General features: G+C 72.5%; 45 protein-coding genes and 1 riboswitch. Of the genes, 18 read left to right on the forward strand and 27 right to left on the reverse strand.

The genetic code is table 11. The features are described from left to right. Positions 1-157: 157 nt before the first annotated feature. The 5 genes from ACWGIS_RS32000 to ACWGIS_RS32020 all read right to left on the reverse strand — a co-directional run bounded on the left by ACWGIS_RS32000 (position 158) and on the right by ACWGIS_RS32020 (position 6,779). Complete coding sequence (locus ACWGIS_RS32000; RefSeq protein WP_453365991.1) at positions 158-1,171, reverse strand: hemolysin family protein; 1,014 nt, start codon at positions 1,169-1,171, stop codon at positions 158-160. Continuing rightward, positions 1,168-2,508 (reverse strand): hemolysin family protein, encoded by a 1,341-nt coding sequence (locus ACWGIS_RS32005; protein WP_453365992.1) that lies wholly within the window; start codon positions 2,506-2,508, stop codon positions 1,168-1,170. The genes ACWGIS_RS32000 and ACWGIS_RS32005 overlap by 4 nt, the downstream gene beginning before the upstream one ends. A 169-nt stretch (positions 2,509-2,677) precedes the next feature. Further along, positions 2,678-3,103, reverse strand: a complete 426-nt coding sequence (locus tag ACWGIS_RS32010; protein WP_453365993.1) for a GNAT family N-acetyltransferase — start codon at positions 3,101-3,103, stop codon at positions 2,678-2,680. A gap of 195 nt (positions 3,104-3,298) precedes the next feature. Next, positions 3,299-5,866, reverse strand: coding sequence for an ABC transporter permease (locus ACWGIS_RS32015; protein ID WP_453365994.1), 2,568 nt, complete (start codon positions 5,864-5,866; stop codon positions 3,299-3,301). A gap of 7 nt (positions 5,867-5,873) precedes the next feature. Further along, positions 5,874-6,779, reverse strand: coding sequence for an ABC transporter ATP-binding protein (locus ACWGIS_RS32020; protein ID WP_453365995.1), 906 nt, complete (start codon positions 6,777-6,779; stop codon positions 5,874-5,876). A gap of 205 nt (positions 6,780-6,984) precedes the next feature. Between ACWGIS_RS32020 and ACWGIS_RS32025 the strand changes: the two genes are divergently transcribed. Further along, positions 6,985-7,224: a toxin-antitoxin system HicB family antitoxin gene (locus tag ACWGIS_RS32025; RefSeq protein ID WP_355780445.1), complete on the forward strand. Its 240-nt coding sequence runs from the start codon at positions 6,985-6,987 to the stop codon at positions 7,222-7,224. 4 nt (positions 7,225-7,228) lie between these two features. Next, positions 7,229-7,603, forward strand: a complete 375-nt coding sequence (locus ACWGIS_RS32030) for a fic family toxin-antitoxin system, toxin component (protein WP_453365996.1) — start codon at positions 7,229-7,231, stop codon at positions 7,601-7,603. 173 nt (positions 7,604-7,776) lie between these two features. On the opposite strand, the gene bioD is transcribed toward ACWGIS_RS32030, so the two are convergent. From bioD to bioB, 3 genes are read right to left on the reverse strand one after another with little or no spacing between them, the layout of a single operon-like run. Continuing rightward, the gene (gene bioD, locus ACWGIS_RS32035) at positions 7,777-8,502 is read right to left on the reverse strand and encodes a dethiobiotin synthase (RefSeq protein ID WP_453365997.1); all 726 of its coding nucleotides are present in this window, start codon (positions 8,500-8,502) and stop codon (positions 7,777-7,779) included. A 1-nt stretch (position 8,503) separates the two neighbouring features. Beyond that, the gene (locus ACWGIS_RS32040) at positions 8,504-9,784 is read right to left on the reverse strand and encodes an adenosylmethionine--8-amino-7-oxononanoate transaminase (RefSeq protein ID WP_453365998.1); all 1,281 of its coding nucleotides are present in this window, start codon (positions 9,782-9,784) and stop codon (positions 8,504-8,506) included. After that, positions 9,777-10,991 (reverse strand): biotin synthase BioB, encoded by a 1,215-nt coding sequence (bioB, locus tag ACWGIS_RS32045; RefSeq protein WP_453365999.1) that lies wholly within the window; start codon positions 10,989-10,991, stop codon positions 9,777-9,779. The genes ACWGIS_RS32040 and bioB overlap by 8 nt, the downstream gene beginning before the upstream one ends. 162 nt (positions 10,992-11,153) lie before the next feature. Here bioB and ACWGIS_RS32050 point away from each other — a divergent pair, with 162 nt between their 5' ends. After that, complete coding sequence (locus tag ACWGIS_RS32050; protein WP_453366000.1) at positions 11,154-12,287, forward strand: 8-amino-7-oxononanoate synthase; 1,134 nt, start codon at positions 11,154-11,156, stop codon at positions 12,285-12,287. Positions 12,288-12,331: 44 nt separating this feature from the next. On the opposite strand, the gene ACWGIS_RS32055 is transcribed toward ACWGIS_RS32050, so the two are convergent. Next, a complete protein-coding gene (locus ACWGIS_RS32055) occupies positions 12,332-12,556 on the reverse strand; it encodes a DUF397 domain-containing protein (RefSeq protein ID WP_453366001.1) in 225 nt (74 codons plus the stop codon). Between the two features lie 9 nt (positions 12,557-12,565). After that, positions 12,566-13,423 (reverse strand): helix-turn-helix domain-containing protein, encoded by an 858-nt coding sequence (locus ACWGIS_RS32060; RefSeq protein WP_453366002.1) that lies wholly within the window; start codon positions 13,421-13,423, stop codon positions 12,566-12,568. Positions 13,424-13,673: 250 nt separating this feature from the next. Here ACWGIS_RS32060 and ACWGIS_RS32065 point away from each other — a divergent pair, with 250 nt between their 5' ends. Beyond that, positions 13,674-14,126 carry an ATP-binding protein gene (locus ACWGIS_RS32065; protein ID WP_453366003.1) on the forward strand — a complete coding sequence of 151 codons (453 nt, stop codon included), beginning with the start codon at positions 13,674-13,676 and terminating at the stop codon, positions 14,124-14,126. A gap of 266 nt (positions 14,127-14,392) precedes the next feature. Here ACWGIS_RS32065 and ACWGIS_RS32070 read toward each other — a convergent pair whose 3' ends face one another. The 4 genes from ACWGIS_RS32070 to ACWGIS_RS32085 form a co-directional block, all read right to left on the reverse strand. Beyond that, complete coding sequence (locus ACWGIS_RS32070) at positions 14,393-14,929, reverse strand: DUF6328 family protein (RefSeq protein ID WP_453366004.1); 537 nt, start codon at positions 14,927-14,929, stop codon at positions 14,393-14,395. A gap of 78 nt (positions 14,930-15,007) precedes the next feature. Continuing rightward, entirely contained in the window at positions 15,008-15,481 is a 474-nt protein-coding gene (locus tag ACWGIS_RS32075; RefSeq protein ID WP_453366005.1) for a C40 family peptidase, read from the reverse strand. Positions 15,482-15,484: 3 nt separating this feature from the next. Further along, positions 15,485-15,665, reverse strand: a riboswitch (cyclic di-AMP (ydaO/yuaA leader). Positions 15,666-16,016: 351 nt separating this feature from the next. After that, positions 16,017-16,325: a hypothetical protein gene (locus ACWGIS_RS32080; protein WP_453366006.1), complete on the reverse strand. Its 309-nt coding sequence runs from the start codon at positions 16,323-16,325 to the stop codon at positions 16,017-16,019. A gap of 7 nt (positions 16,326-16,332) precedes the next feature. Next, positions 16,333-16,962 (reverse strand): ATP-dependent Clp protease proteolytic subunit, encoded by a 630-nt coding sequence (locus ACWGIS_RS32085; RefSeq protein ID WP_453366007.1) that lies wholly within the window; start codon positions 16,960-16,962, stop codon positions 16,333-16,335. Between the two features lie 167 nt (positions 16,963-17,129). Here ACWGIS_RS32085 and ACWGIS_RS32090 point away from each other — a divergent pair, with 167 nt between their 5' ends. From ACWGIS_RS32090 to ACWGIS_RS32125, 8 genes are all read left to right on the forward strand, one after another. After that, entirely contained in the window at positions 17,130-17,405 is a 276-nt protein-coding gene (locus ACWGIS_RS32090) for a type II toxin-antitoxin system Phd/YefM family antitoxin (protein WP_453366008.1), read from the forward strand. A 696-nt stretch (positions 17,406-18,101) separates the two neighbouring features. Further along, complete coding sequence (locus tag ACWGIS_RS32095; protein WP_453366009.1) at positions 18,102-18,404, forward strand: urease subunit gamma; 303 nt, start codon at positions 18,102-18,104, stop codon at positions 18,402-18,404. Between the two features lie 15 nt (positions 18,405-18,419). Then, complete coding sequence (locus ACWGIS_RS32100) at positions 18,420-18,731, forward strand: urease subunit beta (protein ID WP_453366010.1); 312 nt, start codon at positions 18,420-18,422, stop codon at positions 18,729-18,731. Beyond that, on the forward strand, positions 18,724-20,445 hold the full coding sequence (locus ACWGIS_RS32105) for an urease subunit alpha (protein WP_453366011.1): 1,722 nt from the start codon (positions 18,724-18,726) through the stop codon (positions 20,443-20,445). Before ACWGIS_RS32100 ends, ACWGIS_RS32105 begins: the two co-directional genes overlap by 8 nt. Continuing rightward, positions 20,445-21,119 (forward strand): urease accessory protein UreF, encoded by a 675-nt coding sequence (locus ACWGIS_RS32110; protein ID WP_453366012.1) that lies wholly within the window; start codon positions 20,445-20,447, stop codon positions 21,117-21,119. The genes ACWGIS_RS32105 and ACWGIS_RS32110 overlap by 1 nt, the downstream gene beginning before the upstream one ends. 345 nt (positions 21,120-21,464) lie before the next feature. Beyond that, positions 21,465-22,148: an urease accessory protein UreG gene (gene ureG, locus ACWGIS_RS32115; RefSeq protein ID WP_453366013.1), complete on the forward strand. Its 684-nt coding sequence runs from the start codon at positions 21,465-21,467 to the stop codon at positions 22,146-22,148. After that, the gene (locus tag ACWGIS_RS32120; RefSeq protein WP_453366014.1) at positions 22,145-22,897 is read left to right on the forward strand and encodes an urease accessory protein UreD; all 753 of its coding nucleotides are present in this window, start codon (positions 22,145-22,147) and stop codon (positions 22,895-22,897) included. Before ureG ends, ACWGIS_RS32120 begins: the two co-directional genes overlap by 4 nt. Positions 22,898-23,034: 137 nt before the next feature. Further along, positions 23,035-24,630, forward strand: a complete 1,596-nt coding sequence (locus tag ACWGIS_RS32125; protein ID WP_453366015.1) for an alpha/beta hydrolase — start codon at positions 23,035-23,037, stop codon at positions 24,628-24,630. A 55-nt stretch (positions 24,631-24,685) separates the two neighbouring features. Here the strand turns inward: ACWGIS_RS32125 and ACWGIS_RS32130 are convergent, their stop codons facing one another. The 4 genes from ACWGIS_RS32130 to ACWGIS_RS32145 all read right to left on the reverse strand — a co-directional run bounded on the left by ACWGIS_RS32130 (position 24,686) and on the right by ACWGIS_RS32145 (position 28,191). After that, positions 24,686-25,411: a lysophospholipid acyltransferase family protein gene (locus ACWGIS_RS32130; RefSeq protein ID WP_453366016.1), complete on the reverse strand. Its 726-nt coding sequence runs from the start codon at positions 25,409-25,411 to the stop codon at positions 24,686-24,688. A 100-nt stretch (positions 25,412-25,511) separates the two neighbouring features. Beyond that, the gene (rocD, locus tag ACWGIS_RS32135) at positions 25,512-26,738 is read right to left on the reverse strand and encodes an ornithine--oxo-acid transaminase (protein WP_453366017.1); all 1,227 of its coding nucleotides are present in this window, start codon (positions 26,736-26,738) and stop codon (positions 25,512-25,514) included. Continuing rightward, complete coding sequence (gene ddaH / locus ACWGIS_RS32140) at positions 26,735-27,565, reverse strand: dimethylargininase (protein WP_453366018.1); 831 nt, start codon at positions 27,563-27,565, stop codon at positions 26,735-26,737. Before ddaH ends, rocD begins: the two co-directional genes overlap by 4 nt. 122 nt (positions 27,566-27,687) lie before the next feature. Further along, complete coding sequence (locus ACWGIS_RS32145; protein ID WP_453366019.1) at positions 27,688-28,191, reverse strand: Lrp/AsnC family transcriptional regulator; 504 nt, start codon at positions 28,189-28,191, stop codon at positions 27,688-27,690. A gap of 122 nt (positions 28,192-28,313) precedes the next feature. On the opposite strand from ACWGIS_RS32145, the gene ACWGIS_RS32150 reads away from it, so the two are divergent. From ACWGIS_RS32150 to ACWGIS_RS32165, 4 genes are all read left to right on the forward strand, one after another. Next, on the forward strand, positions 28,314-29,069 hold the full coding sequence (locus ACWGIS_RS32150; RefSeq protein WP_453366020.1) for a LytR/AlgR family response regulator transcription factor: 756 nt from the start codon (positions 28,314-28,316) through the stop codon (positions 29,067-29,069). A gap of 10 nt (positions 29,070-29,079) precedes the next feature. Continuing rightward, positions 29,080-29,475 carry a hypothetical protein gene (locus ACWGIS_RS32155; RefSeq protein WP_453366021.1) on the forward strand — a complete coding sequence of 132 codons (396 nt, stop codon included), beginning with the start codon at positions 29,080-29,082 and terminating at the stop codon, positions 29,473-29,475. Between the two features lie 33 nt (positions 29,476-29,508). Further along, positions 29,509-31,251, forward strand: coding sequence for a sodium/solute symporter (locus tag ACWGIS_RS32160; RefSeq protein ID WP_453366022.1), 1,743 nt, complete (start codon positions 29,509-29,511; stop codon positions 31,249-31,251). 94 nt (positions 31,252-31,345) lie between these two features. Then, the gene (locus tag ACWGIS_RS32165; RefSeq protein WP_453366023.1) at positions 31,346-32,551 is read left to right on the forward strand and encodes a sensor histidine kinase; all 1,206 of its coding nucleotides are present in this window, start codon (positions 31,346-31,348) and stop codon (positions 32,549-32,551) included. A gap of 67 nt (positions 32,552-32,618) precedes the next feature. Here ACWGIS_RS32165 and ACWGIS_RS32170 read toward each other — a convergent pair whose 3' ends face one another. The 5 genes from ACWGIS_RS32170 to ACWGIS_RS32190 form a co-directional block, all read right to left on the reverse strand. Continuing rightward, a complete protein-coding gene (locus ACWGIS_RS32170) occupies positions 32,619-32,777 on the reverse strand; it encodes a hypothetical protein (RefSeq protein ID WP_356164609.1) in 159 nt (52 codons plus the stop codon). Between the two features lie 85 nt (positions 32,778-32,862). Next, positions 32,863-33,816, reverse strand: coding sequence for a cytochrome c oxidase assembly protein (locus tag ACWGIS_RS32175; RefSeq protein ID WP_453366024.1), 954 nt, complete (start codon positions 33,814-33,816; stop codon positions 32,863-32,865). 161 nt (positions 33,817-33,977) lie between these two features. Then, the gene (locus tag ACWGIS_RS32180; protein ID WP_453366025.1) at positions 33,978-35,003 is read right to left on the reverse strand and encodes a 6-phosphofructokinase; all 1,026 of its coding nucleotides are present in this window, start codon (positions 35,001-35,003) and stop codon (positions 33,978-33,980) included. Positions 35,004-35,204: 201 nt separating this feature from the next. Further along, positions 35,205-35,933: a type 1 glutamine amidotransferase gene (locus tag ACWGIS_RS32185; RefSeq protein ID WP_121408719.1), complete on the reverse strand. Its 729-nt coding sequence runs from the start codon at positions 35,931-35,933 to the stop codon at positions 35,205-35,207. A 14-nt stretch (positions 35,934-35,947) separates the two neighbouring features. After that, the gene (locus ACWGIS_RS32190) at positions 35,948-37,186 is read right to left on the reverse strand and encodes a MurT ligase domain-containing protein (RefSeq protein WP_453366026.1); all 1,239 of its coding nucleotides are present in this window, start codon (positions 37,184-37,186) and stop codon (positions 35,948-35,950) included. 153 nt (positions 37,187-37,339) lie between these two features. On the opposite strand from ACWGIS_RS32190, the gene def reads away from it, so the two are divergent. Then, complete coding sequence (def, locus tag ACWGIS_RS32195; protein ID WP_453366027.1) at positions 37,340-37,879, forward strand: peptide deformylase; 540 nt, start codon at positions 37,340-37,342, stop codon at positions 37,877-37,879. A 25-nt stretch (positions 37,880-37,904) separates the two neighbouring features. On the opposite strand, the gene ACWGIS_RS32200 is transcribed toward def, so the two are convergent. Further along, positions 37,905-38,549 carry a TetR family transcriptional regulator gene (locus tag ACWGIS_RS32200; RefSeq protein WP_453366028.1) on the reverse strand — a complete coding sequence of 215 codons (645 nt, stop codon included), beginning with the start codon at positions 38,547-38,549 and terminating at the stop codon, positions 37,905-37,907. A gap of 169 nt (positions 38,550-38,718) precedes the next feature. Here ACWGIS_RS32200 and ACWGIS_RS32205 point away from each other — a divergent pair, with 169 nt between their 5' ends. Then, positions 38,719-39,945, forward strand: a complete 1,227-nt coding sequence (locus ACWGIS_RS32205) for an acyl-CoA dehydrogenase family protein (RefSeq protein ID WP_453366029.1) — start codon at positions 38,719-38,721, stop codon at positions 39,943-39,945. A gap of 46 nt (positions 39,946-39,991) precedes the next feature. On the opposite strand, the gene ACWGIS_RS32210 is transcribed toward ACWGIS_RS32205, so the two are convergent. From ACWGIS_RS32210 to ACWGIS_RS32220, 3 genes are read right to left on the reverse strand one after another with little or no spacing between them, the layout of a single operon-like run. Further along, positions 39,992-40,522 carry a cupin domain-containing protein gene (locus ACWGIS_RS32210; RefSeq protein WP_453366030.1) on the reverse strand — a complete coding sequence of 177 codons (531 nt, stop codon included), beginning with the start codon at positions 40,520-40,522 and terminating at the stop codon, positions 39,992-39,994. Positions 40,523-40,529: 7 nt separating this feature from the next. Further along, entirely contained in the window at positions 40,530-41,744 is a 1,215-nt protein-coding gene (locus tag ACWGIS_RS32215; protein WP_453366031.1) for a cytochrome P450, read from the reverse strand. Next, positions 41,741-42,814, reverse strand: a complete 1,074-nt coding sequence (locus ACWGIS_RS32220) for a type III polyketide synthase (RefSeq protein WP_453366032.1) — start codon at positions 42,812-42,814, stop codon at positions 41,741-41,743. The genes ACWGIS_RS32215 and ACWGIS_RS32220 overlap by 4 nt, the downstream gene beginning before the upstream one ends. Between the last annotated feature and the right edge of the window lie 662 nt (positions 42,815-43,476).

The following is a 43,476-nucleotide window of genomic DNA, read 5'->3' on the forward strand; positions in this document are numbered from 1 at the left end:
CCGGCGCGGGCCCGGGCGCCGGGCCGGGGCCGGGGCGGGGGCCGCCCCTCGCGCCCGGGCCCGGGGGGCGGGCTGCGGGGCCTGGGACACCACCACGGCCCGGCGCACGCCCGAGCGGGGCGTGCGCCGGACCTCGGCGGTGTTCAGGTCCGGGTCCTCACACCGGCTGGCCGAACAGTTCGCGCAGGACGTCCTCCATGGTCACGAGCCCCGAGAGACGGCCGTCCTCGCCGAGGACCGCCGCCAGGTGCGTACGGCTCCGGCGCATGGCCGTCAGGACGTCGTCCAGCGGGGTGTTCTCCCGGACCCGGGCGATCGGGCGCATGTCCCGCACGGAGAACGGCAGGTCGCGCGGCATCGCGTCCAGCGCGTCCTTGACGTGCAGGTACGCCACGATCCGGCGGCTGTCGTCCACCACCGGGAAGCGGGAGAACCCGCTCTCGGCGGACAGCCGCTCCAACTGCTCGGGCGTGACTCCGACGCTCGCGTAGACGACGCTCTCCAGCGGGAGCACGACGTCGCGCACCGGCCGCCTGCCGAGCTCCAGGGCGTCGCGCAGCCGCTCCCGGGCACGCTCGTCGATGAGGCCGGCCTCCCCGGAGTCCGCGACCAGACGGGCCAGTTCGTCGTCCGAGAAGGTGGCCGTGACCTCGCCCTTGGCCTCCACACGGAGCAGCTTCAGCAGCCCGTTCGCGAAGGCGTTCACGGAGAAGATCACCGGGCGCAGTCCCCGAGCCAGCGCGACCAGCGGCGGGCCCAGGAACAGGGCGGTCCTGACCGGCTCGGCCAGCGCGACGTTCTTGGGGACCATCTCGCCGAGCAGCATGTGCAGATATGTCGCCAGCGTCAGCGCGATCACGAACGAGACCGCGTGGCCCGCGCCCTCGGAGACCCCCACCGCGTGGAACGCCGGTTCCAGCAGGTGCGCGATGGCGGGCTCGGCGACCACGCCGAGCACCAGAGTGCACAGGGTGATGCCCAGCTGCGCCGCCGCGAGCAGCGCGGACACGTGCTCCAGACCCCACAGCACACTGCGCGCACGGCGGTCGCCGTCCTCGGCGTGCGGCTCGATCTGGCTGCGGCGCACGGAGATCAGGGCGAACTCGGCGCCGACGAAGAAGGCGTTCACGACGAGCGTGGCCAGACCGATCAGCAGTTGGACGGCGGTCATCGTGCCTCCTCCTTGTCTCCGGCGCGGTGCTCGCCGTCCGGCGCGTGCAGCAGGACCCGGGCGGCCCGGCGGCCCCCGGCGTCCGTCACCTCGAGCAGCCAGCCGGCCACCTCGACGGTGTCGCCGACGGCCGGGATGCGCCCGATCTCGGCGGCGACGAGTCCGGCCAGCGTCTCGTACGGCCCGTCCGGGACCCGCAGGCCGACCCGTTCGAGCTGGTCGGTGCGGGCCGATCCGTCGGCCGAGTACAGCGTGCGGCCCTCGCCGTCCTCGCCCGCCGGGGCCAGGTCGGGCGTCTCGTGCGGGTCGTGCTCGTCCCGCACCTCGCCGACGACCTCCTCGACGATGTCCTCCAGCGTCGCGACGCCGGCCGTGCCGCCGTACTCGTCGATGACCACGGCCATCGTGCGCTTGCCGGCCAGCCGGTCCAGCAGCCGGTCGACGGTCAGGGACTCCGGCACGAAGAGCGGCTCACGTGTGATCTGGGCGATCGAGGTGCGGGCCCGCACGTCGGCGGCCACCGTCAGCACGTCCTTGATGTGCACGACCCCGACCACCGAGTCGAGGTTCCCGCGGTAGACCGGGAACCGGGACAGGCCGGTGGCCCGCGTCGCGTTCGCCACGTCCTCGCAGGTCGCCTGGACGTCGAGCGCGATGACCTGCACGCGCGGCGTCATCACGTTCTCCGCGGAGAGGTCGGCCAGGTTCAGCGTGCGGACGAAGAGCTCGGCGGTGTCCGGTTCGAGCGCGCCCGCCTTGGCGGAGTGGCGGGCCAGCGCCACGAGTTCCTTGGGGCCGCGCGCGGACGCCAGCTCCTCGGCCGGCTCGATGCCGAAACGGCGCACCAGGCGGTTCGCGGTGTTGTTCAGGTGGGTGATGAACGGGCGGAACGCGGCGCTGAACCAGCGCTGCGGGGTCGCCACCCGTTTGGCGACGGCGAGCGGTGAGGAGATCGCCCAGTTCTTGGGCACCAGCTCGCCGACGACCATCAGGAAGACGGTCGACAGGGCCGTGCCCAGCACCAGCGCGATCGAGTGCGAGGCCCCGCTCGGTACGCCCATGGCCTCCAGCGGGCCGGCGATCAGCTTGGCGATGGACGGTTCGGCGAGCATGCCGACGACCAGGTTGGTCACCGTGATGCCGAGCTGCGCGCCGGACAGCTGGAACGTCAGGTTGCGCGCGGCCTTGAGGGCACCGGAGGCGCCCCGCTCGCCGCGCTCGACGGCGCGTTCCAGCTCGCCGCGCTCGACCGTGGTCAGGGAGAACTCCGCCGCGACGAAGGCGCCACAGGCCACGGAGAGCAGGATCGCCACCAGGAGAAGGAGCACTTCGGTCATCGGGTCACCTCCGTCCCATGATCGGCCAGGGGCGGCGGGATCGCGCGATGTCGGAGACCGGGGGGACGGCAGTGCCGCGTACCGGGAGGTTCGCCCATGGGCGGACGCTCACACCTTTCCATGCGGGGGGACGGCTGATGGGTCAATGGTAAAGGACAGGCAAAGTGGATCAGTCCGTGAGGGGCTTGACCCACCTGCGCCAGTGTTCCTCGGCCGTGTACCCCGCGGCGCGCCAGGCATGATGCGCGGTCTCGTTCCGCTCCAGCACCATCGCGTCCCCGCGGCGCCCGCCGAGCCGTACGAACCGCTCCTCGGCCGCCGCCAGGAGCGCCGAGCCGATGCCCAGACGCCGGCGCCGCGGGTGCACCGCCAGCCGGTACAGATGGCAGCGCCAGCCGTCGAAGCCCGCGATCACCGTGCCCACCAGCTCCCCGTCGCGTTCCGCGAGGAGCAGCGCCCCGGGATCACGGAGCACCAGCCGCTCCACGCCGTCCCGGTCGTCGCTGATGCTCGTGCCCTCGGCCGCCGTCTTCCAGAAGGCGAGCACGGCGTCCAGGTCCCCGGCCGTAGCGGCCCGTATCCGCAGATCGGTCATGCCGCGATCCCACCACGGGTCTCCGCGCGTGACACGGGAATTCCGCGATACGGACGGGCCGCGGGTACGGGGCCGGTACGCAGCGGGGCCGGGCCCCGGACCCAGCCCGTGCGGGCCCGGGCCGACGTCCGTGTCACTCGTGCGGGCCCGGGCCGACGTCCGTGTCACTCGTGCGGGCCCGGGGCCACGTCCGCGTCACTCGTGCGCGATGGCCGCCAGCACGTTCATCCGCGAGGCCCGCAGCGCCGGCAGCAGCGCCGCGACGATGCCCACGACCGCCGAACCGACCACCACCGCGACGATGGTGCCCCACGGGACCGCCAGCGCCGTCATGCCCTGAAGGGCGAGCACCTGCTGCACGCACAGCCCCCAGACCAGCCCGAGCGCCAGACCGAGGACCGCCCCGAAGACGGCGATCACCACCGACTCCAGGCGGATCATCCGGCGCAGCTGACGGCGGGCCAGCCCGATCGCGCGCAGCAGCCCGATCTCGCGGGTGCGCTCCACCACCGACAGGGCGAGGGTGTTGACCACGCCGAGCACCGCGATGACGATCGCGAGCCCGAGCAGCGCGTACACGAGGTAGAGCAGCACGGCGATCTGGTCGTGGATGAGCTTCTTGTAGTCGGCCAGATCGCGCACCTGCACCTGCGGATACGGGTCGAGCGCCCGCTCCAGGCCCGCGCGCAGCCCGTCCGCGTCGGTGCCGGCCCGCGCGTTCACGTACAGGGCGGAGTCCTGCCCGTCGGGCACGTACGTCTCGATCGTCCCGAAGCCGAAGTACAGGCCGCCCCGCACGCCGAAGCCCTCGGCGGACTCCTGCGCGGTGAGGGCGGCCACCTCCAGCCGGGTCGTGCGCCCGCCCGGGAACTCGACGGGGATCGTGCCGCCGATCCGGACGCCGTGGTCGGCGGCGAAGTCGGCGTCCATGCCGATGTGCCCGTCCGCCAGCGCCGCCGCCGTGTCGCCCCGGGCGTAGGTGATGTGGGCGACCTCGTCCAGCCGCGGCTCGTAGGCGGCGGCCGTGGTCTCGACGCGCTCGCCGTCCGGCAGCCGGACCGCCACCGGGGTGAACCGCTGCCGTACGACGAGCCCGGCGCCGTCGGTGGCCCGGACCTTGTCGGTGATCTCCTGGGGGAACGGCAGGAAGTTGCTGTTCTGCACCACGAAGTCGGCACCCAGCGTCTTGTCGATCTGCTGGTCGAAGGACTTGCTCATGGACGCGCTCGCCACCGACATCCCGCCGACCAGGGCGAGGCCCACCATCAGCGCGGCGGCGGTGGCCCCCGTACGCCGCGGGTTGCGCAGGGCGTTGCGCTGGCTCATCCGGCCGACGGAGCCGAACAGGGCCGGGAAGGCGCCCCCCAGTACCCGGATCACGGGCCGCACCAGCAGCGGGCCGGCGATCACGGTGGCGACGAGGGTGAGGACCACCCCGAGCCCCAGCAGCGACGCGGCCGACGAGGTCTTCGTCGCCGTCACGCAGCCCACGAGGGCGGCGGCGCCGGCCACGCCGACGGCCGAGCCCACGATCGCGCGCGTCCGCAACGGCCGTCCCACCCCCGCGATCTCCGCGTCCGCGAGTGCCGCCATCGGCGAGACGTGCGCCGCACGCCGGGCCGGGAGGTACGCCGCCAGGAAGGTGACGCCCACCCCGACGACGTACGCGGACACGGGAGTCGCCCAGCCGATCACCATCTCGGTGGACTTCAGGTTCATCCCGAAGGCGCCCATGAGCTCGATCAGTCCGGCCGCCAGGCCGATGCCCGCGGCGAGACCGAGCGTCGAACCGACCAGGCCGAGCAGCGTCGCCTCGGTCAGCACGGAGCGGCGCACCTGGCGCCGGTCGGCTCCCAGGGCCCGCAACAGGCCCAGTTCGCGTGTGCGTTGGGCGATGAGCATCGAGAAGGTGTTGACGATGAGGAAGACACCGACGAGCACCGCGATCCCGGCGAAGCCGAGCATCACGTACTTGATCACGTCGAGGAAGCCGCCGAGTTCCTCGGCCGCCGACTCCGCCTCCTCGTCGGCGGTCTGCAACTCGTACTTCTCCGTGCCGAGTTCGTCGGCGATGCGCCGCTTGAGCGCGTCGTCGCTCACCCCCGGCTCCGCCGTCACGGAGACGCTGGTGACCACTCCGGCGCGGCCGAGCAGCTTGGACGGCGCGGTCGGTGTGTCGAGGTAGACCAGTGCGGCACCGGGGTTGGTGGTGGTGAAGGTGGCGATCCCGACCACCCGCACCTCGAACGACCCGGGCCCGGCGAGCACCGTGAGCGGGTCGCCGATCCTCACGTGCTTGTTCTTCGCCGTGTCCGCGTCGAGAAGGGCCTGCCCGGGTCCCCGGGGCGCGTGCCCCGAGGTCAGCTTCACCGGGCTGCGGTCGGTGACGAACCAGTCGGTGGCGATGGTCGGCGCGCCGGTGGTCGGCCCGACCGACTCGTTCTCGCGGTCGACGACGGTGATGTTCTCGACCGAGACGTCACCGTGCGTGGTGGCCACCCCGTCGATCCCGGCCACCCGGTCGGCGAGCGAGGCCGGCACGGTGGCGGTCGCCCCGGACGGGATCTGCCCCGTCAGGTCGTCCCGGGGGGACACGGTCACGTCGGCCGACGTCGAGGCGAAGAGCCGGTCGAAGGTGCGGGTGACGGTGTCCGAGAAGATCAGGCTGCCCGCGACGAACGCGACGGACAGGACGACGGCCAGTGCCGAGAGCAGCAGCCGTCCCTTGTGCGCGAGGAAGCTCCGCAGTGTCGCCTTGAGCACGACCGCCTCAGTCCTTGTCGAGGGTGACGTCGCCGGAACCGCCGTCGGAGCGCCGCTCTCCGGGGGCGGACGGGGCGTCCGGGTTCCGTTGCGCCACCACGGGCGGGGCGCCGTCGCCCGCCGCGTCGGTGAAGGCGGAGCGGGCGGAGTCGAAGCGCTTCATGCGCTCCAGGACGGCCTCCGCGGTCGGCCGCGCCATCTCGTCCACGATCCGCCCGTCCTCCAGGAAGAGCACCAGGTCGGAGTGGGCGGCGGCGCCGGGGTCGTGCGTGACCATCACGACGGTCTGGCCCAGCTCGTCCACCGCCTCGCGCAGGAAGCCCAGCACCTCGAGACCGGCGCGCGAGTCGAGATTGCCGGTCGGCTCGTCCGCGAAGATCAGCTCGGGACGGGAGGCGAGGGCGCGGGCGCAGGCCACGCGCTGCTGCTGGCCGCCGGACAGCTGGGCGGGCCGGTGCTTGAGGCGGTCGCGCAGGCCGAGCGTGTCGATCACCCGGTCCAGCCACTGCCGGTCGGGTTTCTGGCCGGCGATGTCCATGGGCAGCGTGATGTTCTCGGCGGCGTTCAGCGTCGGGATCAGGTTGAACGACTGGAACATGAAGCCGATGCGGTCCCGTCGCAGCCGGGTCAGCTCGCGCTCCTTGAGCCCGGTGATCTCGGTGTCGCCGAGCCACACCTGCCCGGCCGAGACGGTGTCGAGCCCCGCCAGGCAGTGCATGAGCGTGGACTTCCCGGAACCCGAGGGGCCCATGACGGCGGTGAACCGGCCGCGCTCGATGTCCACGTCCACCGAGTCGAGCGCGAGCACGGTCGTCTCACCGGAGCCGTAGGCCTTGGTCAGACCACGGGCGCGGGCCGCGTTCCCGTCGGCCTCCGCCCGGCCCGAGGCGTGCTCCGTTGCGGGTGTGGACAAGGCCGCCTCCCAGACGTCCGACGTGCCGGCTCCATGTCGGGCAGAGCGTAGTGTGACCGGGGGCACACCCGGTATCCCCCCGAGGTGCCGGTCGCTCTCCGCCCCAGGTCGGGTCCCCGACACCGATGTAAGGGGCACTTTCCACCCCCGGGCCGAGCGCCGGGCCCCCTTGCCGCTGCTAGCACTTCGGCGCTAGCTTCGAGGTATGGCGAAGACCCAGCTGAACGTGCGGGTGGACGAGGGCACCGCCCGTGCCGCCCGCGAGCGTGCCCTGGAGCGTGGCATGAGCGTCAACCGGTACATCGAGGAGCTGGTCAGGCAGGACACCGGGGAGGCCGGCCACACGTTCGTGGACGCCGCCGCCGACTTCATGAAGCAGTACGAGACCGTCTTCGCCGAGGAGTTCGGCGCGGAGCGTGAGGGCAAGCGCGAAGGTCGTCGTTGATCCGTTGAGCCATCTCAGAATCGATCTCGCCTGGCTCCTCATGATCGCCGAACAGAAGACGCCCGGAGACCCCCAGGTCACGGACTGGGGCGCGCTCGTCGCCGCCGTCAGCAGGCACGAGGCGGAGATATTCGGCACCCCTGTCTACGACACTCCGCACGCCCGCGCCGCGGCGCTGCTGCAACTCCTGCTGCACGTCCCGGCGTTGGAGCGCTCGAACGCGCTGTTCGCGTCCGCCGTGGCCTACGCCTACCTCGTCGCCAGCGGCGTCAAGGTCGTCATCTCGCCCGAGCAGGTCCGCGATCTCGCCCGGCTGGTGAAGAGCGGCGAGGCCTCGGTCCAGGACATCGCGCACGAACTGCGCCAGTGGAGCCTCTGAGCCGCCCCGCGCCCGGCCTCCGGACCGCTGCGGGGGAAGTGGGTGACCGCGGCGCCTTTCCCGGCGTCAGGAATCCGCCGTACGGCGGCCCGGTGCGGAGCCCCCGTCACGCGGCCCGGCGGCCGGGTCCCGGGACGGACGGCAGCCGTCCCGGAACCCGGACGATCCCGGGGCTACGGAGCCTCGGCGGCCGTGAACGCGGCCGCGTCCCACGTCCCGTGCAGCGCCGGCGACAGCCAACCCGGCGCCGCCGCACGGAAGTCCGCGGGGGCCAGCGAACCCGCGCCGGCCGCGACCGCCCCGAGCAGGGGAGCCCCGGACACCACGGGCAGGTCCGCGAGGTTGCAACGGCACGCCAGATCGGGGGAGTCGGGCCAGCTGCCGATCACGACGCCCGCCAGACCGATCCCGCGCTCGCGCAGCGCGTGGGCGGTCAGTTCGGTCGTGTTCAGGGTGCCGAGACCGGCCGAGGCGACGACCAGCACCGGCGCGTCCAGCAGCCGCGCCGCGTCCGCCAACGTGCCGCCCGCCTCGTCGAAGCGGACCAGCAGACCGCCCGCGCCCTCGACCAGGACGAGGTCGTGCCCGGTGGCCAGCTCGGCCGCGGCCTCCGCCACCTGGGAGGGCCGCACCGGCGCGAGACCGGCCCGGCGCGCGGCCGTGCCGGGTGCCAACGGCTCGGGGAAGCGGGCGAGTTCGAGCGTCGTCACACCGCCCGCGAGCCGTGCCGCCTCGTCGGCGTCGCCGCGCTCGCCGGGCGCCACGCCCGTCTGGGCGGGCTTGAGCACCGCCACCGACCGGCCGGCCGCGACCGCCGCGGCGGCGACGGCGGCGGTCGTGACCGTCTTGCCGACCTCCGTGCCCGTCCCCGTGATCACCAGTACCGATGTGTCCCGCATGTCATCCCTCCCGCGCCGCCGCGCACACCGCGCGGGCGACACGTGCCACGTCCGCGTCGCCGGTGACGTACGGCGGCATCGTGTAGACGAGGTCGCGGAACGGCCGCAGCCACACGCCCTCGCGGACGGCCGCCCGGGTCGCCGCCTCCATGTCGACGGCGTGGTCGAGCTGCACCACGCCGATCGCGCCGAGCACCCGCACGTCCCGCACACCCGGCAGGTCCGCCGCGGGCGCGAGCCCGTCCCGCAGGCCGGTCTCGATGCGCTTGACCTCGGTCTGCCAGTCCTGGCCGAGCAGCAGGTCGATCGAGGCGCACGCCACGGCCGCCGCCAGCGGGTTGCCCATGAACGTGGGCCCGTGGGCCAGCACCGGGACCTCACCGCGCGAGATGCCGTCGGCGACGCGCGCCGTGCACAGTGTCGCCGCCATCGTCACGTATCCGCCGGTCAGCGCCTTGCCGACGCACATCACGTCCGGCGTCACCCCGGCCTGCTCCGCCGCGAACAGCGTGCCCGTACGGCCGAACGCGGTCGCGATCTCGTCGAAGACCAGCAGCACGTCGTGGGCGTCGCACGCCTCGCGCAGCACCCGCAGGTACGCGGGGGAGTGGAAGCGCATCCCGCCCGCGCCCTGCACCACCGGTTCCACGATCACCGCGGCCAGCTCGTCCGCGTGCCGCCCGATCAGCTCACGCAGGTGGTCGGCGTACGACTCCTCGTACCCGGCCGGGGGCGCGTCCGCGAAGACCTGGCGCTGGAGGACGCCCTGCCACAGCTCGTGCATCCCGCCCTCGGGGTCGCACACGGACATCGGCTGCCAGGTGTCGCCGTGGTAGCCGCCGCGCCAGGTCAGCAGCCGCTGCTTGCCGGGACGGCCCAGCGAACGCCAGTGCTGGAGGCACATCTTGACGGCGACCTCGACCGAGACCGAACCGGAGTCGGCGAGGAAGACGTGCTCCAGGCCTTCCGGAGACATGTCGACAAGACGCTTCGCCAGCCGCACGGCGGGCTCGTGGGTGAGCCCGCCGAACATGACGTGGCTCATCCGGTCCAGCTGACCGCGCACCGCGTCGTTCAGCACGGGATGGTTGTAGCCGTGGATCGCCGACCACCAGGACGACATCCCGTCGATCAGCTCGCCCGAACCGTCGGCCAGCCGCAGCCGCACGCCGCTCGCCGACTCCACCACGAGCGGCTCCTGACGGCCCGGCATCGGACCGTAGGGGTGCCAGACGTGGCGCCGGTCCAGGTCGAGCAGTTCGGGCACGGACAGCTCAGGCATTGGGCGCGAGGTCCGTTCCGGCGCCCCGTCGGCGTACCGCGACGAGGTCGGTCCGCGCCTCGCTCGCCTGCGGCGCGGCGGCGGAACCGCAGACACCGCCGCCCTCGTGCGACCCGCAGCCCGCCTCGGCGTGCGAGCCGCAGCCCTCGCCCTCGTGCGAACCGCAGCCCGCGCTCTCCCGGGAACCGCACCCGCCGGCCGCCGCGCGGTGCTCGGGCAGCGTGACCTCGCCCGCTCCCTCCACCTCGAACCCGGCGTCCGCGATCATCTCCAGGTCGGCCCTGCCCGCCTGGCCCTCACTGGTGAGGTAGTCACCGAGGAAGATCGAGTTGGCCAGGTGCAGCGCGAGCGGCTGCATCGTCCGCAGGTGGACCTCGCGCCCGCCGGCGATCCGGACCTCGACGTCGGGGCAGACGAAGCGGACCATCGCCAGGATGCGCAGGCAGCGCTGCGGACTCAGGTTCCACTCCTTGGCGAGCGGAGTCCCCTCGAACGGGATCAGGAAGTTCACCGGAACGGAGTCGGGGTCCAGCTCACGGAGCGCGTAGACGACGTCGACCAGGTCCTCGTCGCTCTCGCCCATGCCGGCGATCAGGCCGGAGCACGCGGACAGTCCCGCCGCGTGCGCCTTGTGCACCGTGTCCACCCGGTCGGCGTACGTGTGCGTGGTCGTGATGTCCCCGTACGTCCCCTCGGACGTGTTCAGGTTGTGGTTGTAGGCGTCCGCGCCCGCCTCGCGCAGCCGTTCGGCCTGTCCGTCGGAGAGCAGGCCCAGGCAGGCGCAGACCTCGACGCTCTCGTTCTGGTCCTTGATCGCCTTGATCGTGTCGGAGACCCGGTCCACGTCACGGTCCGTGGGACCGCGCCCGCTCGCCACCAGGCACACGCGCTTGGCGCCGCCCGCCAGGCCCGCCGCCGCGGCCTGCGAGGCCTCGTCGGGCTTGAGCCAGGTGTACTTCAGGATCTCGGCCTTCGACCCGAGCCGCTGCGAGCAGTACGAGCAGTCCTCGGGGCAGAGGCCGGACTTGAGGTTGACCAGGTAGTTGAGTTTCACCCTTCGGCCGAACCAGTGCCGGCGCACCTTGCTCGCCGCCGCCACCACGTCGAGCAGCTCGTCGTCGGACGTGGCCAGCACGGCCAGAGCTTCGTCCCGGGTCGGCAGTTCGCGCCGAAGCCCCTTGTCCACCAGCGTGTTCAGCAGGTCCATGAGGTCCGATCCTGGCCTATGCGACCGCCCGGGGCCAAGGAGAGTTTGCACAACAGAGACCGTTCGAGGTGTGGGTATTGCCACATCCTGGGCGGCGGGCCGGGCGGCTAGGGTCTGTGCACTGTCCACAAAACGACCTCATCAGGGCCCGGAGGCGCCAGCATGGCCGCATCGCCGTTCGCGTGGATCGACGAGCAGGCGGACCACCGCCGCCGGGCGGGCCTCGTCCGCACGCTGCGCCCGCGCCCCGCCGACTCGCCGCTCCTCGACCTCGCGAGCAACGACTACCTCGGCCTCGCCCGGCATCCGGAGATCACGGAGGCGGCGGCGGAGGCCGCGCGGCGCTGGGGCGGCGGCGCCACCGGCTCCCGGCTGGTCACCGGCACGACGGAGCTGCACGGCGAACTGGAGCGGGAGCTGGCCGACTTCTGCGGCTTCGAGTCCGCGCTCGTCTTCTCCTCCGGCTACGCCGCCAACCTCGCGGCCGTCACGGCCCTCGCGCCGCACGGCTCGCTGATCGTCTCCGACGCGGGCAACCACGCCTCGCTGATCGACGGCTGCCGGCTGGCCCGCGGCACCACACAGGTCGTCGCGCACGGTGACCCGGACGCGGTCCGCAAGGCGCTCGGTACCCACGAGGGGCCGGCCGTCGTGGTGTCGGACACCGTCTTCTCGGTGGACGGGGACGCGGCGCCGCTGGCCGGACTCGCCGCCGCCTGCCGGGAGCACGGCGCGGGACTCGTCGTCGACGACGCGCACGGCCTCGGCGTGCTCGGCGAGGGCGGGCGGGGCGCCGCGCAGGCGACCGGTCTCGCGGGCGCGCCCGACGTCGTCGTCACCGTCACGCTGTCCAAGTCCCTGGGCAGCCAGGGCGGCGCGGTCCTCGGCCCGGCGGCGGTCGTCGACCATCTGGTCAACGCGGCCCGGACCTTCATCTTCGACACCGGGCTAGCACCGGCCGCGGCGGGCGCCGCGCTGGCGGCGCTGCGGCTGCTGCGCCGCGAGCCGGAACGGGCGGCACGCGCCCGGCGGGTGGCGAGCACGCTGCACACCCGGCTGACGGCCGAGGGCCTGGAGGCGGTCCGGCCGGACGCCGCGGTGGTGTCGGTGCGCGCGCCGTCGCCGGAGCGGGCGGTGGCGTGGGCGGCCGGCTGCCGGGAGGCGGGTCTCGCCGTGGGCTGCTTCCGGCCGCCGTCCGTGCCCGACGGTGTCTCGCGCCTGCGGCTCACCGCACGCGCGGACCTGACTGGGGAACAGATCGAGCACGCCGTACGGGTGATCAGCCGGACGCGGTGAACGCCGCGGGGATCAGCCTCGTACGGCGTCTGCCGCCGCGGGGCTCAGCCCAGGGAGGCGATGAACCCCTGCCAGGCGGCCGGGGGGAAGAGCAGGGCGGGTCCGGCGGTGTTCTTCGAGTCGCGGACGGCGATCAGCCCGGCCCAGGGGCCCGGTAGCCGTCGCGCGGCCTCCACGCAGTTGTTCATTCCGGTGCTGCGGCTGCTGCGCTGCCAGCGCACGCCGTGCAGACAGGTGCTGGAAGGTACGGACCGAGGCGGTGCCGACATGGTGGCTCCTCACGCGCCGTCACGTATCGCGGCGATGTAATCCACGGACTCCTCGGGCGAAAGGGCGTGGATCCGAAGGGTGTTGAAGGCCTCCGTATAGGCCTGGAGGTCTTCTTTCCGTTCGAGGTGGAGGCTACTCGTCATGTGGTCAAGAACAACCACATCCAGATCAGAAGTGTTCGGAAAAGAGAAGATTACGAAAGGCCCGGTGATTCCGATGTGGGCTCCGGATGCGAAGGGAAGGACCTGGAGTCGCACGTGAGGAAGGCGTGCCGCCTCCAGCAGCCGTTCCAGTTGCCGTTCCATCACCGCAGGTCCGCCGACCGCCCGCCGCAGCACCGCCTCGTCGAGCACGGCGCTCAGTTCGAGCGGCGGACGCGAGCACAGCACGTCCTGGCGGGCCAGCCGCACCTCCACCAGCGTGTTCAGCTTGCCGTCCTCCAGCCCCTCCACGGCCGCCCGGGTGACCGCACGGGCGTACTCGGGCGTCTGCAACAGGCCCGGTACGACGGACGTCTCCAGCGTGCGCATGGTGCTTGCCTGCGACTCCAGACTGATGAAGTCCCGGTACGCGGGCGGGAGTACACCGCGGTAGGCGTGCCACCAGTGATCGCGCCCGCCGCCCTCGGAGCCCGCCAGCCCGACGAGCAGCTCCCGCACACCGGGGTTCTGGACGCCGTAGGCGTCGAGGAGCCGGCGCACGTCCGGCGGCTTCGCCCCGCTGGTGCCGGTCTCGATCCGGCTCACCTTCGACTGGTGCCAGCCGACCAGCCGCGCCGCCTCGCCGCTCGTGAGCCCCGCCCGGGCGCGCAGCGCGCGCAGTTCCGCGCCCAGCTTGCGGCGCCGCACCGCCGGACCGTGTCGCATGGCCGTCTCCTTCCGCCCGGTGAGGGGCGTTCACGGCGACGGTAGAGGATGAGCCCGGGACCCGGCCAAAGGGGTTCGCTCGCCGCAGAGTTCACCGCTTCGAGCGACAGATATATGCATATCTTGGTGGATGCCGCCCGTGAGGGGTGCGGTGATGGCAGTCTGGCGCGAAGCACCAGTCCGGGACCGTAACTCGAACCATCCGCTCCGTGTCGGACTACGGGTCCCGTGGGAAAGGGACGACGTCGCCATGGCAGATCACCAGGAAGCATCCGTCACTCTGCCGAGCGATCCCGCTTCGGTCGCCGCGGCCCGAAACTACGTCACCGGCGTGCTCGCCGAGTGGGGCCTGCCCGGTGACTCCGACGTCGCCGAGACCGTACGCCTGATCGTGTCCGAACTCGCCACCAACGCCGTCCAGCACACCCTCGGGCAGTCCCCGACCTTCACCGTCGACGTCGTGCTCGATCGCGACGAGCAGCTGCGCATCGGCGTCACCGACAGCCACCCGCGCTTCCCGAAGCGGCTCCCCGCCGCCGTCCAGCAGGACAACGGCCGCGGCCTGGTGATCATCCGCTGGCTCACCGCCGAGTGCGGCGGCAGGATGAGCGTGCGGCCCACCCGGGAGGGCGGCAAGACGGTCGCGATCGAGCTGCCCTGGTCGAGTCCGGCCCAGCCGGTCACGGCGGCACAGGAACCCTGACGCGGCACCCGGCACCCGACCCTACGGCCGCGCCCTCCCCGTCCGAGGGGGGGTCCCGGCGGCCGTGCCGCGTACGGCCCGCCCGAGGGCGCTGAGGGCCACAGGGCCGCCAAGGGCAGTCACCACGCTCCACAACCGCGCCCGGCGGCCCACGCCGGAGCGCTCAAGCCCCCAGCGCCTCACAGAGCCCTCAGCGCGTCTCAGGGTCGCCAGCGCCCCCCGGGGCCGTCAGTGAGCCCCAGGGCCGCCAGGGCGTCCCGGAGCCGTCAAGTGCGCCGAGTCGGCCCGTCATCCCGCCCCCGCGACCCCACCGGCGCCCCCTTCGCCCGGAGGGAGCGCCGTACGAGCCGGGGCAGGACGCCCCACAGCGCCGTGCAGACGATCAGCGTCCCGGCCGCGGCGGCGATCCCCGCCCCCCGGCCCAGCGTGACGTCCACGACGAGCAGCACGGAGCCGGTGAAGGCCAGCATCAGGACGCACAGCCCGGTCGAGGCCAGGGTGGAGGAGACCCGCACGATGGTGGCCTTGGCGTTCTGCTGGAAGAGCGAGCGGTGCAGGGCGGCAGGCGCCACGAAGAGGGCGGCGGCCAGCACGGCGAGCAGCAGCGTGGTGACGTACGTGGCGCGCTGCACCGTGTCGAGGGACGGGAACCGCTGGGTGAACGCCAGGGTCAGCAGGAAGGCGAAGAGGATCTGCACGCCGGTCTGGACGACGCGCAGTTCCTGGAGCAGTTCGGCGAAGTTGCGGTCCGCGCGCTCCAGGGGAGTCTCGTTGCGCGCGGAGTGAGGATGTCGGTCGGCCATGGACGGACGAGTATCCGTTTCCGGCCTTGGTCACGCCCTCAAGGGGCGACGGCGACCGCCGCCGCCCCTGTGGACGGGTCAGCCGACCCGGCCGTACCAGACGCTCTTCGTCCAGATCTTCGTGAGCCTCACGACGTCTCCGGTCTTCGGCGAGTGCCAGATGCGTCCCTTCCCGGCGTAGATGCCGACGTGGTAGACGTTCCGGCCCGAGTGGAAGAACACGAGGTCCCCGGCCTTGCGGCGTGCGGCGGAGACGTGATTGGTCTTGTTGTACTGCGCCGCGGCCGTACGAGGCAGCTTCTTGCCCGCCTTCTTGTACGAGTAGAGCGTGAGCCCCGAGCAGTCGAATCGGCGCGGCCCCGTCGCGCCGTACTTGTATGGGGCACCTTTCTTGGAGGCCGCGATCTGGAGTGCCTTCGTCGCCGGCGTGGCCGCGGCGGCGTCGGATGCGACCCCGGGGACCACGAGGCTGCCGCCGACGGCGGCGATGGTGAGGGCCGAGGCCGTACCGGCCCGGGTCCACAGCGACGGGACACGATTGAGCGCAGTCATGCGCAACCCTTCGTCAGCCGCCTGTGAAGGATGACCTGTCGGATTCGGGCTGGCGAAGTAGCCCGGCCGCGGTGTGCGGCTTCACCCCAAGGACCACGCGGATTGCTCCGGCGGCCCGTCGTGCTGGGTCCTCCACTCCTGCCGATCCACTCCTGTCGACCGGTCGTCCTGGCGGCGGCAGGACTCGGCGTCCGCCCGGACCGCCCCGCCGCTTTGGCGGGGGCTTGTCGTCGGAGGGATCTTCACTCATGGATGTCGGAAAATCCGAACGGAACCGGGGATTTGTGGGGTTACTCACCACTCACCCGTTCGGGTGGACACCCCCCATTTCGAACGGGCGTTGGGGGTGACGACCATGCGCGCACCTGCGGCGGAACGCCTCATTCCGCTGTTGGTGTACGCGCGTTGCGCAAGTCGTGCGGGCTGGAAAAAGGGGGCGCGTCTACGCCGTTGGGGGGTACGCCTTTCGGTGCGTTTGCGTCCCGGGCCGGACGCCGCGCGGGAGCGGCGCCGACCGGCCCGGGATGGGGGTGCGTCAGATGTCCGCCGGGGGCGGGAGGGTGACCCTGGCGGCCCGCCGCTCACCGTCCAGGACCCGCAGGGCCTGCGCCAGGGTCGGCGCGTGGACTTCGCTCTCGCCCCGCTGGTGCATCAGAGTGAGCGCGTCCCGCAGCGCGGCGGCTTTCGCGACCAGGGCCTGGGCGGCTCGCAGCCCGCGATAGGTGTCCCCGGGGCGGGCCGGATTGATCCGGCCCAGCAGGTCGACGACGTCCAGGTAACGGTCGATCAGCTCCGCCTCGGCGCGGGTCAGCGCGGGCAGGGGAGGCAGCTCGGGCGGCAGCATCCGCGCCTCACCTCCCGCCGGTCGAGGGGCGCGCGGACCGGTGCCGGGGCACGACCCGGTCGACCAGCCCGAACGCCACCGCCGCCGGGGCGTCCAGGACCGTGTCCCGCTCGATGTCGGCGGCGATCTGCTCCCGGCTCCGCCCGGTGTGCCGGGAGAGCATCTCCTCCAGGCGGTCGCGGGTGCGGGCCGTCTCCGCCGCGTGGACGAGCAGATCGCTCGTGCGTCCCCGCACTGGCTCGGCGGCCGACGGCCGGCGGATGAGGACGCGCGCGCCCGGCAGCGCGGAGCGCTTGCCCGGGGTGCCCCCGGCGAGCAGCACGGCGGCGGCCGATTCGGCCCGGCCCAGGCAGACGGTCTCCACGTCGCAGGTCACGTGCCGCATGGTGTCGTAGATCGCCGTCATCGCGGTGAACGAGCCGCCGGGGCAGTTGATGTAGAGGGAGATGTCCCGGTCCGGCGCCTGGTGTTCGAGGTGTACGAGCTGAGCCGTCACGGCGTTCGCCGACGTGTCGTCGATCGGCGTCCCGAGGAACACGATCCGTTCGCCTAGCAGCTTCGTGTGGAGATCCGGCGTCGGTAGGCCCCCGTCGGGGCGTTCCGTGAACTCGGGCCGGCGGGCGGACGGTTCGTTCATGGCTCGCGCCTCCTCTGAAGAACTCCTGTAAAAAATGTACAGTGCGTACAGAAGAGGGCCGAGGTTCCTGGCTGACAGCGAAAAAGGGAGCCGGGCGCCCGCCGGCCGCGTAGAGGGGCGGATCGCGCACCCGGAGGGGCCCGGAACCCCGGTCTAAGCTGGGGAACATGGCCTACGAGATTCCGGTGACGCAAGCCAGGGCTGAACTCGCCGATCTGATCAACCGCGTGGTGTACGGCGACGAGCACGTCGTCGTGACGCGGCACGGGAAGCCCCTGGTCGCCCTCGTCTCGGCCGCCGACCTGGAGCGGCTGGAGAAGCTCCGGGCCACCGAGGACGAGCAGGTGGTCAGTGCGGTCTCCAACGTCCGCGAGATCAACCCGGCGCCGCGCGAGCGGCACCGCTTCGGCATCGCCGCCGAGCACCGCGGCCCGACGACCTGACGGCACTCCCCGACGCCTCGACCGGCTCCCTGTCCGTCGCCGGCCGTGTGGCCGCCCGGCGGGTGAGCGGCTCGGGTCCGCCCCTCGGCGACGGTCACCGCTCCGTATACGGTCCGGTCCTCGACGGCGCTCCGGGCGGCGGCCTCGTCGGGCAGGCCCTCGGACGGGTGCTGGGCGCGAGGCCGGCACCCGTCCGCGACGGCGCCCTCGCCCTCCCGCGTCAGGTGGTCAGGTGGGGACCGGGACGCCGTGCAACGAGGAGCCGGTGACGGTCGATGCCGTATCCACGACAGGGTCAGGGCCGTCCGGGTGAAAGTCGTCGAGGCGTACCGGGCTGCGGACATGCGGCCGGCCGCGTCCCCGCCGGGAGCGTCGCCCGGACGCTGATCGCCCCGGCGCGAAGGTCCGTCGCGCGGCGGGCGCCGTTCGGCGCGACCTCCGCCGGAGGTGTGCGGGAGGGGCTGACGGGGCTGTCGGGTATGGGGGAGCCCAGCGGGCGGTCATGACGGGATCAAGGGCTGGTTAACGTAGTTGAAACTCCGCCGGACTAGCCTGCCGATCCACGCCACCAGGGGTTTCCGTATCCGGATCGAGCATGATCCGCGCAATTTGTCTGCGTGTTACACCTATCCCGTCGCGGTGGCTGCGGCAACCGGGCCCCGCACGGTCCGGAGCGAGACTGTGAGGTGGGACGCCGTGCAACTGACCCCGCACGAGCAAGAGAGGCTGCTGATCCACGTGGCCGCCGACGTCGCCGAGAAGCGCCGGGCCCGCGGGCTGAGACTGAACCACCCGGAGGCCGTCGCCCTCATCACGTCGCACATCCTCGAAGGCGCGCGCGACGGCCGCACGGTCGCCGAACTCATGTCCTCGGGGCGCAGGCTGCTGGCCCGCGACGACGTCATGGAGGGCATCCCCGAGATGATCCACGACGTACAGGTGGAGGCCACCTTCCCGGACGGCACCAAGCTCGTCACCGTCCACGACCCGATCGTCTGACGGGGGAGCGGCCCGATGATCCCCGGAGAGATCCTTTTCGCCGACGGACCCGTCGCCTTCAACGAAGGCCGCGAGGTCACCCGGCTGACCGTCCTCAACGCCGCCGACCGCCCCGTGCAGGTCGGCTCCCACTACCACTTCGCCGAGGCCAATCCCGGCCTGGACTTCGACCGCGCCGCCGCGCGCGGCAAGCGGCTCGACGTCCCCGCCGGCACCGCCGTGCGGTTCGAGCCCGGGATTCCCGTCGAGGTCGAACTCGTCCCGCTCGCCGGCGCCCGTGTGGTGCCCGGACTGCGCGGTGAGACCGGAGGTGCCCTGGATGCCTGAGATCTCACGGGCCGCGTACGCCGACCTGTTCGGCCCCACCACCGGCGACCGCATCCGGCTCGCGGACACCGATCTCCTCGTCGAGATCGAGGAGGACCGCTCCGGCGGTCCCGGACGCGCCGGGGACGAGGCGGTGTTCGGCGGTGGAAAGGTCATCCGCGAGTCCATGGGCCAGTCCCGCGCCACCCGCGCGGACGGCACCCCGGACACCGTCATCACCGGCGTCGTGATCATCGACCACTGGGGTGTCGTCAAGGCCGACGTCGGCATCCGCGACGGCCGGATCACGGGCATCGCCAAGGCCGGCAACCCCGACACCATGGACGGGGTCCACCCGGACCTGGTCATCGGCCCCGAGACCGAGGTCATCGCGGGCAACGGGCGGATCCTCACCGCGGGTGCCATCGACGCGCACGTCCACTTCATCTGCCCGCAGATCGCCGACGAGGCGCTGGCGTCCGGCATCACCACGCTGGTCGGCGGCGGCACCGGACCGGCCGAGGGATCGAAGGCGACCACCGTCACCCCCGGCCCCTGGCACCTGGCCCGCATGCTGGAGGCGATGGAGCAGTACCCGCTCAACATCGGACTCCTCGGCAAGGGCAACACCGTCTCCCACGAGGCGATGCTCTCCCAGATCCGCGGCGGCGCCCTCGGTCTCAAGCTGCACGAGGACTGGGGCTCCACGCCGGCGGTCATCGACGCCTCGCTCACCGTCGCCGAGCGGACCGGCATCCAGGTCGCCATCCACACGGACACCCTCAACGAGGCCGGGTTCGTGGGCGACACCCTCGCGGCGATCGCCGGACGCGGCATCCACGCATACCACACCGAGGGCGCGGGCGGCGGGCACGCGCCGGACATCATGACCGTGGTCTCCGAGTCCCACGTGCTGCCCAGCTCCACCAACCCGACCCGGCCGTTCACCGTCAACACCGCCGAGGAACACCTCGACATGCTGATGGTGTGCCACCACCTCAACGCGGCCGTCCCCGAGGACCTCGCCTTCGCCGAGTCCAGGATCCGGCCCTCCACCATCGGGGCGGAGGACGTCCTGCACGACCTGGGCGCCATCTCGATCATCTCCTCCGACTCGCAGGCGATGGGCCGGGTCGGCGAGGTCGTCATGCGGACCTGGCAGACGGCGCACGTGATGAAGCGGCGGCGCGGGGCACTGCCCGGCGACGGACACGCGGACAACCACCGGGTACGCCGCTATGTCGCCAAGTACACGATCAACCCCGCCATCGCGCAGGGACTCGCCCGCGAGATCGGCTCGGTGGAGAGCGGCAAGCTCGCCGACCTCGTGCTGTGGGAGCCCGCCTTCTTCGGCGTCAAGCCGCACCTGGTCATCAAGGGCGGACAGATCGCCTACGCGCAGATGGGCGACGCCAACGCCTCCATCCCCACCCCGCAGCCGGTCCTGCCGCGGCCGATGTACGGGGCGATCGGCCGGGCGCCCGCCGCCAACTCGTTCAACTTCGTGGCGCCCTTGGCGATCGAGGACGGGCTGCCCGAGCGGCTGGCGCTCGGCAAGCGGTTCGTGCCCATCGAATCGACGCGGTCGGTGACCAAGGCCGACATGCGGGAGAACGACGCGCGCCCGCGGGTACGGGTCGATCCCGACAGCTTCGCCGTGCACATCGACGGGGAGCTGGTCGAGGCGACACCGGCGGCCGAACTGCCCATGGCCCAGCGTTACTTCCTCTTCTGATGAGCCGCGCTGCACTGCTCGTCCTGGCCGACGGCCGCTTCCCCGCCGGCGGGCACGCCCACTCCGGCGGCGCCGAGGCGGCGGTCGAGTCCGGGCGCATCACCGGCGCGGCGAGCCTGGAGGACTTCTGCCGCGGACGGCTGCACACCACGGGGCTGGTGTCGGCCGCCCTGGCCGCCGCGGCGGCGGCCGGAGCCGACCCGGGGGAACTGGACGCGGCCGCCGACGCCCGTACGCCCTCGCCCGCCCTGCGGGTGGCCGCGCGACGGCTCGGACGGCAGCTCGTGCGGGCCGCGCGAGCCGCCTGGCCTAGCCCCGAACTGGACGCCCTGGCAAGGCGGTTCCCGAAGGGCGCGCACCAGCCGGTCGTCCTCGGCCTCGCTGCCGGGGCCGCCGGGCTGGAACCGGACGACGCCGCCCACTGCTCGGTGTACGAGAGCGTGAGCGGTCCGGCGACGGCGACGGTCCGGCTGCTGAGCCTCGACCCGTTCGAGGCCACCGCCGTCCTGGCCCGGCTCGCCCCCGAGCTGGACCTGGTGGCCCGGGCGGCGACGGACGCCGCCCGGCGGGTGCTCGCCGACGGTGTCGACGCCCTGCCGGCCGCCTCCGCCCCGCTCCTGGAGATCGGGGCACAGGCGCACGCGGCCTGGTCCGTGCGGCTGTTCGCCTCGTGAGCCGGTGACCCGCGTGACCCGCGTGACCCGCGTGACCCGCGTGACCCGCGTGACTCGCGTGACTCGCATGGGCCGCGTGGCCTCGTGACCCGGTGAGCACCAATCGGGTGAGCAGGTTGCCCGGTGGCCCGGTCGCCCGGTCGCTCAGTGACCGGTGGCCCGGTGGCCCGGTCACCCGGCTTACCCGGTAAGCGAGTTCTCGTCCCCCTCTCCTTCCGCCCGCCCCTGCCCGACCCGTCGTCCGGGGTGCCGTGTCCCGGACCCCGAACCGGCTCACACCGCCCCGTCCGCCGGCCGGACCCGCCGGCCGGGTCGGTCCCGCCGACAACGCATCTGGAGTCGCTCATGCACCTCGACCACTCCCACCACCACGACGGGCCCCCGGCCCTCGGAGCCGACGCCCACCGGGCCGACGGCCGTCGGCGCGCGCTGCGCATCGGGCTCGGCGGGCCCGTCGGGTCGGGCAAGACCGCCACCGTCGCCGCGCTCTGCCGCGCGCTGCGCGACGAGCTGTCCCTCGCCGTCGTGACGAACGACATCTACACGCGCGAGGACGCCGAGTTCCTGCTCCGGGAGGCCGTCCTGCCGCCCGAGCGGATCGCCGCCGTGGAGACCGGGGCCTGTCCGCACACCGCGATCCGGGACGACATCTCCGCCAACCTGGAGGCCGTCGAGGACCTGGAGGACGAACTGGGCTCCCTGGACCTCATCCTGGTCGAGTCCGGCGGGGACAACCTGACGGCCACCTTCTCCAAGGGCCTCGTCGACGCGCAGATCTTCGTGATCGACGTGGCCGGCGGTGACGACATCCCGCGCAAGGGCGGACCCGGGGTGACCACCGCCGACCTGCTCGTCGTGAACAAGACGGACCTCGCACCGTACGTCGGCTCCGATCTGGAGCGGATGGCGGCCGACGCCAAGGCGCAGCGGGCCGAACTGCCCGTCGTCTTCCAGTCCTTGCGCGGCGAGGCCGGGGTGGCGGACGTCGCCGCGTGGGTGCGCCGCCAGTACGCCGCGTGGACGGCATGACAGGGGTACGCGCCACCGCGCGGATCGAGGCGCGCGCCGACGGCAGGGGCGGCACGTCCCTGCCGGTGCTGGAGGGCGAGGGCCCGCTCGCGCCCCGCCGTACGCGCGCGCACGGATCCGAGGCGCGGGTGATGATCGTCGGCGCGATGAGCGGCCCGCTGGGCGGCGACCACCTCACCGTCGAGGCGACGGCCGGGGAGGGGGCCCGGCTGCACGTCGGGTCGGCCGCCGCCACCATCGCCCTGCCGGGCCAGGCCAAGGGCGAGGCCCGCTACGACGTCCGGCTGACCGTCGCCGCCGGAGGTGAACTGCACTGGACACCGGAGCAGTTGATCTCCGCCAACGGCAGTGAGCTGCACGTCTCCTCCCGTGTCGACCTGGCGGCCGGCGCCCGGCTCGTGTTCCGGGAGGAGCAGGTGCTCGGACGCGCGGGCGAGGAACCCGGCCGGCTCACCAGCCGTCTCACCGTGCGCCTCGGCGGGAGGACCGTGCTGGACCAGGAGCTGTCCTGCGGGCCCGGCGCACCCGGCGGCTGGGACGGGCCCGCTGTCCTGGGCGGTCACCGTGCGCTCGGCCAACTCGTCGTCGTGAGGCCGGAGTTCGAGGAGCGCCCGGAGGAGCCGCGCCTGTTCGGCGAGAGCGCCGCGCTCACGCCGCTCGCCGGTCCCGCGGTGCTCGTGAGCGCCCTCGCGCCGGACGCGCTGAGGCTGCGGCGGACGCTGGACGAGGCGCTGCGCGCACTGGGCTGACGGGACCTGCTCCGCTCAACGGAGCAGCGCGCACCGGTTATCGGATTAGTAAAGAAGCCACGTGTCCTCTGTTCTCAGGGGTCTCACAGCCGAAAGGATCCCCGTACCAATCGCAACGATGTACGGGGAGGTCCCACTTGAGTGGTATCAGACCGACGAGGCGGGTGGCCGCGCTCGGTTCGGCCGGAGCGCTCGTCACCGCGACCCTGATAGCCGGTGCCGTCGCGGCGCCGTCGGCCGCGGCCGACGCGCGGCACGGTCAGGACCGGGAGGCCCGCGGTGCCGCGGTCGCGGCGGCCAAGGCGGCCAAGGCCGGGATCGACTGGCAGGACTGTCCGGCGGACTGGGGCTTCGTCAAGCCGATCCAGTGCGGCTGGGTCACGGTGCCGCTCGACTACGCGCGTCCGAACGGCAAGCAGATCAAGCTCGCCGTCGACCGCATCGGCAACACCGGTACCAAGGAGGAGCGCCAGGGCGCCCTCGTCTACAACCCGGGCGGCCCCGGCGGCTCGGGCATGCGCTTCCCGACCCGGGTCGTCAACAAGAACCCGATCTGGGCGAACGCCGCGAAGGCGTACGACTTCGTGGGCTTCGACCCGCGCGGCGTCGGCCACTCGGCCCCCATCTCCTGCATCGACCCGCAGGAGTTCGTCAAGGCGCCGAAGGCCGACCCGGTCCCGGACTCCGAGGCGGACAAGCGCGCCCAGCGCAAGCTCGCCGCCGAGTACGCGGACGGCTGTGCCGAGCGCAGCGGCGAGATGCTGCCGCACATGACCACGCCGAACACCGCGCGCGACCTGGACGTCATCCGGGCCGCCCTCGGTGAGAAGAAGCTCAACTACCTGGGCGTCTCCTACGGCACGTACCTGGGCGCCGTCTACGGCACGCTCTTCCCGGGCCACGTCCGCCGCATGGTCGTCGACAGCGTGGTCAACCCCTCGCGGGAGAAGATCTGGTACGAGGCCAACCTCGACCAGGACGTCGCCTTCGAGGGCCGCTGGAAGGACTGGGAGGACTGGGTCGCGAAGAACGACGCCACGTTCCACCTCGGCGACACCCGCGCCGAGGTCCAGGAGCAGTGGCTCAAGCTGCGCGCCACCGCCAAGAAGAGCCCGCTCGGCGGCGTCGTCGGACCGGCCGAGCTGATCGGCTTCTTCCAGAGCGCCCCGTACTACGACTCCTCGTGGGTGCCGGTCGCGACGGTGTTCAGCAAGTACGTCGCCGGTGACACCCAGGCGCTCGTCGACGCCGCGGCCCCGGACCCGTCGGACCTCGCCGGCAACAAGGCCTCGGAGAACAGCAACGCCGTCTACACCGCGGTCGAGTGCACCGACGCCAAGTGGCCCACCAGCTGGCGGAAGTGGGACCGGGACAACACGCGGCTGAACAAGGACTACCCGTTCATGACGTGGGCCAACGCGTGGATGAACCTGCCGTGTGCCACCTGGCCCGCCAAGCAGCAGACCCCGCTCAACGTCCGCACCGGCAAGGGTCTTCCGGCCGTCCTGATCGTGCAGTCCACCGATGACGCCGCCACGCCGTACGAGGGCGCCGTCGAACTGCACAAGCGCTTCAAGGGCTCCCGCCTGATCACCGAGAAGGACGCGGGCTCGCACGGTGTGACCGGCCTGCTCAACCCGTGCGTCAACTCGCGGGTGGACGCCTACCTGCTCACGGGCAAGACCGACGCGGCCGACGTGACGTGCACCCCGCACGCCACGCCCAAGCCGTAACAGCGCCCGGTTCACGACGAGGGGGCGGCCGGTACTCCGGCCGCCCCCTTCGCCGTCAGCTCAGCGGCAGCCGCGGGAACCTGCGGGCCCGCTCCGCCCGTGCCGCGCTCGCCTCGGCCTTGGCGACGGCCGCGTACGTGTCGACGTACTCCTGCTCGGAGAGCGTGAGGATGGCGTACATGATCTCGTCGGTGACGGCGCGCAGGATGGCCTTCTCGCTCTCCATGCCGGCGTAGCGGGAGAAGTCGAGGGGCGTACCGAACCGGATCGCCACGGGGTGGATCCGCGGGATCTTCCGGCCGGGCGGCTGCGCCTCGAACGTGCCGATCATCGCGCAGGGGATCACCGGCACGCCCGCCTTGAGCGCCATCACCGCGACACCGACCTTGCCCTTGTAGAGGCGGCCGTCGTGCGAGCGGGTGCCCTCCGGGTAGATGCCGAGCAGTTCGTCCTTGGCCAGCACGCCGAGTCCCTCGCGGATGGCCGCCCGGCCGGCCTCCTTGCCCGAGCGGTCCACCGGGATCTGCCCGACGCTGCGGAAGAAGAACGCGGTCAGCTTCCCCTTGACGCCGGGGCCGGTGAAGTACTCGGCCTTCGCGAGGAAGGTGATGCGCCGCTTGAGGATCGCGGGCATCAGGAAGTGGTCCGAGAAGGACAGGTGGTTGCCGGCGACGATGGCCGGGCCCGACGACGGCACGTGCTCCAGGCCCTCGATCCGAGGCCGGAACACCAGCCTCAACAGCGGACCGAGTAGCACGTATTTGAGCACGTAGTAGAACACTCTGCCGCTCCTTCGTTCCCCACGGGAGCGATCAGTGTAGGCACGGCCGTCGCCGGGCGTAACCATCCCGGAGTCACGCTCCGTCGTCACGTGGCCGGTATCAGGCCCCGTGCGCCAGAACCTTCTCCAGGGCCCCGAGCGCCGACCGCAGTTCCTCGCCGGTGACGGTCAGCGGCGGGGCCAGCCGGATGGTGGACCCGTGGGTGTCCTTGACCAGGACGCCCTCCCGCATGAGGCGCTCGCTGATCTCGCGGCCCGTGCCGATCGCCGGGTCGACGTCCACTCCCGCCCACAGGCCGCGCGAGCGGAAGTCCACGACACCCCGGCCCACCAGGTCCGTGAGACCGCCCCTGAGCACGACCCCCAGCTCGGCGGCCCGGCGCTGGAACTCGCCGGTCTCCAGCAGCTCCACGACGGCCGAACCGACCGCCGCGGCCAGCGGGTTGCCGCCGAACGTGGAGCCGTGCTCGCCGGGGCGCAGCACCCCCAGCACCTCGCGCCGGGCGACCACCGCGGAGACGGGCACGATGCCGCCGCCCAGCGCCTTGCCGAGGAGCAGCATGTCCGGGACGACGTTCTCGTGGTCGACGGCCAGGGTGCGGCCGGTGCGGCCGAGCCCCGACTGGATCTCGTCCGCGACGAACAGGCAGCCGGCCCGCCGGGTCAGTTCGCGCACGCCGGTCAGATAGCCGTCGTCGGGGATGACGACGCCGGCCTCGCCCTGGATGGGCTCGATCAGCACGGCGGCCGTCGTCTCGTCGACGGCGGCCTCCAGGGCGGCGAGGTCGTTGTACGGCACCACGCGGAAGCCCGGGGTGAAGGGGCCGAAGCCGGCGCGGGCGCTCTCGTCGGTGGAGAAGCTGACGATGGTGGTCGTCCGGCCGTGGAAGTTGCCCGAGGCCACGACGATCGTCGCCCGGTCCGCCGGGACGCCCTTGACCTCGTACGCCCATTTGCGGGCCACCTTGACGGCGCTCTCCACCGCCTCGGCGCCCGTGTTCATCGGCAGCACCATGTCGAGGCCGGTCAGTCCGGCCAGCGACTCGGCGAACCGGGCGAGCCGGTCGTTGTGGAAGGCGCGGGAGGTGAGGGTCAGCCGGTCGAGCTGCGCGTGCGCGGCCGCGACCAGGGCGGGGTGGCGGTGGCCGAAGTTGAGGGCCGAGTAGCCGGCCAGCATGTCCAGGTAGCGGCGGCCCTCGACGTCCTCCACCCAGCTGCCCTCGGCACGGGCGACGACCACCGGCAGCGGGTGGTAGTTGTGCGCGACGACGGGAGCCTCGGCGCGGATGAGGTCGGCGGAGGTGCGCGCGGGGGCGGGAGCGGTCATGAGCGGATCTCCTGGGTGCAGCACTTGATGCCGCCGCCGGCCTTGTGGAACTCGGAGAGGTCGACGGGGACGGGGTTGTAGCCGTGGCGGTCGAGCTGGTCGGCGAGGGCGGTGGCCCGCGGCGAGATGAAGACGTGGCGGCCGTCGGAGACGGAGTTGAGCCCGAACGTCATCGCGTCCTCGCGGGTGGCGATCACCGCGTCCGGGAAGAGCCGCGTCAGCACCTCGCGGCTGCCTGGTGAGAACGCCTCCGGGTAGTACGCGACGTTCGCCTCGCCCCCGCCCCTGCCGTCGTCCAGCACGAACAGCGCGGTGTCCAGGTGGTAGAAGCGCGGGTCGACCAGCTGGAGGCTGACCACCGGGACGCCGAAGAACTCCTGCACCTCGCGATGGGCCTCGCGGCTGGTGCGGAAACCGGTGCCCGCCAGGACGTGGTCGCCGACCGGCACCAGGTCGCCCTCGCCCTCGCACACCGATTCCGGGCGGTGGACGTCGAACCCGGCCGTCTTGAACCAGCTCTCGTAGGCGAGGGACTCGGGCCGCCGCTGCGGAGCGAGGAAGTAGGAGCCGAAGACCCGGCCCGCGAGGACGAGCGCGCAGTTCGCCGCGAAGACCATGTCGGGCAGGTCGGAGACGGGATCGACGACGTCGACGGTGTGGCCGTGGGCGCGGTAGGCGCGGATCAGCGCCTGCCACTGCCCGTGGGCGAGGCCGGGGTCGACGTGATGGTCCGGATGCATCCACGGATTGATGGCGTACTGCACGGCGAAGTGTCTGGGTTCGCAGACGAGAAAGCGCCGGGGGCGCGGCACACGGCTGTCGGGCACAGAGGGGTTCCTCCGCTTCCTGCGGTGTCGGCTGGGATGTCTCCACGGTAGGAATGAGGGGATACGGGCGACAAGTGTGGAGAGCTGCGCGTGTACGCAGTAATGCTGCGTGATCGCGGTGGTCAGCGCATGTTTGCTGCGTCGTCCGGGGCGGCGTGGGTCGCCCCCGCCTCCGGAGCCTCCGGCAGCAGGTGGGACAGCACCATGTAGCTGATCGTCTTCCGGATGAACGGCTCGGTCCTGATCCGCTCCAGCACCTCCTCGAAGTGCTCCACGTCCGTCGCCCGTACGTGCAGCAGCGCGTCCGCGCCACCGGTCACCGTCATCGCCGCGGTGATCTCCGGATGGTTGCGGACCACCTCCGCCAGCCGCCGGGGCGGGGCCGCGCCCTCGCAGTACACCTCGACGTACGCCTCGGTGCGCCAGCCGAGCGCCGTCGGCTTCACCGTGGCCGTGAAACCCGTGATCACGCCGGTCTCCCGCAACCGGTCGACCCGGCGCTTGACCGCGGTGGCCGACAGCCCGATCGCCGCCCCGATCTCCGCGAAGGTGGCCCTGGCGTTCGCCGTCAGAGCGGTGATGATCTTGCGGTCGAGGTCGTCGAACACGGCGGGCTTGCTGTTCATGGCCGCACTGTATCCAGCACGGGCCGGCACCGGCGTCCGCCGCCGCACCCGCGCCCCGGACGGCGGGAACGTCCGCGCCCCCACATGTGCACGGGTACGAATTCCTCTTACACTCCACCTTCATGCTGCGCGCGCTCGCCGTCGACGACGAACAACCCTCCCTCGAGGAACTCCTGTATCTGCTGAACGCCGATCCACGGGTCGGCAGCGCCGAGGGCGCGAGCGGGGCGACCGAGGCACTGCGCCGGATCAACCGCGCGCTCGAATCGGGACCCGACGGGCCCGAGGCCATCGACGTGGTCTTCCTCGACATCCACATGCCGGGTCTCGACGGACTGGACATGGCCCGCCTGCTCACCGGGTTCGCCAAGCCGCCGCTCGTCGTGTTCGTCACCGCCCACGAGGGCTTCGCCGTCCAGGCGTTCGACCTCAAAGCCGTCGACTACGTGCTCAAACCCGTGCGCCGGGAGCGGCTCGCCGAGGCCGTCCGCCGCGCCGCCCAGCTCATGGACGCGGCCCCGCTCATCCCCGTGCACGAGCCGGACCCCGACCACATATCCGTGGAGCTCGGCGGCGTCACCCGCTTCGTCGCCGTCGAGGACATCACCCACGCCGAGGCCCAGGGCGACTACGCCCGCCTGCACACCGCGCAGGGCAGCCACCTCGTGCGCATCCCGCTCTCCACGCTGGAGGACCGCTGGCGTTCGCGCGGGTTCGTCCGCATCCACCGGCGCCACCTCGTGGCACTGCGCCACGTCGACGAACTCCGCCTGGACGCGGGCACCGTCAGCGTCCTCGTCGGCGCCGTCGAACTCCAGGTCAGCCGCCGTCACGCCCGCGAGCTGCGTGATCTGCTGCTGCGCCGGACCGCGGGCTGAGGGGGACGGCGTGCCGCAGGACCCCACCGAACGCCGGGTCGTCGTCACCGGAGTGCCCCGGAGCGCCCTCCCGCACGCCCGGCTGCGCTCGCGCGGGCGGTACCCGCACACCGCGGGCTCCTACCGGCCCAGGACCGAGATCGACGAGCAGACCACCCTCGGGCACACCTACGTCCGCTCCCTCATGCGCAGCCAACTGCGGGCCGGGCTCACCGTGTTCGCCGTCCTGGTGCTCCTGATCGGCCCGCTGCCCCTCGTCTTCGCCGCGCTGCCCGACGGCGCGGGCGCGGAGTGGGCGGTGCTCGGCTTCGGCCTCTACCCACCGCTCGTGCTGCTGGCCCGCTGGTACGTGCGCCGGGCCGAACGCAACGAGGAGGACTTCGTCCGGCTGGTCGAGGACCGCTGACATGACCGTGCACACGAGAGCGGGCCGCGCCCGGTGAACCAGAGCTACGCCGTCTCCGCGGTCGCCCTGGTGGTCCTCGCGACCGTCCTGGTCGGCGCCTTCGGGCTGCGCATCTCCCGCACCACCTCCGACTTCTACGTCGCCTCCCGCACCGTCGGCCCGCGGCTCAACGCGGCCGCCATCAGCGGCGAGTACCTGTCCGCGGCCTCCTTCCTCGGCATCGCCGGACTCGTCCTGGTCCAGGGGCCCGACATGCTCTGGTACCCGGTCGGCTACACCGCGGGCTACCTGGTGCTGCTCCTCTTCGTGGCCGCGCCGCTGCGCCGCTCCGGGGCGTACACCCTGCCCGACTTCGCCGAGGCGCGGCTCGCCTCCCAGGCGGTCCGGCGGCTGGCCGGCGCCTTCGTCGTCGGCGTCGGCTGGCTCTACCTGCTGCCCCAACTCCAGGGCGCGGGGCTCACACTGGCCGTGCTCACCGACGCGCCCGACCGGTTCGGCGGACTGCTCGTCGCGCTCGTGGTGGTCGCGACGGTCGCCGCGGGCGGCATGCGCAGCATCACCTTCGTCCAGGCCTTCCAGTACTGGCTCAAGCTCACCGCGCTGCTGGTGCCGGCCCTGTTCCTGGTCCTCGCCTGGCAGGGCGACGGCGCGCCCCGGCACGCCTTCGAGGAGCCGGCCGCGTTCCGGGAGCACCGCGTCGTCCACGTCGACGACGGTCTCGACCTGGACCTCGCCGAGCCGCTGGCCGTCACCGTCACCGGAACCGTCGACGGCCGCCGGCACACGCGGGAGAAGCTGCGGCTGCCCGCCGGCGTCCACCACATCGCCCAGGGCACCCGGCTGTCCTTCGCCGCGGGCACCCGGGTCCCCGCCGCCGACCGCGCCGAGGACGGTGGCATGTCGACCTCCCTCGCCCCGGGCCGCGAGGAACGCCCGCTCTACGCCACGTACGGCCTCATCCTCGCCACCTTCCTCGGCACGATGGGACTTCCGCACGTCGTGGTCCGCTTCTACACCAGCCCCCACGGGGTCGCCGCCCGCCGCACCACCGTCGCGGTGCTCGGTCTCATCGGCGCCTTCTACCTGCTGCCCCCGGTCTACGGGGCGCTGGGCAGGCTGTACGCCCCCGAGCTGACCCTCACCGGGGACGCCGACGCGGCCGTGCTGCTGCTCCCCGACCGCATGATCGGCGGCCTCGGCGGCGACCTGCTGGGGGCGCTGGTCGCGGGCGGCGCCTTCGCCGCGTTCCTATCCACGGCCTCCGGACTCACCATGGCCGTGGCGGGCGTCCTCACGCAGGACGTACTGCCCGCCCGCGGAGTACGACACTTCCGCCTCGGGACGGTGCTCGCCATGGCCGTACCGCTGGCGGCGAGCATGCTGGTCGGCGGGCTGCCCGTGGCCGACGCGGTGGGTCTCGCCTTCGCCGTGTCCGCGTCCTCGTTCTGCCCGCTGCTCGTCCTCGGCATCTGGTGGCGCCGGCTGACCCCGCCCGGCGCGGCGGCCGGGATGCTGGTCGGGGGCGGCGCCGCGTTCGTGGCCGTCGCCGCGACGATGGCCGGCTACCCCGGCACCGGCACCCTGCACGCGCTGCTGGCCTGGCCCGCGCTGTGGTCCGTGCCGCTCGGATTCCTCACCATGGTGCTGGTGTCCCTGGCCACGCCGGGCCGGGTGCCCGCCGGGACCGCGGCGATCCTGGCCCGCTTCCACCTGCCGGAGGAGCTGTCCGAGCCCAGGCGCACCGCCGTACCGCACCCGAAGGAGGCCGAGGCGTGAGCAGGACGAGGGGGACCTGCCCGGCCCCGGCCGCCGACGGGACGCCACCCGGGGCTCCGGCCCGCGGACGCCCCGACGGGACGGGGACGGGGGCATGAGCGGCTTCCTCGCCGGCCTGTGCGTCGCCGTGCTGCCCTTGCTGGCCGCCGGCTTCTGGCTCGGCCGACGCACCTCCCGGCCCCGCAGCCTCGGCGGCCTCGGCACCCCCGTCGAGCACGCTACCTTCCAGACCCTGCACACCGCCTCCCTCGCCGCGCCCCCGCTGCGCGCCGGGCTCACCGGGGAGACGGCCCGCAGGTCCGCCCGACGGCTGCGGACCCTGCTCGGCACGGACGCCCTGTGCCTCACCGACCAGGAGACCGTCCTCGCCTGGGACGGGGCCGGGGAGCACCACCGGGCCGAGATCATGGAGCGGCTCGCGGGACCGCTCGACTCCGGCCGCGGCGAGGCGTTCCGGCTGACCTGCGACACGCCGGACTGCCCCCTGCGCTGGGCCGTCGTCGCCCCGCTCACCGTCGACGACCGGGTGCACGGAGCCCTCGTGGCGTGCGCGCCCGGCGAGTCCGCCGTCCTGGTCAGGGCCGCGGCCGAGGTCGCCCGCTGGGTCTCGGTCCAGCTGGAACTCGCCGACCTCGACCGCTCCCGCACCCGCCTGATCGAGGCCGAGATCAAGGCCCTGCGTGCACAGATATCGCCGCACTTCATCTTCAACTCGCTCGCGGTGATCGCCTCGTTCGTGCGAACCGACCCCGAGCGCGCCCGCGAACTGCTGCTTGAGTTCGCCGACTTCACCCGCTACTCGTTCCGCAGGCACGGCGACTTCACCACCCTCGCCGACGAGCTGCACGCCATCGACCACTACCTGGCCCTGGTCCGCGCCCGCTTCGGCGACCGGCTCTCCGTCACCCTCCAGATCGCCCCCGAGGTGCTGCCGGTCGCGCTGCCCTTCCTCTGCCTCCAGCCACTGGTGGAGAACGCCGTCAAGCACGGCCTGGAGGGCAGGACGGACAAGAGCCGCATCAGCATCACCGCCCAGGACGCCGGTGCCGAGGCGCTGGTGGTCATCGAGGACGACGGGGTCGGCATGGACCCCGCGCTGCTGCGCCGCATCCTCGCCGGGGAGGTCAGCCCGTCGGGCGGCATCGGCCTGTCGAACGTCGACGAGCGGCTGCGCCAGGTCTACGGGGACGACCACGGCCTCGTCATCGAGACCGCCGTGGGAGCGGGCATGAAGATCACGGCCCGGGTGCCGAAGTACCAGCCGGGCGTGCACTCCGCGGGACGGCTGCCCCGCGACTGACGGCCCGGGAGGCGACCCCGGGACCCGGCCCCCGGGACGGCCGGCTGCCGGCCCGGGGAACCGGGCCTCAGGTGGTACGGGTGGCCACCATTCCCAGCGTGATCAGACCGAGCACGACCCAGCCGAACCACAGCCAGCCGTTGCTCCCCAGGGCCACCGTGTAGGCCGTCACCGCGACGAGCCCACCTATGGTGAGCACCCCCATCGTCTTCGTGGAACCGGGCATCGCAACACCCTCCTCATGGTTCGTCCACCTCCATGGTGCCCCGATCCGGCGCGGAACGGGCCACCCGGGACGGGAGAGGGCCGGTTCAGCGCCCCCGCGCGTCCAGCGAGGCGAGGTAGGCGTTGTACGCCTCCAGCTCCTTGTCGCCGTCGCGGTCGGCGGCCCGGTCGGTCCGGCGGGCCTGCCGCTGCTCGGAGCCGTACCACTGGAAGAGCAGCGCGAGGAGCACCAGCACCGAGGGGATCTCGCTGAACGCCCAGGCGATGCCGCCCGCCGCGTTCTGGTCGGCGAGGGCGTCGATGCCGAGCGAGGCCGGCGGGTTCTCGTACGTCTTGACCATCGGCGCCGACGCCATCATCAGCGCGATCCCGAAGAAGGCGTGGAACGGCATGCCCGCGAACAGCTCCAGCATCCGCATCAGGTAGCCGGGCCGGTGCGGGCCGGGGTCGACGCCCATGATCGGCCAGAAGAAGACCAGGCCGACGGCGAGGAAGTGGCACATCATCGCGATGTGACCGGTCCTGGACCCCATGAGGAAGTCGAAGACCGGCGAGAAGTACAGGGCGTACAGGCTCGCGATGAAGAGCGGGATGGTGAACGCAGGGTGCGTGATGATCCGCATGTAGCGGCTGTGCAGGAACATCAGCAGGATCTCGCGCGGCCCCTTCTGCCCGCGGACGCCGGCCACCGGCAGCGCCCGCAGTGCCAGCGTGATCGGCGCCCCGAGCAGGATCAGGATCGGCGACAGCATGCTGATCACCATGTGCTGCACCATGTGCACGCTGAACATGACCATGCCGTAGTCGTTCAGCCGGGTGCACATCATGAGCAGCACGGTCAGCACGCCGACGACGAAGGACGCGGTCCGGCCGGCGGACCACTTGTCCCCGCGGCGTGCGAGGCGCACCACGCCCCACCCGTACAGGCCGAGCCCCAGCAGGCAGGCGACGAGGAAGAAGGGGTCCGTGGACCACTCCAGGCCGCGCCCCAGCGTGAACGGCGGCAGATCCGTCGACATGCCGTGCCCGCTGTGATCCATCCGCCGGCTCCTGTTTCGTGGGGGTGCCTCCCAGCCCTTTTACGGCACTGGGTGGGGTTTGTGCGCTGTCTGTCCGGTACAGAGTAGAACCGCCCCCGGTCGCGGCTGCGACCGGGGGCGGTACTCGGGACGGGTGCGGCGGGACGGCGGGTCCCGGCGGACTACAGGACCACTTCCGCCTCGGCGTAGCGCTCGTCGGGCACCGTCTTCAGCGTCTCGACGGCGTCCGCGAGCGGCACCATCACGATGTCGGTGCCGCGCAGCGCGGTCATCATGCCGAACTCGCCGCGGTGCACGGCCTCCACGGCGTGCCAGCCGAAGCGGGTGGCGAGGACCCGGTCGTACGCGGTCGGCGTGCCGCCGCGCTGGACGTGCCCGAGGATCACCGGGCGGGCCTCCTTGCCGAGGCGCTCCTCCAGCTCCAGGGAGAGCTGACGGGCGATGCCGGCGAACCGCTCGTGCCCGTAGATGTCCTTGGCGCCCTCGTCGAAGCTCATCGTGCCCTCGCGGGGCTTGGCTCCCTCGGCGGCCACGACGATGGCGAACCGCTTGCCCGCCTCGAAGCGCTCGCCGACCTTCGCGGCCAGCTCCTCTATGTCGAAGGGGCGTTCCGGCACGACGATGGCGTGGGCACCGGCCGCCATGCCGGAGTGCAGCGCGATCCAGCCGGTGTGGCGGCCCATGACCTCCACGATGAGCACGCGCTGGTGGGACTCGGCGGTGGTCTTCAGCCGGTCCAAGGCCTCGGTGGCCACCCCGACGGCCGTGTCGAAACCGAAGGTGACGTCCGTGACGGCGATGTCGTTGTCGATGGTCTTCGGGACGCCGACGATCGGCAGCCCGCTGTCCGAGAGGAGGCGGGCCGCCTTCAGCGTGCCCTCCCCGCCGATCGGGATGATCGCGTCGAGACCGAGCTCGGCGACGTGCCCCCTGGCCCGCTCGACGCCGTCACGCAGATGCGCCGGCTGGACCCGGGAGGAACCGAGTATGGTGCCGCCGCGAGCGAGGATGCCGCTCACGGCGTCGAGGTCGAGCTTGAGGTAGTCGCACTCCAGAAGGCCCTTCCAGCCGTCCCGGAAGCCGATGACCTCGTCGCCGTGGTCGACGACGGCACGATGCACGACGGACCGGATGACGGCGTTCAGACCGGGGCAGTCGCCGCCGGAGGTGAGGACACCAATGCGCATAGCCCGAAATACCTTCTCCACGTGGGCCGGGGACCGGACCACGTTGTCCGGCTGGATCCCCGCCACCCTACCGGCGGGAGGGGGCGGGGACGCACCGGGCGTCCGCCTGCTGGACGCCCCCGCACAGGTGAGCGGAACCCGTGCCAGACGGGCTCTGCCGAACCGTTTCGCGGGGGCTCCGGGCGGACGGGGCGCGGTGCCTCAGGCGGGCTGCTGGGCCGCCGCGATCCGCTCGGAGCGCAGCGCCTCGTACCACCGGTCGTCGATCGGGGGCAGCGCGTTGACGTCGAGCGCCAGCTTCAGCAGCAGGTCCGCGATCAGCGGGTTGCGGGCCAGCACGGGACCGTGCATGTAGGTGCCGAAGACGGTGTCGTTGTACGCGCCCTCGGTGCCGTCGCCGGTGCCGTTGCCCTTGCCGAGCCGCACGTTCGCGAACGGGCGCGCGGTCGGGCCCAGGTGGGTGATGCCCTGGTGGTTCTCGAAGCCCGTCAGGGGCGGCAGGCCCAGCCGCGCGTCGATGTCGCCGAGCACGTCGCCGACGCACCGCTCGCCCTCGCCGCGGGTGGAGACCACGTCGAGCAGGCCGAGGCCGGGCTCGCGCTGGCCGAGGTCGTTGATGAACTCGTGGCCGAGGATCTGGTAGCCCGCGCACACGGAGAAGACGATCGCGCCGTTGCCCACCGCGCGGTGCAGCCCGCCGTCGCGGCGCAGCCGCTCCGCCGCGAGGCGCTGCGGCCGGTCCTCACCCCCGCCGATGAGGTAGATGTCGCCCGAGGTCGGGATCGGCTGGTCGCTGCGCACGTCCAGGCGGGCCACGTCGAGGCCGCGCTGACGGGCCCGGCGCTCGACGACGAGGGCGTTGCCCTGGTCGCCGTACGTGCTCAGCAGGTCCGGGTAGATCCACACCAGCCGCAGTTGGTTGTCAGTCATGGTCATCCTCTTGGTCAGTTTCCGACCCGGCGGCGCAGGTCCTGGAACGCGGTGTAGTTCGCGATGACCTCGATCCGACCCGGCGGTGCCGCCTGCACGGCCTGGTCGAGGTTCTCGCAGACCTGGAAGTGCTGGTTGGCGACCTCCAGACGCACCGCGAGGTCCAGCTTCCGGTCGCCGATCACGAAGATCGGGTGGCCGGTGAGCCGCGTGTAGTCGACGTCCCACAGCCACGAGGTGTCGGTGCCGTCGGCGCCGCGCGCGTTCACCGACAGGATGACCGGGGTCGGCGGCGGGTCGATCAGCGAGAACGTCTCCAGCCAGCCCGCGGGGTTCTTGGCGAGCAGGAGCCGCAGGTCGCGCTGCATGAACTGCACGACGTCGTAGCGTCCGGCCACCGCCTGCACCGCGTACATGCGCTCCAGGGCGACCTGGGGCGGCACGCCGAACACGGCGGCGACGGCGGCGGAGGAGGCGGCGTTCGCCTTGTTGGCCCGGCCGGGCAGCTGGAGGTGGATCGGCCAGCTGGAGCCGTGCGGGTCGAGGACGTAGTCGCCCGAGAGCGCCCAACTGGGCGTGGGGCGGCGGAAACCGCAATCCCCGCAGAACCAGTCGTCGCCCGGCCGCTGCATCACACCGCCGCAGGACGGGCAGGACCAGGCGTCGTCCTTCCACATCTGGCCGGCGGCCACCCACACCACGTTCGGCGAGGAGGAGGCGGCCCACACGACCAGCGGGTCGTCCGCGTTGGCGACCACGACGGACTTGGTGCCGGCCAGGCCCTCGCGCCAGTGCTCGGCGAGCATGCGGGTCTCGGCGGCGCGGTCGAGCTGGTCGCGCGAGAGGTTGAGCAGCGCGATCGCCTTCGGGTCGGTGTCGCGGGCGACTCCGGCCAGGTACTTCTCGTCGACCTCGATGACCGCGAACTTGGCGTCGGAGCCGCCGGCCAGCGCGGAGGTGATTCCGGCGGGCATGTTCGCGCCCAGCGCGTTGGAGACGACCGGGCCCGCGGCGCGCAGCGCCTCGGCGATCAGCCGGGTCGTGGTGGTCTTGCCGTTCGTGGCCGACACCAGGATGACGTCCAGGTGTGTGGCGAGCCGGGCCAGCAGATCGGGGTCGAGCCTGAGTGCCACCCGGCCGCCGATCACCGATCCGCTGCCGCGTCCAGCGGCACGCGAGACAGCCGCGGCCGCCTTGCCCGCCGTCACGGCCAGCTTGGCCCGCGGCGTCAGCGGGTCCGAGTTGCCTGACATCGTTCTCGATCCTCCTTGCGTACGCGCCGCGCCTCTGCCCCCGGCACCGTGTGGGCCTCAGCCTATCGAGATCCACTCACGTGCCCGAATCGCGGCACCGTCACGGTGCCCGCGCGACATTCGCGCGACATTGAGGACCGTACCCTTGCCGCCATGCGACAAGGCTCCATCCCGGGCGCCCGAGGGCGGGTCCGGCCCCTCACCCTGCTCGGCGACCCCGTCCTGCACGCCCCCTGCCGGGACGTCACGGACTTCGGTCCCCGACTGGCCGGGCTGGTCGAGGACATGTTCGCGACGATGTACGCGGCCCAGGGCGTCGGTCTCGCGGCGAACCAGGTCGGGGAGCCGCTGCGGGTGTTCGTGTACGACTGTCCCGACGACGAGGACGTCCGCCATCTGGGACACGTGGTGAACCCGCGGCTCGTCGCGGCGGACGGAGTGGTGCTGCGCGGTCCGGAGGGCTGTCTGTCGCTGCCGGGACTGGAGGCGGGCACCGAGCGCCACGACCACGCGGTGGTGGAGGGGTTCACGGTGACCGGCGAGCCGGTCGCGGTGCACGCCACCGGCTGGTTCGCCCGGTGCCTTCAGCACGAGTGCGACCACCTCGACGGCCTGGTTTACCCGGACCGGGTCACGGGGTGGCGGCGCCGCCGGGTGCTGCGCCGGGCGGCGCGGGCCTCCTGGGCGCGCTGAGACAGCGGCGGCGCGGGCCGCCCGGTCAGAAGCCGGGACCGCCCGCCTTGTCGCCGGCGGCGGCCAGCCGGCCCCACAGCAGGTCGGCCAGGCTCCGCACCAACTCGGCGCGGGGGCAGGGGCGTTCGCCGAGCCACCAGTCGCCGGCCGCGTGCATCATGCCGACGATGCCGTGTCCCCAGACCCGGGCGAGCTGCTGGCTGCCGGGGCCGAGGTCGACCCGCTCCTCGATGACCTCCGCGAGCTCCTCGCCCATGCGGCGCAGCAGGGGAGCGGAGTGCAGGCCGACGTCGAAGCCCTGCTCGCCCGGCTGCCCGGTCTCCGCCGGATGCATGAGGAAGCGGTACACCTGCGGGCGGGCCTCGATGGCCGCCAGATAGGTGTCCAGCGTCTTCTCGACGCGCTCCCTGCGGTCGGCCGGGGCGTCCAGTGCGGCCCGCAGCGCTCCGAGGAGGGCGTCCGTGTGCCGCTTGGCGAGGGCCGCGTAGAGTCCGCCCTTGTCGCCGAAGTGGCGGTAGAGGATCGGCTTGGTGATCCCCGCCTCCGCGGCGATCGCGTTCATCGAGGCGCCGGGGCCGTCGCGGAGCACCACCCGGTCGGCGGCCTCCAGCAGCTCCCGCCGGCGGCGGTCGGCGGACCTCTGCTGATCGGTCCGCTGCGTGGTCTCCATGTGCTCTCCCCACCCGTGCTTATTTGGTGACGCCTGCGCAAACTAACACTGACAGGCGTCGTCGGATCGAACGGGCTGCCGAACCGGAGCAGGGAGTTGACTTTTCCTACCGGCCGGTAACAGACTCCCGTTACCGCAAGTAACACGCGATTGCAGCGCTGGAGGGGTCATGGCCGAGTTCACCATGGAGCTCAACGACGAACAGAAGGAGGTCCGGGACTGGCTCCACGGCTTCGCCGCCGACGTGATCCGCCCCGCGGCCGCCGAATGGGACGAGCGTGAAGAGACGCCGTGGCCGGTCATCCAGGAGGCGGCGAAGGTCGGCATCTACTCCCTGGACTTCTACGCCCAGCAGTACTTCGACGCCACCGGCCTCGGCATCCCGATGGCGATGGAGGAGCTGTTCTGGGGTGACGCGGGCATCGCCCTGTCGATCGTCGGCACCGGCCTCGCCGCGGTGGGCGTCCTCGCCAACGGCACCGAGGAGCAGATCGGCACCTGGATCCCCCAGATGTACGGCGACGCCAACGATGTCAAGGTCGCCGCCTTCTGCTCCTCCGAGCCCGACGCCGGCTCCGACGTCGCCTCCATGCGCACCCGCGCCGTCTACGACGAGGCCAAGGACGAGTGGGTCCTCAACGGCACCAAGACCTGGGCGACCAACGGCGGCATCGCCAACGTCCACGTCGTGGTCGCGGTCGTCGACCCCGAGCTCGGCTCCAAGGGCCACGCCTCCTTCATCGTGCCGCCGAACACGCCCGGCCTCTCCCAGGGCCAGAAGTTCAAGAAGCACGGCATACGCGCCTCGCACACCGCCGAGGTCGTCCTGGAGAACGTCCGGGTCCCCGGCTCCTGCCTGCTCGGCGGCAAGGAGAAGCTGGACGAGCGCTTCGCCCGTGCCCGCGAGCGCGCCAGGAAGGGCGGCGAGCGCGTGAAGAACGCCGCGATGGCCACCTTCGAGGCGTCCCGCCCCGCCGTCGGCGCCATGGCCGTCGGCACCGCCCGCGCCGCCTACGAGGAGGCGCTGGAGTACGCGAAGACGCGTGAGCAGTTCGGCCGCCCGATCATCGACAACCAGGGCGTCGCCTTCCAGCTCGCCGACATGCGCACCTCGATCGACGCGGCCCGCCTGCTGGTCTGGCGCGCCTCCTGGATGGCGGTCAACGGCAGGCCCTTCACCGCCGCCGAGGGCTCCATGTCGAAGCTCTTCGCCAGCGAGACCGCCAAGAAGGTCACCGCCCAGGCGGTCCAGATCCTCGGCGGCAACGGCTTCACCCGGGAGTACCCGGTCGAGCGCATGCACCGTGACGCCGCGATCTACACGATCTTCGAGGGCACGAGTGAGATCCAGCGCCTGGTGATCGCCCGCACCCTCTCCGGGATGCCGATCCGCTAGCGTCCCGCCGCTCCCTCGGGCGCCGGCGCCGGTCCCCTTCGGCGGCTCAGCGGTGCCTGAGGGGCGTGAGCTGCTCGATGTCGTAGCGCGAGCGCAGTTCCTCGATGGCCGCGTGGTCGGGGGGACCGCCCGCCGACAGGATGTCGAGCAGCTCCTCGAAGTAGTGCTCGTGGTCCGGCGGCGGCGAGGCCTGGAAGAACATCTTCGCGGGGACGTCCGTCGGGTTCGCGAAGGCGTGCGGGCACCCCGGCGGCACGACGATCACCGTGCCCGGGGTCGCCCGCACGATCCCGTTCCCCGAGCCGGACTCCCACCGCTGCCAGTGGTCCGGGGTCCGCACCCGGGGCTCGAAGGCGAGCACGTCCAGCTCGCCTTCGAGCACGTAGAAGAGCTCCTCGCTGCGCGTGTGCACATGCGCCCCCACGTCGAAGCCCGGCGGCACGACCACCTCGAAACTGGACGCGCTGCGCGAGTGGGTGCCCGTCACCTTGAAGGTCACGTGCTGGGCGGGGGTGCGCACCGTCCGGCCGTGGCCGGGCGGTACGAGGAGCCCTTCGGGCGGGGTGAGCGCCGTCATGAGCCGGTCACCAGGTCACGGGCAGGGCCTCGGGCCCCCGGATGAGCGCGCCCCGGCGGAACGGGACCTCGTTCGCCGGGACCGCGAGCCGCAGTCCGGGCACCCGGTCGACCAGCGCGTCGACCATCAGCTCCGACTCCAGCCGGGCCAGCATGCCGCCCACGCAGTAGTGCGGTCCGAACCCGAAGGACACGTGCGGGTTCGGGCTGCGCGAGAAGTCGATCCGCTCCGGGTCCGGGAAGACGTCCGGGTCCCGGTTCGCGGCCAGGTACGACACGTACACCGCGTCGCCCTCCCGGATCCGGACGCCCCTGAGCTCCACGTCCTCGGTGGCGATGCGCGACAGGCCCACCGCGCTGCGGTGCGGGATGTAGCGCAGCAGCTCGTCGATGGCCTGCGGCCGGATCCCCGGTTCGGCGCGCAGCCGCTCCCACAGGTCGGGACGGGTCAGCAGGATGTAGAACATCTGCCCGCAGTTGTTGGTGACCGCCTCGCCGCCGATCTGGATGAGCACGGCGAGACCGACCGCCTCGTCCGTCGTCAGCTCGTCGCGGCCCACCGCCGCGCCCAGCAGCGAGGTGACGTCCTCGCCCGCGCCGTCCCGCCGGTCGCCCACCAGCTTCGCGAAGTAGGCGCTCATCTCGTCCTTGGCCCGCTCGCTGACCTCGGCGCCGTGCGAGGAGGACAGGATCAGCTCGGTCCAGGCGTGCATGCTCCGCCGGTCCTCGGCGGGCACCCCCATCAGCTCGCAGATGACCGCGATGGGGAAGGGGCTCAGGACCGCCTCGGTGAGGTCCGCCGGCGGACCGTCCTGGATCATCTCGTCGACCAGTTCGCCGAGCATGCGGCGGGCGCTGTCGCGCAGCCGTTCCACCCCGCGGGCCGTGAAGGCCGCGGCGACCGAGCGGCGCAGCCGGGTGTGGTCCGGCGGATCGGCGAAGCCCACCGCGCCCGCCGCCGGGATGAAGTGCGGCGCCAGCCGGGTGACCTGCCGTTCCATCACCGCCGCCCGGCTGAACCGGGGATCGTTGGTGACCATGCGCACGTCGTCGTGCCGGGTCACCAGCCACGCCCAGCCCTCGCCGTGCGGGAGCTGGATGCGGGTGACCGGCCCCTCCCGCATCAACTCGGCCAGCACAGGGTCGAACTCCACGCCGGTCAGGTGGAGGGCGGGCCAGTGCCGTACGGGCGGCAGCGCCCCGGTGATCGTCTGTTCCGTCATCCCGTCACCGTCGTCTCGTGGGCCGCGTCGTGCCAGCGGCCCAGGGCCATCTCGGCGGTGATGCCGGGGCCGAAGCCCGCGAGCAGCCCGCGCGAGGCGTGCTCCGCGCCGCCCTCGTCGAACAGCCGGCGCAGTGCGTCCAGGACCACGGCGCTGGCGATGTTGCCGTACTCCGTGAGGGTCGCCCGGCTGAAGCGGAAGGCCTCCGGCGGTACGCGGAGGAACGTGCTGAGGTCGTCGAGGATGCGCGGGCCGCCGGCGTGGATGATGTAGAAGTCCAGGTCGGAGGCGTCCCAGTCGTGCTGCCTCGCGAGCGCCTGGAGCGCCGGGGCGAGCGGCTCCATCGTGGTCGGCACCCGCTTGTCCAGCAGGAAGTGGAAACCGGTGGCCCGGACGTCGTACATGATCCAGTCCTCGGTCTTGGGGATCAGGTACGAGCCGTTGCGCTCTAGCCGGATGCCGGTGCCGCCCCGGCCGCGCACGGCGGCGGCGGCGATGCCGTCACCGAACAGGCCGTTGCACAGCAGGGAACCGACGCCGAGGTCGGTCGGCTGGTAGCACAGCGAGCAGAACTCGCAGGCCACAATGAGAGCGTTGGCCTCGGGGTACGCCGTGCAGAAGTCGTGCGCGCGGTTGATGGCGGCACCTCCCGCGGCACAGCCGAGCTGCGCGATGGGTATCTGCCGGGTGTCGCTCTCGAAGCCCATCTCGTTGATCAGCCAGGCCGTGAGCGACGGCATCATGAAGCCGGTGCACGACACGTAGATGATCACGTCGACGTCGGTGGCGAGGAGTTCCGCGTCGTCCAGGGCCCGCTGCACGACCGCGGGGACACGGGCCTTGGCCTCGCGCTCGTAGACCTTGTTGCGGTCCTCGAAGCCGGGGTGCAGCAACGTCTCCTCGATCGGCTGCACGATGTGCCGGGTGCGGACCCCGGTGTTCTCTATCAGCCTTAGTGCCAGCGGGAGTTGGGGGTGGTCCGGATGACGGGAGCGCGCCAGCTCCAGCGTCTGCTCCATCGTGATGACGTGTTCGGGGACGGAAACCGCGGGTCTGCACAAAGTCGCCATGTAGAAGCGCCTACTTTCGCTTCCGGGGAACGCTTCGTCCCCCGGCGGAAGGGTGGTTCACCACGGAACGGTGGTGTCCCCACGATCACCCGGGGGCGCCCGGATATCGCGCCGGACTACTCCAGACCGGGGAACACGCGGACGGCGCGGCAGCCTGGTCCCGGGGGCCACGGGACAGCCGGACTTACGGAGTACGCGGGGGCGCGGACCGCCGGGGAACTGCCCAAGGGCGCGCCCCCGAGCGGGAGTGGCGCGCGCGTCGGCCGCCGTCCTGGACGGGCTCGACGCCGGGCGGGCCGACAGGAAAGGGATCGACGCGGGGCAGGTCGACGGAGAGGGGCTCGACGCGGGCGGATCGACCGAGGGGGAGCGACGCCGGTCGGATCGACCAGAAGAGGGGTTCGGCGCCGACCGGATCGTCCGGAAGGGCTCGTTGCCGCGCGGATCGGCCGGGAGGGGCTCCGGTGCGGGGCGCGTCGTTCGGATGGGGCTCGATGCCGGCCGGGTCACCAGGACAGGGCGGCGCGGCCGTCCGCCGCGGGGCTGCGGGACCCGGTTCACGGGCGCCCGGGAACTCGGCCGCGGACGGCCTGAACCGGGGTCCCGGCCGCGACGGCGCGGCGCGCGCCCCCCGTGAACCCCCCCCCGGACCCCCGCCGGAG

The organism is Streptomyces sp. NPDC054842 (genome assembly GCF_053611025.1).

Excerpts from the sequence above, each read along its gene's own strand:
- ACWGIS_RS32000 (WP_453365991.1), bottom strand. The coding sequence starts at position 1,171 with ATGACCGCCGTCCAACTGCTGATCGGTCTGGCCACGCTCGTCGTGAAC.
- ACWGIS_RS32005 (WP_453365992.1), bottom strand. The coding sequence starts at position 2,508 with ATGACCGAAGTGCTCCTTCTCCTGGTGGCGATCCTGCTCTCCGTGGCC.
- ACWGIS_RS32010 (WP_453365993.1), bottom strand. The coding sequence starts at position 3,103 with ATGACCGATCTGCGGATACGGGCCGCTACGGCCGGGGACCTGGACGCC.
- ACWGIS_RS32025 (WP_355780445.1), top strand. The coding sequence starts at position 6,985 with ATGGCGAAGACCCAGCTGAACGTGCGGGTGGACGAGGGCACCGCCCGT.
- bioD (WP_453365997.1), bottom strand. The coding sequence starts at position 8,502 with ATGCGGGACACATCGGTACTGGTGATCACGGGGACGGGCACGGAGGTC.
- ACWGIS_RS32040 (WP_453365998.1), bottom strand. The coding sequence starts at position 9,784 with ATGCCTGAGCTGTCCGTGCCCGAACTGCTCGACCTGGACCGGCGCCAC.
- bioB (WP_453365999.1), bottom strand. The coding sequence starts at position 10,991 with ATGGACCTGCTGAACACGCTGGTGGACAAGGGGCTTCGGCGCGAACTG.
- ACWGIS_RS32050 (WP_453366000.1), top strand. The coding sequence starts at position 11,154 with ATGGCCGCATCGCCGTTCGCGTGGATCGACGAGCAGGCGGACCACCGC.
- ACWGIS_RS32055 (WP_453366001.1), bottom strand. The coding sequence starts at position 12,556 with ATGTCGGCACCGCCTCGGTCCGTACCTTCCAGCACCTGTCTGCACGGC.
- ACWGIS_RS32060 (WP_453366002.1), bottom strand. The coding sequence starts at position 13,423 with ATGCGACACGGTCCGGCGGTGCGGCGCCGCAAGCTGGGCGCGGAACTG.
- ACWGIS_RS32065 (WP_453366003.1), top strand. The coding sequence starts at position 13,674 with ATGGCAGATCACCAGGAAGCATCCGTCACTCTGCCGAGCGATCCCGCT.
- ACWGIS_RS32070 (WP_453366004.1), bottom strand. The coding sequence starts at position 14,929 with ATGGCCGACCGACATCCTCACTCCGCGCGCAACGAGACTCCCCTGGAG.
- ACWGIS_RS32075 (WP_453366005.1), bottom strand. The coding sequence starts at position 15,481 with ATGACTGCGCTCAATCGTGTCCCGTCGCTGTGGACCCGGGCCGGTACG.
- ACWGIS_RS32080 (WP_453366006.1), bottom strand. The coding sequence starts at position 16,325 with ATGCTGCCGCCCGAGCTGCCTCCCCTGCCCGCGCTGACCCGCGCCGAG.
- ACWGIS_RS32085 (WP_453366007.1), bottom strand. The coding sequence starts at position 16,962 with ATGAACGAACCGTCCGCCCGCCGGCCCGAGTTCACGGAACGCCCCGAC.
- ACWGIS_RS32090 (WP_453366008.1), top strand. The coding sequence starts at position 17,130 with ATGGCCTACGAGATTCCGGTGACGCAAGCCAGGGCTGAACTCGCCGAT.
- ACWGIS_RS32100 (WP_453366010.1), top strand. The coding sequence starts at position 18,420 with ATGATCCCCGGAGAGATCCTTTTCGCCGACGGACCCGTCGCCTTCAAC.
- ACWGIS_RS32105 (WP_453366011.1), top strand. The coding sequence starts at position 18,724 with ATGCCTGAGATCTCACGGGCCGCGTACGCCGACCTGTTCGGCCCCACC.
- ACWGIS_RS32110 (WP_453366012.1), top strand. The coding sequence starts at position 20,445 with ATGAGCCGCGCTGCACTGCTCGTCCTGGCCGACGGCCGCTTCCCCGCC.
- ureG (WP_453366013.1), top strand. The coding sequence starts at position 21,465 with ATGCACCTCGACCACTCCCACCACCACGACGGGCCCCCGGCCCTCGGA.
- ACWGIS_RS32120 (WP_453366014.1), top strand. The coding sequence starts at position 22,145 with ATGACAGGGGTACGCGCCACCGCGCGGATCGAGGCGCGCGCCGACGGC.
- rocD (WP_453366017.1), bottom strand. The coding sequence starts at position 26,738 with ATGACCGCTCCCGCCCCCGCGCGCACCTCCGCCGACCTCATCCGCGCC.
- ACWGIS_RS32145 (WP_453366019.1), bottom strand. The coding sequence starts at position 28,191 with ATGAACAGCAAGCCCGCCGTGTTCGACGACCTCGACCGCAAGATCATC.
- ACWGIS_RS32150 (WP_453366020.1), top strand. The coding sequence starts at position 28,314 with ATGCTGCGCGCGCTCGCCGTCGACGACGAACAACCCTCCCTCGAGGAA.
- ACWGIS_RS32165 (WP_453366023.1), top strand. The coding sequence starts at position 31,346 with ATGAGCGGCTTCCTCGCCGGCCTGTGCGTCGCCGTGCTGCCCTTGCTG.
- ACWGIS_RS32170 (WP_356164609.1), bottom strand. The coding sequence starts at position 32,777 with ATGCCCGGTTCCACGAAGACGATGGGGGTGCTCACCATAGGTGGGCTC.
- ACWGIS_RS32175 (WP_453366024.1), bottom strand. The coding sequence starts at position 33,816 with ATGGATCACAGCGGGCACGGCATGTCGACGGATCTGCCGCCGTTCACG.
- ACWGIS_RS32180 (WP_453366025.1), bottom strand. The coding sequence starts at position 35,003 with ATGCGCATTGGTGTCCTCACCTCCGGCGGCGACTGCCCCGGTCTGAAC.
- ACWGIS_RS32185 (WP_121408719.1), bottom strand. The coding sequence starts at position 35,933 with ATGACTGACAACCAACTGCGGCTGGTGTGGATCTACCCGGACCTGCTG.
- ACWGIS_RS32190 (WP_453366026.1), bottom strand. The coding sequence starts at position 37,186 with ATGTCAGGCAACTCGGACCCGCTGACGCCGCGGGCCAAGCTGGCCGTG.
- def (WP_453366027.1), top strand. The coding sequence starts at position 37,340 with ATGCGACAAGGCTCCATCCCGGGCGCCCGAGGGCGGGTCCGGCCCCTC.
- ACWGIS_RS32200 (WP_453366028.1), bottom strand. The coding sequence starts at position 38,549 with ATGGAGACCACGCAGCGGACCGATCAGCAGAGGTCCGCCGACCGCCGC.
- ACWGIS_RS32205 (WP_453366029.1), top strand. The coding sequence starts at position 38,719 with ATGGCCGAGTTCACCATGGAGCTCAACGACGAACAGAAGGAGGTCCGG.
- ACWGIS_RS32210 (WP_453366030.1), bottom strand. The coding sequence starts at position 40,522 with ATGACGGCGCTCACCCCGCCCGAAGGGCTCCTCGTACCGCCCGGCCAC.
- ACWGIS_RS32215 (WP_453366031.1), bottom strand. The coding sequence starts at position 41,744 with ATGACGGAACAGACGATCACCGGGGCGCTGCCGCCCGTACGGCACTGG.
- ACWGIS_RS32220 (WP_453366032.1), bottom strand. The coding sequence starts at position 42,814 with ATGGCGACTTTGTGCAGACCCGCGGTTTCCGTCCCCGAACACGTCATC.